This is a genomic window from Sorangium sp. So ce375, from assembly GCF_051473855.1.
Classification (GTDB): domain Bacteria; phylum Myxococcota_A; class Polyangia; order Polyangiales; family Polyangiaceae; genus Sorangium.
This window is the reverse complement of sequence record NZ_CP150335.1, coordinates 12,232,248-12,289,918: the sequence shown is the minus strand read 5'-3', so window position 1 is coordinate 12,289,918 and position 57,671 is coordinate 12,232,248. Positions and strand designations below refer to the sequence as shown.

General features: G+C 69.9%; 39 protein-coding genes (2 of these 39 cut by a window edge). 28 read left to right on the top strand and 11 right to left on the bottom strand.

The window, feature by feature from the left end; all coding sequences use genetic code 11:
• Nucleotides 1-322: the 3' portion of a hypothetical protein gene (locus tag WME90_RS45650; RefSeq protein WP_437278391.1), read on the top strand. The gene continues 527 nt to the left of window position 1, outside the view; 322 of the gene's 849 nt are visible here — the last part of the coding sequence; its start codon lies beyond the left edge, outside the window; its stop codon occupies nucleotides 320-322.
• Nucleotides 323-364: 42 nt separating this feature from the next.
• Here the strand turns inward: WME90_RS45650 and WME90_RS45645 are convergent, their stop codons facing one another.
• The 3 genes from WME90_RS45645 to WME90_RS45635 form a co-directional block, all read right to left on the bottom strand.
• Nucleotides 365-910, bottom strand: coding sequence for an HdeD family acid-resistance protein (locus WME90_RS45645; protein WP_437278390.1), 546 nt, complete (start codon nucleotides 908-910; stop codon nucleotides 365-367).
• A gap of 382 nt (nucleotides 911-1,292) precedes the next feature.
• Nucleotides 1,293-2,639: a DUF1552 domain-containing protein gene (locus WME90_RS45640; protein ID WP_437278389.1), complete on the bottom strand. Its 1,347-nt coding sequence runs from the start codon at nucleotides 2,637-2,639 to the stop codon at nucleotides 1,293-1,295.
• A gap of 43 nt (nucleotides 2,640-2,682) precedes the next feature.
• The gene (locus WME90_RS45635) at nucleotides 2,683-4,374 is read right to left on the bottom strand and encodes a DUF1592 domain-containing protein (RefSeq protein ID WP_437278388.1); all 1,692 of its coding nucleotides are present in this window, start codon (nucleotides 4,372-4,374) and stop codon (nucleotides 2,683-2,685) included.
• 713 nt (nucleotides 4,375-5,087) lie between these two features.
• Here WME90_RS45635 and WME90_RS45630 point away from each other — a divergent pair.
• From WME90_RS45630 to WME90_RS45580, 11 genes are all read left to right on the top strand, one after another.
• Nucleotides 5,088-7,349, top strand: coding sequence for a bifunctional salicylyl-CoA 5-hydroxylase/oxidoreductase (locus tag WME90_RS45630; RefSeq protein ID WP_437278387.1), 2,262 nt, complete (start codon nucleotides 5,088-5,090; stop codon nucleotides 7,347-7,349).
• A gap of 125 nt (nucleotides 7,350-7,474) precedes the next feature.
• A complete protein-coding gene (locus WME90_RS45625; RefSeq protein ID WP_437278386.1) occupies nucleotides 7,475-8,326 on the top strand; it encodes a helix-turn-helix domain-containing protein in 852 nt (283 codons plus the stop codon).
• An 83-nt stretch (nucleotides 8,327-8,409) separates the two neighbouring features.
• Nucleotides 8,410-9,654, top strand: coding sequence for an MFS transporter (locus tag WME90_RS45620; RefSeq protein ID WP_437278385.1), 1,245 nt, complete (start codon nucleotides 8,410-8,412; stop codon nucleotides 9,652-9,654).
• A 125-nt stretch (nucleotides 9,655-9,779) separates the two neighbouring features.
• On the top strand, nucleotides 9,780-10,499 hold the full coding sequence (locus WME90_RS45615) for a MerR family transcriptional regulator (protein WP_437278384.1): 720 nt from the start codon (nucleotides 9,780-9,782) through the stop codon (nucleotides 10,497-10,499).
• A 503-nt stretch (nucleotides 10,500-11,002) separates the two neighbouring features.
• Nucleotides 11,003-11,977, top strand: coding sequence for a YihY/virulence factor BrkB family protein (locus WME90_RS45610; protein WP_437278383.1), 975 nt, complete (start codon nucleotides 11,003-11,005; stop codon nucleotides 11,975-11,977).
• Between the two features lie 116 nt (nucleotides 11,978-12,093).
• Nucleotides 12,094-12,444 carry a hypothetical protein gene (locus WME90_RS45605; protein WP_437278382.1) on the top strand — a complete coding sequence of 117 codons (351 nt, stop codon included), beginning with the start codon at nucleotides 12,094-12,096 and terminating at the stop codon, nucleotides 12,442-12,444.
• Nucleotides 12,445-12,534: 90 nt separating this feature from the next.
• Nucleotides 12,535-13,485: a diacylglycerol/lipid kinase family protein gene (locus WME90_RS45600; RefSeq protein ID WP_437278381.1), complete on the top strand. Its 951-nt coding sequence runs from the start codon at nucleotides 12,535-12,537 to the stop codon at nucleotides 13,483-13,485.
• A 339-nt stretch (nucleotides 13,486-13,824) separates the two neighbouring features.
• Nucleotides 13,825-15,120: a ketopantoate reductase family protein gene (locus tag WME90_RS45595; protein ID WP_437278380.1), complete on the top strand. Its 1,296-nt coding sequence runs from the start codon at nucleotides 13,825-13,827 to the stop codon at nucleotides 15,118-15,120.
• Between the two features lie 224 nt (nucleotides 15,121-15,344).
• Nucleotides 15,345-17,294, top strand: a complete 1,950-nt coding sequence (locus WME90_RS45590; protein ID WP_437278379.1) for a hypothetical protein — start codon at nucleotides 15,345-15,347, stop codon at nucleotides 17,292-17,294.
• 2 nt (nucleotides 17,295-17,296) lie between these two features.
• The gene (locus tag WME90_RS45585) at nucleotides 17,297-19,123 is read left to right on the top strand and encodes an acetyltransferase (RefSeq protein WP_437278378.1); all 1,827 of its coding nucleotides are present in this window, start codon (nucleotides 17,297-17,299) and stop codon (nucleotides 19,121-19,123) included.
• Between the two features lie 134 nt (nucleotides 19,124-19,257).
• Nucleotides 19,258-20,655: an OmpP1/FadL family transporter gene (locus tag WME90_RS45580; RefSeq protein WP_437278377.1), complete on the top strand. Its 1,398-nt coding sequence runs from the start codon at nucleotides 19,258-19,260 to the stop codon at nucleotides 20,653-20,655.
• 15 nt (nucleotides 20,656-20,670) lie between these two features.
• Here WME90_RS45580 and WME90_RS45575 read toward each other — a convergent pair whose 3' ends face one another.
• The gene (locus tag WME90_RS45575) at nucleotides 20,671-21,057 is read right to left on the bottom strand and encodes a fucose-binding lectin II (RefSeq protein ID WP_437278376.1); all 387 of its coding nucleotides are present in this window, start codon (nucleotides 21,055-21,057) and stop codon (nucleotides 20,671-20,673) included.
• Nucleotides 21,058-21,454: 397 nt separating this feature from the next.
• Here WME90_RS45575 and WME90_RS45570 point away from each other — a divergent pair, with 397 nt between their 5' ends.
• From WME90_RS45570 to WME90_RS45555, 4 genes are all read left to right on the top strand, one after another.
• On the top strand, nucleotides 21,455-23,695 hold the full coding sequence (locus WME90_RS45570) for a cytochrome c peroxidase (protein ID WP_437278375.1): 2,241 nt from the start codon (nucleotides 21,455-21,457) through the stop codon (nucleotides 23,693-23,695).
• A gap of 438 nt (nucleotides 23,696-24,133) precedes the next feature.
• Nucleotides 24,134-24,415, top strand: a complete 282-nt coding sequence (locus tag WME90_RS45565) for a hypothetical protein (protein WP_437278374.1) — start codon at nucleotides 24,134-24,136, stop codon at nucleotides 24,413-24,415.
• A 198-nt stretch (nucleotides 24,416-24,613) separates the two neighbouring features.
• Nucleotides 24,614-24,895 (top strand): hypothetical protein, encoded by a 282-nt coding sequence (locus WME90_RS45560; protein ID WP_437278373.1) that lies wholly within the window; start codon nucleotides 24,614-24,616, stop codon nucleotides 24,893-24,895.
• A gap of 168 nt (nucleotides 24,896-25,063) precedes the next feature.
• Nucleotides 25,064-28,135: a tetratricopeptide repeat protein gene (locus tag WME90_RS45555; protein WP_437278372.1), complete on the top strand. Its 3,072-nt coding sequence runs from the start codon at nucleotides 25,064-25,066 to the stop codon at nucleotides 28,133-28,135.
• A 34-nt stretch (nucleotides 28,136-28,169) separates the two neighbouring features.
• Here WME90_RS45555 and WME90_RS45550 read toward each other — a convergent pair whose 3' ends face one another.
• Complete coding sequence (locus WME90_RS45550; RefSeq protein ID WP_437278371.1) at nucleotides 28,170-29,699, bottom strand: sigma-54-dependent Fis family transcriptional regulator; 1,530 nt, start codon at nucleotides 29,697-29,699, stop codon at nucleotides 28,170-28,172.
• Between the two features lie 726 nt (nucleotides 29,700-30,425).
• Here WME90_RS45550 and WME90_RS45545 point away from each other — a divergent pair.
• Nucleotides 30,426-31,592, top strand: coding sequence for a hypothetical protein (locus tag WME90_RS45545; protein ID WP_437278370.1), 1,167 nt, complete (start codon nucleotides 30,426-30,428; stop codon nucleotides 31,590-31,592).
• A 39-nt stretch (nucleotides 31,593-31,631) separates the two neighbouring features.
• On the opposite strand, the gene WME90_RS45540 is transcribed toward WME90_RS45545, so the two are convergent.
• Nucleotides 31,632-33,083, bottom strand: a complete 1,452-nt coding sequence (locus WME90_RS45540) for a peptidoglycan-binding domain-containing protein (protein WP_437278369.1) — start codon at nucleotides 33,081-33,083, stop codon at nucleotides 31,632-31,634.
• A gap of 868 nt (nucleotides 33,084-33,951) precedes the next feature.
• Here WME90_RS45540 and WME90_RS45535 point away from each other — a divergent pair.
• The 5 genes from WME90_RS45535 (at nucleotide 33,952) to WME90_RS45515 (ending at nucleotide 40,427) form a co-directional block, all read left to right on the top strand.
• A complete protein-coding gene (locus WME90_RS45535) occupies nucleotides 33,952-34,542 on the top strand; it encodes a Uma2 family endonuclease (protein ID WP_437283748.1) in 591 nt (196 codons plus the stop codon).
• Between the two features lie 299 nt (nucleotides 34,543-34,841).
• Nucleotides 34,842-35,606 (top strand): ABC transporter ATP-binding protein, encoded by a 765-nt coding sequence (locus WME90_RS45530; RefSeq protein ID WP_437278368.1) that lies wholly within the window; start codon nucleotides 34,842-34,844, stop codon nucleotides 35,604-35,606.
• Nucleotides 35,607-37,727, top strand: coding sequence for an FtsX-like permease family protein (locus tag WME90_RS45525; protein WP_437278367.1), 2,121 nt, complete (start codon nucleotides 35,607-35,609; stop codon nucleotides 37,725-37,727).
• Between the two features lie 1,045 nt (nucleotides 37,728-38,772).
• A complete protein-coding gene (locus WME90_RS45520; RefSeq protein WP_437278366.1) occupies nucleotides 38,773-39,225 on the top strand; it encodes a hypothetical protein in 453 nt (150 codons plus the stop codon).
• A gap of 77 nt (nucleotides 39,226-39,302) precedes the next feature.
• Entirely contained in the window at nucleotides 39,303-40,427 is a 1,125-nt protein-coding gene (locus WME90_RS45515; RefSeq protein ID WP_437278365.1) for a hypothetical protein, read from the top strand.
• Between the two features lie 10 nt (nucleotides 40,428-40,437).
• On the opposite strand, the gene WME90_RS45510 is transcribed toward WME90_RS45515, so the two are convergent.
• Complete coding sequence (locus WME90_RS45510) at nucleotides 40,438-40,758, bottom strand: hypothetical protein (RefSeq protein ID WP_437278364.1); 321 nt, start codon at nucleotides 40,756-40,758, stop codon at nucleotides 40,438-40,440.
• A 171-nt stretch (nucleotides 40,759-40,929) separates the two neighbouring features.
• Between WME90_RS45510 and WME90_RS45505 the strand changes: the two genes are divergently transcribed.
• Together WME90_RS45505 and WME90_RS45500 are read left to right on the top strand one after the other, a co-directional pair.
• Nucleotides 40,930-41,460, top strand: a complete 531-nt coding sequence (locus WME90_RS45505) for a hypothetical protein (protein WP_437278363.1) — start codon at nucleotides 40,930-40,932, stop codon at nucleotides 41,458-41,460.
• 19 nt (nucleotides 41,461-41,479) lie between these two features.
• On the top strand, nucleotides 41,480-41,923 hold the full coding sequence (locus tag WME90_RS45500; RefSeq protein WP_437278362.1) for a hypothetical protein: 444 nt from the start codon (nucleotides 41,480-41,482) through the stop codon (nucleotides 41,921-41,923).
• 59 nt (nucleotides 41,924-41,982) lie between these two features.
• On the opposite strand, the gene WME90_RS45495 is transcribed toward WME90_RS45500, so the two are convergent.
• Nucleotides 41,983-42,630, bottom strand: coding sequence for an RNA polymerase sigma factor (locus WME90_RS45495; protein WP_437283747.1), 648 nt, complete (start codon nucleotides 42,628-42,630; stop codon nucleotides 41,983-41,985).
• Between WME90_RS45495 and WME90_RS45490 the strand changes: the two genes are divergently transcribed.
• The 4 genes from WME90_RS45490 (at nucleotide 42,625) to WME90_RS45475 (ending at nucleotide 49,496) form a co-directional block, all read left to right on the top strand.
• The gene (locus tag WME90_RS45490) at nucleotides 42,625-42,750 is read left to right on the top strand and encodes a hypothetical protein (protein ID WP_437278361.1); all 126 of its coding nucleotides are present in this window, start codon (nucleotides 42,625-42,627) and stop codon (nucleotides 42,748-42,750) included. The genes WME90_RS45495 and WME90_RS45490 overlap by 6 nt on opposite strands.
• Before the next feature lie 393 nt (nucleotides 42,751-43,143).
• Complete coding sequence (locus WME90_RS45485; RefSeq protein WP_437278360.1) at nucleotides 43,144-45,090, top strand: YgiQ family radical SAM protein; 1,947 nt, start codon at nucleotides 43,144-43,146, stop codon at nucleotides 45,088-45,090.
• On the top strand, nucleotides 45,065-46,291 hold the full coding sequence (locus tag WME90_RS45480) for an aminotransferase class V-fold PLP-dependent enzyme (protein ID WP_437278359.1): 1,227 nt from the start codon (nucleotides 45,065-45,067) through the stop codon (nucleotides 46,289-46,291). Before WME90_RS45485 ends, WME90_RS45480 begins: the two co-directional genes overlap by 26 nt.
• Nucleotides 46,292-47,153: 862 nt before the next feature.
• Nucleotides 47,154-49,496: an FG-GAP repeat protein gene (locus WME90_RS45475; RefSeq protein WP_437278358.1), complete on the top strand. Its 2,343-nt coding sequence runs from the start codon at nucleotides 47,154-47,156 to the stop codon at nucleotides 49,494-49,496.
• On the opposite strand, the gene WME90_RS45470 is transcribed toward WME90_RS45475, so the two are convergent.
• The 3 genes from WME90_RS45470 to WME90_RS45460 form a co-directional block, all read right to left on the bottom strand.
• Entirely contained in the window at nucleotides 49,493-52,702 is a 3,210-nt protein-coding gene (locus WME90_RS45470; RefSeq protein ID WP_437278357.1) for a metallophosphoesterase, read from the bottom strand. The two genes, WME90_RS45475 and WME90_RS45470, sit on opposite strands and share 4 nt — an antisense overlap.
• A gap of 640 nt (nucleotides 52,703-53,342) precedes the next feature.
• Nucleotides 53,343-54,629, bottom strand: coding sequence for a lanthionine synthetase C family protein (locus WME90_RS45465; protein ID WP_437278356.1), 1,287 nt, complete (start codon nucleotides 54,627-54,629; stop codon nucleotides 53,343-53,345).
• Nucleotides 54,626-57,671, bottom strand: the 3' portion of a protein-coding gene (locus tag WME90_RS45460) for a lantibiotic dehydratase (protein ID WP_437278355.1). 224 nt of this gene lie beyond the right edge of the window; only the last 3,046 of its 3,270 coding nucleotides appear in the window; its start codon lies beyond the right edge, outside the window — the gene reads right to left on this strand; the stop codon is at nucleotides 54,626-54,628. Before WME90_RS45460 ends, WME90_RS45465 begins: the two co-directional genes overlap by 4 nt.

The following is a 57,671-nucleotide window of genomic DNA, read 5'->3' as shown; positions in this document are numbered from 1 at the left end:
GTTCACGAAGCTCAGGCTCGGCGAGGATCTCCTCCAGCTCTACCGGAACAAGGCGGCTGTCCAGGAGATCAAGAAGGCGTATCAGGCGAACTCCCGCAAGCCGCCGGAGCAGGTGGTGGCCGCCATGGAGGCCGTCATCCAGGACCAGATCGACCGGGGGATCTACGTCTCCGCGCACCTGCGCAGAGGCGCCGTGGACGTGCGCAACAGGACCATGTCGGCGAAGGAGAAACGCGCGTTCCTCGAGAGCGCCGCCGAGGTGGGGGGCGTCCTGGTGCTCGAGGAGACGACGCCCGCGCACTACCACCTGCAGATCGATTGACGGGCGCACTCCGCTCCATGGCGCCCCGCCGACCGCCGGGCGTCAGGGGACGCGCAGCGGCACGGCCGCGCTCCCCGCGCGGCGCAGGCGCACCGAGAGCCCGAGGAGCATCACGCCCTCGGCGATCGCGAACGCACCGATGAACCAGCTGAGCGCCAGCACGCCGGCCGCCGGGAGCGCCACCATGAGGACGCCGAAGATCACGGAGGCGACGCCGCTCAGCCCGAGCCAGAGCTCATTGGCGATCACGTGCCGGAGCTTCACCGCGCTGACGATCTTGAAGATGCCCATCACGATGGCCCACGCAGCGATCACTCCATAGAGCGTGACCGCGGTGATCATGGGCCGCCAGAACGTCAGCACCGCGATCGCGACGCCGAAGATGCCCTCGACCACGGAATACACGCCGCCGCGGCCGCTGATCGCGGACGCGAACGCGGCGCAGCCGTCGAACAACGCCCACACGCCGAACAGCAGGACGAGCGTGGCGATCGACGGGAGAGGCCACACGAAGAACAACACCCCGAAGAGGATCCCGAGCACACCCCTAAGGGCCAGCAGCCACCAGTACCGTCCCAGCGATTCCATGCCTCACCCCTCCTCTGGCACCCACGTCGCTCACATCCGGCGGATGCGCGCGGCTCGTGCGCGGCGCGCATCCCCCCTCGCGCGCGGAGCGCTGTGCCGCTCTTGCCCGCGCGGAGTCACGCTGCTCGGGCTGGATGCACGTCCCCTGCCCGACCGCGGCGAGCGAGCTGCTCAGCGGCCTCGGGCAGGCGAGCCCATCGAACGTTGAGCGCTGGCACCCGCCCCGGGAGCGCCGGTGCTCGCCCCCGGACCGGCGCGCGGCGGCCCGACGCGCGGTGGCAGCAACGCCCGGTCATCGACCGGCACGCCGCCGCGGCCGCGCGGCATCATCCTCGAATCATCCTCGATCGCCGGGCCGCGTAGGCCTCGCGGCGCGTGAGGCTCAGAGGCCGGGGATAGGCCCGCTCGCCGGGTCGCCGTACTCCGACAGCTCGACGCCGAAGTAGTTGATGATGGAGCAGTGGAGCGCGCCGGTCGGAGGCTTGTTGGCCTTGATGGCGCGGCCTGTCTGGAAGCCCCCCACGTGTCCGGCGAGCATGATGGGCATGTTGGTCCGACCGTGGGAGTCCCCGTCGCCGTTCTCGGACGTGTAGAGCACGAGCGACTCGTCGAGCAGGTTGCCCGTCGCCGTCTGGGCGGCCTTCATCGCGTTGAGCAGGTAGGCGAAGCGGCGCACCTTGAACCGCGATGTCTGGACGACGCGGGCGTTCGCGATGCGCATCGCTTCCGCCTGCGGCAGCCCGTCGAGGTCGGTCGCGCGGTCGCGGTCGCCGAGCTTGTGCGAGATGAAGTGGTCGCTCCAGTCCCCCACGCCGTCGGACAGATCGTACCCGGCGAAGTCGAGGCCCCAGCTGTTCGAGTACTGCAGGACGAGCACCCGCGTCAGGTCGCACGTGAGGGCGAGCAGCCCGAGATCGATCATCTGCTTGAACTTGCCGTGCAAGTTCTGCCCCTTCGTGGGCGCGCCGGGGACGGTGCAGCCCGACTGGGTCGTGGACTGGATCTGCTTCTCCAGCTCGAACACCGACTCGAGGTGCTGCTCCACGCGCGCCCGGTCCGCCGCGCCGAGGCGCAGGTTCAGGCGCCTCGCGTCCTCTCTCACCCAGTCGAGGACGCTGGCGCGGCGCCGCCGGATGTCGTCCATCTCCTCGCTGGGGTTACCGATGTTGCTGAAGAGCGTGTCGAACACCTTCGCCGGATCGCGGAAGGCATCCTCGACCTGACCGCCGTCCCTGAACGAGATGAAGCCCTGCGTGACCGCCGTGTCGCCCGTGGGGGACAGGTTGAGGTTGCGAAACGGGGTCTCGGCCGTGATGTGGTTGGCGAGGTACTGATCGAGCGTGGCCTTGCGCGGGACGGCCGTCCCGCCGCCGTCGGTGTGGGCGCACAGCGCCATGGCCGGGCTGTGGATGTCGGAGCAGATCACCTGGTGGTCGACGCCGGACACCATCGTGACGTCGCGCCAGATCGCGTCTCCCGCCGGCCACTCGCGCTCGGCGTCGAAGCCGTTCATGTCCACGAGGCACGGCGGCAGCCCCTCCGCCGAGAGCGGCCCCTCCGTCTTCGGGTGCCACGCCCCGGGATCCGTGCCGTTCGGGACGAAGAACGCCACAAAGCGCTTCGGGTCCGCCGGCGCAGCGCTGGCGCGCTGGGGCCGCATCGCGTCGAGGAACGGCAGGGCGACCGCGACGCCCGCCCCACGGAGCAGAGCTCTTCTCGAGATCTTCACTGGCGACACTCCTCTTCCGTCGGTCGAACCGTAAGCGAGCACATCACTCTGGCGCCCTCCGAAGCCGGAACTCCGGCGAGCGCACGATGGCGGTCAGGAAGGAGCGGAATCGGTTGCCGTCCTGCGTGAAGGTCCCCGCGGAGGCGTCGATCGCACAGCGGTCCTCCTCCACTGGCTCGCGTCCCTGGGTGTAAATGAACAGCTTCTCCGCGACGCAGGCGGCCAGATCGGGGCTCCGCCGGAGCTCCGCCGCCAGGGCAGCGAGCGAGTCGAACGACTCGTTGGCCGCGCCTTTCAAGCGCGGCTCCAGCCCGAACTCGTCGATACCGATGCTCTCATCGTACCGCCCCAGCTTGTCGTACTGGGCGAACCCGACGCCGATTGGATCAATGAGCGCATGGCAACCAGCGCACCCTTCCTGGGTATTGCGCTTCTCGAGGACCTGGAGATAGGTCAGGCCGGAGAGCTCGCTCTCCAGCTGCTCGAGGAGCCCCGCGGGGATCGAGATCTTCTCGCAGAGGAAGGCCGCCCGGAGCCACTGGCCACGCACGGCGATGAGGTCGCCGTCGTTCTTGGCGCTGATGAGGCTCGCGTGCGTGAGCAGCCCGGTGTTCGCCCGGTGGTGGCCGGCCGGAAACTCCACGCGGCTCACGCCGTCCCCCGACACCTCGAGGCCGTAGAACTTGCCGAGCGCCGGAGTGACATACGTGTGGTTCGCGGTGAGCGCGTCGAAGAAGTCGACGTCAGGGGTGAACGCGTGCTCGCCGAGGACGAGCTCGCTCTCGGCGATCATGTCCTCGAGCAGGGCGGGCGTGAACGACGCGTCCGGGTTGACCGGCGCGCGGAGCTGCTCGAAGGTCAGCCACTGCTTGAAGAAGGCGTTGAAGAAGACCTGCGTCCGCTCGTCTTCGACCATCTCCTCGGCGATCGCGCGGAGGCCCTCGTCGCTGTCGAGCTCGCCGGCCTCCGCCCTGTCGAGCAGCCCTGCGCTCGGGGACCGGCCCCACAGCGTGAACGACAGCCGCGACGCGAGCTCGAGCGGCGTCAAGGTCGACGTCGCCGAGCCGACCGCGCCGACCTCGATCCTGAACAGGAAGCTGGGCGAGGTGAGCAGCGCCTCGATGACGAAGCGGAACGCGTCCTCCCTGTCCCGCGCGACCTCGCTCGCCCGCGCGACCAGATCGCTCGCCTCCTCGGCCGAGAGCGGCCTCCGATACGCCAGCTTGCCGAAGCGCTGCACGAAGCGATCGAGGCAATCGTCGGCCTCCGGCGCGCACCCGAGCACCGATGTCCGGCGCGCCTCGTCCGCCATGAGCTCCTGCCCGAGCGTCTCCGCGATCGCCAGGTAGGCGCGCAGGTGCTGATCCGACACGTTCTGGAGGGCGGCGATCGTCCGGAAACCGCCCTGGCCGGTGTCTTCCGGGATGCTGTCCACCGCGGGCGGCTCGGGGAGCTGGAACAGATCCTGAAGGGTCAGCTGGACCTCGACCTTGGACAGGCGGCGCAGCACGCTCGGGCTCGTCCGGGCCTCGCCGCAGTCGTATGCGGCCGGCTTGCCGGTGGTCGGATCGATGGGCCTCCCCTCGTCGATGTCGCTGGAGCTGCCATCACCGAGCTGCCCGGTGCAGGCAGCCGCCGTCAGGCCGACGAGCCCCATCGCGAACATGCCCGCCGCGATGGAACGACGGAGGAACGGTACCGATCGATCGGTGTCGGGCGGCGCTGTCTTGCTCATGGAGTGACCAGCCGTTCGGGTGGAGAGCACCTGGCGCATGCTGGGACGTATCCCAGCGATGGGCCGCTTCGTGGCCTAAAGGATAATTGAAGCAGAGCGGTACGCGTGCCCCGGCGTCTGCTCGGGGCTCGGTCTATATTCCCGACGATCGCTCTCCTGATCAACGCTTACCCTACTTCCACCCGCCGACCAACCCCCCGTCGTCGGTCGCGGGAGGCACTCCTGAAGAGGCATTCAAGGCGGCAGAAGCATCCACTCGAATTTTCCCGAGGGAATTGAACAGGGAGGCAGAGAGAGGGTGGGGCAAAATCCCACCGAATCTCCCCGTCTCCACGTCTCTCCGTTCAATTTTCCGCCCCAATGCCAACCGATGTAGGGAATCGTCACGTCCGGCGAGCCCGTCTGCTCCAGCGCTCCGACATTCGCGCTCTGGCCGTCGAGCGCGACACCGATGCTCGTGACGATCTGAAGATTCCATGAAAGCGGGTGTGGCGTTCATCGCTTGCGCGTGTGTCACCGGCCAGCTGCGTGATCCGGGCGACGGCGAGGGCTGCCGCGCGCGATCACGCAACGCTGAGAACCAGCTCTTGCCAGTCCCGGAAATCCCGTTCTTCAATGGTGTCCACCCTTGATTTTCGCGAGAACGACGCTCTACCTCGGCGTTCTCGTGTAGGCTCCGGCGCGGGCAGACACGGGAGCAGAGGAGCAGGGCGGTGAGGATCACATGCGTGGGCGGCGGGCCGGCGGGCCTCTATTTCGCCCTCCTGGCCAAGCAAGCGGACCCGCGGCGCGAGGTCGTCGTGGTGGAGCGGAATCGGCCCGACGACACCTTCGGCTTCGGGGTCGTGTTCTCGGACGCGACGCTCGACGGCCTCGCCGACGCGGATCGCCGGAGCTACGACGCGATCCGGAGCAGCCTCGCCCACTGGGACGAGCTCCACGCGCACTTCGGAGGGCGCGTCCTCGTCTCGAGGGGGCACGGATTCAGCGGCCTCTCGCGCCGGAAGCTGCTCGCGATCCTGGGGGACCGGGCGCGGGAGCTCGGCGTCGTCCTGCGCTTCGAGGAGGAGGTGACGGACCCGCAGGAGGCCCTCGCCGGGAGCGACCTCGTGGTCGCGGCCGACGGGGTGAACAGCAGGATCCGCGAGCGCTTCGCCGACCGGTTCGGGCCGCGCATCGACGTCCGCCCGAACCGGTTCGTGTGGCTCGGCACGACGTTCCCCTTCGACGCCTTCACCTTCTACTTCGAGGAGAACCGCCACGGCCTCTTCCGGGTCCACGCGTACCGCTACGAGCCGGAGCGCTCGACCTTCATCGTCGAGTGCCGGGAGGAGACCTTCCGGCGGGCGGGCCTCGATGGCGCCAGCGAGGACGAGACGATCGCGTACTTCGAGGAGCTCTTCGCCGGGAAGCTCCAGGGACACCGGCTGCTCAAGAACCGGAGCGTCTGGCGGAGCTTCCCCACGGTGCATAACGAGCGCTGGAGCGCAGGCAACGTGGTGCTGCTCGGGGACGCCGCGCACACGGCGCACTTCTCGATCGGCTCGGGGACGAAGCTCGCGCTCGAGGACGCGATCGCGCTCGTCGACAGCCTGGAGCGGCACCCGCGCGTGCCCGAGGCGCTCGCCGCCTACGAGGCGGAGCGCAAGCCCAAGGTGCTCGCGCTCCAGCGGGCCGCGCAGGTGAGCCTCCTCTGGTTCGAGAACACCGAGCGCTACATGGCGCTCGACCCGGTGGAGTTCATGTTCAGCCTGCTGACACGCAGCCTGCGGGTGACCCACGAGGGCCTGAAGGCGCGCGACCCGGCGCTCGTGCGCGAGGTCGACGCGCACGTCGCGCGCAAGGCGGAGGCGCAAGCGGGGGCGCGCCTCCTCGCCGAAGGCGGGACGCCGCCGCCCCCGATGTTCACGCCGTTCCGGCTGCGATCGCTCGTGCTGGAGAACCGGGTCGTGGTGTCGCCGATGTGCCAGTACTCGGCCGTGGAGGGGCGGATCGACGACTGGCACCTCGTCCACCTGGGCAGCCGGGCGCTCGGAGGGGCCGGGCTCGTCATCACGGAGATGACCGACGTGAGCGCGGAGGCGCGCATCACGCCGGGCTGCGCGGGGCTCTATCGCCCCGACCACGTCGAGGGGTGGCGGCGCGTGGTCGATTTCGTCCACGCGCGCTCCCGGGCCAAGATCGGCGTGCAGCTGGCCCACGCGGGGCGCAAGGGCGCGACGAAGCTGCTCTGGGAGGGCATGGATGTGCCGCTCGAGCGCGGCGCGTGGCCGCTGCTCAGCGCCTCCGCCATCCCGTACCTCGCGGAGAGCCAGATCCCGAAGGCGATGGATCGCGGGGACATGGATCAGGTGACCTCGGACTTCGTGCAGGCCGCGAGGCGGGCGGACGAGGCCGGGTTCGATCTCATCGAGCTGCACTGCGCGCACGGCTACCTGCTCGCGAGCTTCATCTCGCCGCTCACGAACCGGCGCGACGACGCGTACGGCGGTCCGATCGAGAACCGGATGCGCTACCCGCTGGAGGTGTTCGACGCGGTGCGGGCCGCGTGGCCGGCGGAGAAGCCGATGAGCGTGCGCATCTCCGCGACCGACTGGGCGCCGGGCGGGCTCACGACGGACGACCTCATCGCGCTCTCGACGATGCTGCGAGAGCACGGCGCCGACATCATCCATGTCTCGGCAGGGCAGACGGACCCGTCCAGCAAGCCAGAGCACGGCAGGCTGTTCCAGACGCCGCTCTCGGAGCTCGTGCGGCTGGAAGCCAGCGTGCCGACGATCACGGTGGGCAACATCCAGAGCTACGCGGACGTGAACAGCATCATCGCGGCAGGGAGAGCCGACCTCTGCGCGCTCGCGCGAGCGCACCTCTACGATCCGTACTGGACCCGGCACGCCGCCGCGGAGCAGGGCTTCGACATGGACTGGCCACCTCAGTACCGGTCGGTCGAGAGATACACGCTCCGCATGCGGTGACCCCGGCCGGGGCGGCGGCAGCGACGCCGCGCCGGCCGGAGCGCGGCGCCCCGCGCCGCCGGCCCTCCGGCCCCGCGGCGGCGCTTGCGCTGCGCGTCTCCATCTCTCAAAGTCACCGGACCCGGATGACGTCAGAGGGCGTCCGCTACCGCGAGCATGCGCCACACCCCCTTTTGCGCGGTGCGGTGCAGAGTTATTCCTCGTACGAGGAGCACCATACGGTGAGCACGGAGGAGCACTGCCTCCTGCCGGACGCCAACATCGATCTCGTCTTCAGCTGCGGCGATGCGCGCCTCGAAGGGCGCGATGGACGCCTGCGTCCGTTGCCGCGCGTCTTCGTGATCGGCGCGCGGGACGAATCCACCCGGATGGTGTCCCGGGGCCTCTCGCGCGTGCTCGGCGTCCGCTTTCACCCGTGGCACGCCCTCTCCTTGCTCGAGCACGAGGCCGACGTGCGCGGATGGTGCACGATCGTGGGCGCGGGTCTGCATGCGCTCTCCCAGCGTGTCGGCCCGCTCCTCGAGAACGGCGACCACGACGCGGCGCTCCGGCTGGTCGAGGCGTGGCTGCTCGCGCGGCGCCGCGTGGCCCGCCGGGCCGCCGCCACGGTGGAGGCGGCGGGCCTCGAGCTGTACGCGAGCAACGGGGGCGCGCGCGTCGGCGCGCTCGCCGAGCGGCTCGGGCTGTCGGTCCGGCAGCTCGAGCGGCAGTTCAAGCAGGCCGCTGGCCTGTCCCCCAAGGTGCTCGCGCGGCTCATCCGTTTCTCCCGGGCCACCGAGCGCCTCGAGCTCGACCCGGGCGCGAGCCTCACGGCGCTCGCCTTCGAGCTCGGCTATGCGGATCAGGCGCACTTCATCCGGGAGTTCCGCGCCTTCACGAGGATGAGCCCCGGCGCGTACGCCGGTGAGCTGCGGCGCCGCTGGCCGCGCGGCGAGGGCGGGCGAGGCGCCCCTCGAGGGGAAGACACGCGCGCTTGACCTGACCTGCGCACCGCCAGCGCGCAGCGCGCCATGTCGCGTTTGTTCAATCCGAGGCGGCGCAGAATCGTCACGGTCGCCGTATGACGAGCACCGTCCACGGCCCTCCCGGCGCAGGTCTGCGCCCCGGGGCGCTCTTCTTCCTTCAAGCCACGGCTTTCCTCAGCGCGGTCGGCACCGGGCTGGTCGCCCCGGTGATCCCCTTCCTTGCGGCACGGTTCGACGGCGATCCCGCCCATGTAGCTTCGGCGGTCGGCCTGCTGAGCGCGTCCTATTCGCTCTGCGCCTTCTTCTCCGCGCCGGCGCTCGGGGCGCTGAGCGACGCGATCGGCCGCCGCCCGGTGCTCCTGCTCAGCCTCGTGGGTTCCGCGGCCGGCCATGCGTTGTTCGGCTTCGCCGACGCCCTTCCGCTCCTGTTCCTCGGGCGTGTGATCGACGGCATCTCGGCGGGCAACGTGGCCACGCTGTTCGCGTACCTGGGCGACGCGTCGACGGACGAGCAGCGCGCGCGGAACTTCGGGCGGGTGGGCGCGATGTTCGGCGCGGGGTTGATCGCCGGCCCGGCGCTCGGCGGTCTGGCCCTGAAGCTCGGCCTGAGAGCTCCGTTCTTCGTGGCGGCCATCCTCACCGCCTTGAACGCCGCGGGAAGCTACGTGTTCCTCGCGGAGAGCCTCGGCGCCGAGCGCCGGGCCCGCGCGATCCCGTGGCGAAGGCTCAACCCCTTCTCGCAGCTCGCCGGTCTTCTGCGCATGAAGCACCTCCGTCCGCTCCTGGCCGTGGGCGTGCTCTTCACGGCGGCCTTCATCGCCCTCCAGTCGACGTTCGCGCTCCTCGCCAAGGACCGGCTCGGATGGGGCGCCGACGCGGTGAGCTTCATCGTCATCGCGGTCGGCGTCACGGACGTGTGCGTCCAGGGGATCTTGCTGGAGCGTCTCGCAAAGCGCCTCGGGGAATCACGCGTTCTGGCGCTGGGTCTCGCCCTCGTGACCATGGCGCTCGTGACCATGGCGCTCGTCGCCAGCCACCCTGCGGAGCTGGCGTTCATCGCGGCCATCGTGGCCTTCGCGGGCGGCGAGGGCCTGATCACCACGTCCTTCTCTGCTCTCCTGTCGCGGCTCGCGGGGCCTTCTGCGCAGGGACACGCGCAGGGTGGCAACCAGGCGCTCCAGGAGCTTACCTGCGTGATCGTTCCGCTCGCCGCCACCCAGCTTTACGCGCGGGCCGGCGCGGGAGCGCCGTTCTGGGCGGCGACTGTCGCGGCGGCGCTCGCTGGCGTGCTCCTCCGGGCGAGCGTCGTCGAGGCCCCTGCCGCCGGCGGCGGGGAGTGACCTGTCCGGGCGCGCGGGGGCAACGGGAAAAAAAATCGAGGCTTGGCCTTGATCCTCACGCTACGTGAGGACCTAGCCTCCGGGGCATGGACGTCCTCACCCGCCCTGGAAACAGGGGTAACGCCATGCGTTCAGCACCGTTGAAAGTCGGCGATCTCGCCCGGCAGACCGGCCTCTCCGTCCGTACGCTCCACTATTACGAGGAGATCGGCCTGCTCGCCCCGTCGCATCGCACCGCGTCGGGGCACCGGCTGTACACGGCGGGCGACGTCGCTCGGCTCCAGCAGATCAAGTCGTTGCGCGAGCTCGGCTTCAGCCTGGAGCAGATCGCCGCGTGCCTGGACGAGCCGGGGTTCTCTCCGCTCCAGACCATCGAGCTCCACCTGTCGCGGCTGCGCGAGCAGATCGCGCTGGAGCAGAAGCTCTGCGCGCGGCTCGAGGGCCTGGCCCATGTCCTGCGGTCGGGTGAGGACATCCGTGTGGAGCAGCTCCTTCAAACCATCGAGGTGATGACCATGATCGAGAAGTACTATACCCCAGAGCAGCTCGCGGAGCTCAAGCAGCGCGCGGACGCGATCGGCCCCGAGAAGATGCGTGAGGCCGAGTCGGCGTGGAAGCAGATCTACGACGACATGCGGGCGGAGATGCAGAAGGGCTCCGACCCGAAGAGCGAGCCCGTGCAGCAGATCGTGAAGCGCATGCGGGAGCTCATCGACGCGTTCACGGGGAAGAACCCCGAGATCGAGAGATCGCTCAACACGATGTACCGACAGGAGCCGTCGATGAGGACCCAGCACGGGATGGATCCGGAGCTGCACGAGTTCATCGGCAAGGCGATGTCCTGATTGGCTCGCGCCGCGCGCCTCGCGACGGACCGCCCGCAACGCCCGCTCCAGACACGACCGCCTCGCCTGCCAGACCACGGCGGTCCGCCTGAGTCGACGTCGCCCCCGGGCGAGCGCCGGCGCAGGGACTGCCGGGCAGGCCGTCATTGGCCCGCGCCGGGGCCTGCGCCGGCACCGGCGCCGCCGGGTGGGCCACGAGGAGCCCATGGCACCGTGCCCCGCCGTCCGCCCGCGGCGCGCCGTGACCTTTCTGCCGCGTGGGGCAATTCGCGCCACGTGGGAGGGGGAAGCCGCCAGAGCGATCGGCCGGGCTGCAGGACGAGAGGTCGCCGTCCTCAGGGTCGAGCTGCCGCCGCGCTCGACCTGGCACTCGCATTGCTCCCTTGCGGCAGCTGCCCCGGCGCGAGCCGCCGCACGGAAGGACGTCACGGCGCACCACGCGCCCCCAGCAGCGAAGGTCCGTCATGCACCTGCCTGGAAGAGGGATCCCCTGGAAGGTTTTCTTGAACGACATCAAGGACGAGTGGGTCAAGGACAAGATCGACACCGTCGCGGCTTCACTGGCGTTCTTCGGTGTCCTCTCGATCTTCCCGTTCCTGCTCTTCGCGGTCGCCCTCGCCGGCCTCGTCATCGATCCCGCCGAGTCCGCGCAGCTGATGGGCGAGCTGTACCAGGTGGCCCCGCCCGCCGTGGCCCAGATCCTCGGCGAGCGCCTTCAGTCGCTCACCGGGGGCCAAAGCCCGGCGCTCCTGACGGTCGGCGCCCTCGGAGCGGTCTGGGCCGCCTCGGGCGGCGTCACCGCGCTGATGGACGCGCTCAACGCCGCTTACGGCGTGGAGGACAGCCGGTCGTACCTCAAGCGCCGCGGCATCGCCCTGCTGGTCACGCTCGGCGGCGCCGTCCTGCTGACGATCGCCTCGGCGCTCGCGGTCGCCACGCCGGCGCTCGCCGCGCACCTGGGCCCCTTCGCGACGCTGGTCCTCTGGCTGCGCATCCCGGTGTCGGCGTTCCTCGTGATGGCGGTCCTGGCGATCCTTTATTACGTGCTCCCCGACGTCGAGCAGAGGTTCAAGTTCATCACCCCCGGGTCGGTCGTGGCGGTCGTGATCTGGGTCGTCGCGTCCCTGGGCTTCTCCTTTTACGTCAGCCGCTTCGGCAGCTACGAGGTGAGCTACGGCGCGCTGGGCGGCGTCATCATCCTCCTCCTCTGGATGTGGATCTCGTCGATGGCGGTGCTCCTCGGCGCCGAGATCAACGCCATCATCGAGCAGCGCTCACCCGAGGGGAAGCGCACGGGCGCCAAGGACGCCAGCGATACCGGGGCGGATGTGCCCAAGACCGAGAAGGAGGAGGCCCGGGGCGCCGCGCTCCCGGCCGGCGCCGCGCGCGCCCCGCGCGAGGAGAGCTCGGGCACCGACGCCACGGTCCCCCACCGCGTCGGCTCGCGCCGCTCGGAGCTCCATGGAGGGAGGGCGTAGGCGACGCGCTTTGGAGGGAGGCGTAGGTGACGCTCCTTCGCTCCGACCCTTCGCCACCGACCCTTCGCCGCCGAACCCCGCGCAGCGGGCCTGTTTCTGCCACCGGAGCCACCGTCATGCCGTATCGACACATCCCCTCCTCGCCCTCGCTGCTCGTGCTGCTCGGCGCGCTCGTCGCGGGATGCCACGGCGCCCCGAGCGGCGCGCCGGTGACACCTCCGCCGACCGAGAGCGCGAAAGGCGCGGAGACGGGGAGCGCGCGGGGCCACGACGGCGCGGACGTCGGGGAGCCGACCGGCGCCGGCGGCGCGCCGGGTATGAGCGGCCCGCAAGGCTGCGGGGCCGACAGCCCGATGCTCAAGTACGTGGGGCAGGGCCAGGACGAGTGCGCCCGGATCCGCTTCGTCTGCGAGCCCGGCTGGAGCTACTTCAGCGACGACTGCGGCTGCGGCTGCACGAAGCAGTGACCGCCGCGCCGCGCCGCGCCGGCAGGCGCGGGGCTCGCGACAAAAACACCTCGCCCTGGGCGCCCTGCGGCATCTAGCATCGGCGTCCGCATGCGCCCCCTCCTCATCGTGAATCCCCGGTCCAGCGGCGGAAAGACTGGCAAGCTCTTCGACGAGATGCAGGCGCCCATCCAGCGCCTCATCGGCGAGGTCGACATCGTGCGCACGGAGCGCCCGCGCCACGCCGTCGACCTCGCGCGCGAGGCCGCGCTCGGCGGGCGCGAGACGGTCGTGGCGGTCGGCGGGGACGGCAGCATCAACGAGGTGGTGAACGGCCTTATGCAGGCGAGGGACCGGGGCGCCACCGGCACCCGGCTCGGGATCATCGGCGCGGGCACCGGCGGAGATCTCTGCAGGACGCTGAAGCTGGACCGCCGGCTCGACCGGTACTGCACGGCGATCGCGAACGGCGCCGCGCGCCCCGTCGACGTGGGCCGCTTCTCGTACGGGACGCACGACGGCCGACAGGCCGAGGCGTTCTTCGTCAACGTCCTGTCCGCGGGGATGAGCGGCCTCGTGGATCAGATCGTCAGCCAGACGACACGGGTGCTCGGCAACACGCTCGCGTACACGATGGCCTCGCTCCGGGGCCTCGTCGGCAGCCGCGTCGGCCGGGTGCGCTGCGTGGCGACGCTGCGCGGGGAGCGCCGCGAGGAGGAGTTCTCGACGCGCATGCTGGGCATCTGCAACGGCCGCTTCTTCGGCGCGGGCATGCAGGTCGCGCCGATGGCGAAGCTCGACGACGGGGTGTTCGACGTCATCGACCTGGGCAGCGCGCCCCACGTCCGCTTCGCGGCCGTGTCGACCGGCATGTACACGGGCGCGCACATCCGCCACCCGGACGTCCGCCACTTCCAGTGCGATCGCATCGAGCTCACGCTCCTGAACCGCGACGCCGAGCGGGCGTTCCTGCTCGACGTGGACGGCGAGCCGCTCGGGCGGCTGCCGATCACGGTCACGCTGGAGCCGAAGGCGATCGAGGTGCTGGCGCCGGCCGATTGACGAGGATGCGCAGGAGGCTCGCCGCACCGAGGGCCACCGCGCTGCGCAAACCGAGCTCCGGGCCACGCGGTTCGCGAGGACCGAACTCCCTCTCTCACACTCCGCGTCATCCTCCAGCATCGCGCCATCGAGACCTGGTTGCCAGGACACGACGTCTTCCTGCGCGCAGCCGCTCAGTCGCCCAGCGCATCGATCGAAGGTGTTGTCACGACGTGACAACGGACTGTCCCGAGCGCCTTGACGCGCCGCGAAAGCCACAGAGCCCTCACACCCCGCCCCCGTCGTCGTGCTCCCTCGAGCCCGTCGAGCCCGCGCCGCAGCGGTGGTAATGGATCTCTCATGAGCTTCATCGATTCACCTGCCGAGCTTGCCCCCGGCGCCTCCGTGGCCCCCGCCTCCTCCGCCCCACGGCTGCTGGTCGTCGGTTGCGGCGGGATCGGCGGCATCATCGCCGCGTACCTGTTCGAGCAGGGGCACGACGTCACCGCCTTCACGACGAACCCGATCATCGCGGACGCCATCAACGCCGTCGGCTTCCGGGTGCGCGGCGAGGCGAGCCCCGGCACGGTCGGCGGCCGCGCGGTGCGGGAGCTCGGCCCGGACACCCGCCCCTTCGACTACATCCTCCTCGCGACGCAGCCGCCGCAGGTCGAGGAGGCCGCGCGCGACGCGGTCGCGCACCTCGCCCCGACAGGCGCCATGATCTGCCTCCAGAACGGCCTCTGCGAGGAGCGCATCGCGCGCATCGCCGGCCCGGAGCGCACCTTCGGGGGGATCATCGCGTGGGGCGCCTCGATGGTGGAGCCCGGCGTGTACGACCGCACCTCGGGCGGCGGCTTCGTCCTCGGCCGGCTCGACGGCGCGAGCGACCCGCGCCTCGACGAGCTCGCGCGCATCCTCGAGGCGATCGGACCGACGACCGTGACGGACAACCTCGCCGGCGCGCGCTGGTCGAAGCTGGCCATCAACTGCGCCATCTCGTCGCTCGGCACCGTCGGCGGCGATCGCCTCGGCGCGCTGCTCAGGCACCGCTTCGTCCGCCGCCTCGCGCTGGAGATCATGACCGAGACCGTGCAGGTCTCGCGCGCGTCCGGCGTGCGCCTCGAGAAGGTCGCGGGGACGCTCGACCTCGACTGGATCGCGCTCACGGACGCCGAGCGCTCCGCCGTGGGCTCACCCGGGCTCTTCGCGAAGCACGCGTTGCTCCTCGCGGTGGGCGCGCGCTACCGCCGCATGCGCTCCTCGATGCTCGCCGCCATCGAGCGAGGCCGGCCGCCGGCGGTCGACTTCCTGAACGGCGAGGTCGTCGAGCGCGGCGCGGCGCTCGGCATCGCGACGCCGATCAACGCCGCGGCCCGCGAGGAGGTGCTCGCGATCGCGGCGGGCAAGCGCAAGCCGAGCCTCGCCCTGCTGCGCGCGCTGTTCGACCGGACGCGCGAGCTCGTGGGCGCGCCGTCGTCCATGCGGCCCCCGCCGCCGGCGTCGCCGGTCGAGCCGCCCGCCGGCCCGCCGCACGAGCCGCCCGCGGCCCCGCCGCAAGAGCCGCCTGCGAGCGCGACGAGCGCCCAGGCGGGTGCCTTGAGCGAACCGTCCGTCGCGGCAGCGAACGCCCAGGGCGATCTCGGGGGCGCGTAGGCGAGCGGGTCGAGCCGCTTGGCGACGGAAGACCCACAAGCAGGCAAGCAGACGAGCAGCCCAGGACATCGACACGTGTCCTGGCGTTCCTGGCGCCTGCGCGGATCGAGCGCGCCCCGTCGTCGCGGCGCGAACTCTTTGTCGTACCGTCGCGTCGAAGTTCGGTAGCATCGGGCGTCTCTTCCTGCGGATCTCGAGAAGATCCCTCGACGAGGAACCCTCGCATGACGCACTCCTTGCTCGCACTCTCCTCCCGGCGCGGCGCCGCGCTCCGCGGCGTTTCCCTCGTGCTGCTCGCCGCGCTCGCCGCGTGCGGCGACGACGGAGGAGGCGGCGGCAGCGGGGGCGCGGGAGGAGGAGGCGGCGGCGGTGAGGGCGGAGCCGGCGGCGGCGTTGTCATCGAGGAGCCGAACCGGTTCCGCCTGCGCATCGACGACGCCGAGGTCCCGTCGGTCGTGCTGGAGCTCGACAGGGACAAGGCGCTGCAGGTCTTCGGCGAGGACGGCGCCAAGAAGATCACGATCCTCAACGTGGACACGACCGGGCTGCTCCGGGACGCGCTCGAGAAGATCCAGAACGCGTGCGGGAGCAAGTGGACGGCAGACAGCGTAGACCCCCAACACGATTGCTCTCAGACCGAGCTCGGCCAGAGCTTCGGGGCGCAGTGGCGGACGTCCCCGGAGTTCGCGCTGGTGCGGCTGCTCAGCATGACGCCAGCCAACGCCAACGTGACCGGGACGTCGCTCGAAGGTTTGCAGCGGATCTTCGCGCAGAACCCCGACACCTTCAGGTTCGATTTCGCCGACGTCCTCGCCGACGCCATCACCCTCGATGTGGCGGTCGAGCCCCCTTCGGATGCCGTGCGCAGCAACCGAACAGACCCGTTCGTGCCGATCGACAAGCTCATCCTCGCGCTCCAGCAGCAGCTCCTCGCCACGCACCCGGCCATCTCCGATCCGAAGGGCAAGACCATGCCCATCACGCTCTACGAGGCCCTGCACGATCTCGAGGCGCTCGATGAGAAGCTCGGCCCCTCCGGCGATCATCCCGGCGTGCTCGTCCGTGACGATGAGTCGTTCACGACCAGGAGCGATGTCCTCCAGTCCGGCGCCGAGGGGTTCAAGATGCGCGTCGTCGCCGAGTCCGGCCTGCGCAGGGTGACGGGGCTCGACCTGTCGAAGGGAGGCGGCGACATGTTCCTCCGGCAGGGCGACGCGCCGCTCCGGTTCGACTTCAACGATCCGGAGAAGCTCCAGGTCATGGGCATCACGCAGAACCCGACCGTGGACATGCGGATCTCGCTGCGCGAGCTGCCCACCGCCGTGCCGCCCTGCACCGACTCCCCTGCCTGCAAGACGAACACGCCCGACACGCCGGTCGGCACAGATACGGTATGGACCGTCCCTCCGTACTTGCTCGAGAGTATCGTGGGCACGGCGGCTTACCTCACGTACAGCGAACGCGTGCCCTTCATGGGATGTTATTTCCGCCTGGACGGGTGCCAGGTGGGCGCCAACATCGGCGTGGGCGGCGACCCGCGCGGCTGGACCGTCTTCACGGCCAACATCGGCAGTATGCCGCCCAAGATCCCTGCGCCGCAGTTCCTCTGGGAGCTGCTCACCGAAGTAGGACAAAAGGCCATTCACGATCCCACCGGCGACGGCGTCCCTGAGATCCTGGAAGGCGCCGCCCAGCCGGTCTTCGCGCTCCACGGCGTCAGCATCGGCCTCGACGCGAGCCAGATCGTGGCCGAGCTCCGCCCGACCCTGCAGGGCCAGGCCAAAGAGATCGCGGACATCATCCTGGGCAGGTACTGGGTCAACAACGACGCGCTCGACTTCTTCTACGGCCGCGGCGCGCCGGACGGCGCTCCCACCTTGTTCTTCGTTGCCGAGGACGACCTCCGGCCTTCGGATCGAAGCTCGGAGGCCCCGCGCGCCTACACTTACGAGAAGCCCGGCTTCTTCACGAGCCCCGACCTCAGCGAGGCGAGCAAGGTCTCGACGAAGGAGCTCGACGGCCTCGACGACACGACGCACGAGAAATACCGGCTGCCGCCGGGCGCCACCACGCTGTACGCGCAGGACGACGAGGGCGCCGTCTACGAGGTCCGCTTTTACGTGCCCGAGGGCGACGATCCGGTGGAGATCACCGCCGACGTGGAGAGGCTCTGATCATGGAAGCGCGAGACAGCACCCGCCCCGCCGTCCCTGGCGCCCGCCGGCTCTCCCGGCTCGGCCCCCTGCTCGCCGCCGCGCTCTCCGGCGCGCTGCCCGGCTGCGTCGACGCCGTCACGGCGGAGCAGGCGACGCCCCCGCCGGCGCTCGGCGTGCGCGAGAGCCGCACCGTCACGCTCGACTTCCTGCGGTTCGACGCGAGGCGCTTCGCCAAGACGCTCACGCTCGATGAGCTCAAGGCCATCCCCCGGCCCACCCTCGAGGGGATATGGCTGCTCGATCTCGACATCTCGACGCTCATCGAGAACGCGCTGCTCAAGGTCATGTACATGCCCCCCGCGGAGATCTCGGCGCTCTCGCCGGCGTCGCGGAACCTCGTGGGGCTCCTGAACATGACGCCGGAGAACGCCGACCTCCGCGGCACGAGCCTCGAGGGCTTGCTCGGCGTCGGCAACGCCGTCGGGCTCCCGACGTCGAAGATCCTCTCGGACCTCACGGGCGCGGCCGGCAACGAGCGGCTCATCCCCGTCCAGATCACGGCGCAGGCCGTCCTGGAGAACCTTGTCAGCACCCACCCGAACACCCAGCGCCGGAGGGGGCCGCCGAACGACGAGCACCCGGACGGCGTCTACCCGGTCGCGCCGCACTCCATCCCCGTCACGCTGTACGACGTCGTCACCGACTTCGCGGGCCTCGCCGCGCAGTTCGGCCCGACGCCGCTCGATCCGGGCGACCCGGCCGGCGCGGAGCACCCCGGCTTCATCAAGGCCGCGTCGGGGGTGAAGGCGGCGCTCGACGACTTCACGATGACGGTCCGCGTCGACGTCAACGCCCTGCCGTACAAGGGGATCGACGCCACGATGGCCGATGTCGCGAGCGTCAACAGCACGCCCGGCCAGATAGACACCCTGTTCGACTTCAGCCAGGAGGACTGGCTCGTTCTGGACAACCTCGCCAAGAACCTCAGCATCGGCGAGCTGACCCTGGCCATCCCCGAGAGCCCGATGCTCCTGCCGGGCGGCACGAGCGAGGAGCCCGCGCCGCGCGGCAACTCGCCCGTGTGGGAACAGCCGCCCTGGGAGTTCGAGCACATCCTCGCCCGCGCCGGGGAGCTGAGGGCAACGCAGATCGAGAGCCACTGCACGAGCTACGCGCCCTCGGGCACCTCGGCGAGCGACTTCGAGGCCGTGAAGGTCTGCATCGACGAGCGCGGATGGACCGTGATCAGCGTCGATGACAGCGTCATCCTGGAAGAGCCGGCGCCGGCGCCGTCCTACTTCTGGGACATCCTCCTCGAGGTCGCCCAGGCGCGGCTCCACGACGGCGGCCTCGCCGAGGGGGAGGCCAACCTGGAGGTGACCCTCCGCGACGTGCCGGTCGGCGTGAAGACCGAGGATCTCGTCGCGAGCATCAAGCAGAACCTCGCGAGCGATCCGGCGGTCCTCAAGGACATGGCGCTCGAGCTCAACGACAACGCCGCCGGCGACGCGGACTTCTACCTCTACCAGCCGAGCACCGAGAGCGGCGTCGCCGGCCAGCGGGATTACCTCTACTTCGTCGCGCCCGACGACATCCGCAAGGACGCGGACGGCGCGCGCGTGCGCGACTACGCGTACGAGAACCCTGGCTTCTTCTCCGACCCCGCGCTCGCGAAGAAGGTGTCGACGACCGAGGAGATCGACGGCGACGCGCTCCACGAGAAGGTGGAGGTCAAGGCAGGAGATACGCTGTACTTCGCGGACGACGAGGGGCACCGCTACGAGATCGAGATCGGCGACAAGCCGAGCCCCCATCGCCTCTCGCTCACCCTCACCCGGATCCAGTGATCGGCCCCCCCACCGTGAGGACCCGTCTCATGCAAGGAGCTCTGCCGCCCTCGCGGCCCCGCGCCCGTGCGCGTGCGCGCGCGCATCAACGGACACGACGTGAACTCGCCGCGCTCTCGCTCGCGACAGGCCTCGTGTGCCTGACGGCGGCGCCGGGCGCGCGCGCCTCGGGCCTCGACGCGCCCTGGGTGACGAGCGGCGTCTCGGGCCCCACGACGTCCGACGCCGCCGCCGTCTACTGGAACCCGGCCGAGCTCGCGGGCGTCCAGCGGCCGGAGCTCATGCTCGGCGCGGGCCTCATCGTCGGCCACGCCTCCTACCTGCGCGAGCGGCGCGGCACCTACCAGACGCCGGACACCCTCCAGTTCAAGCTCCCGCTCGATCCGGCGAACGTCGACGCGGGCAAGACCGGCCGCGCCGAGGAGGTGTCGACGACGCCGATCGCGCCGACGGGCAACGCCTTCCTGGCTATCCCGGCCCTCCCGAACCGCCTCACCGTGGGCCTCGGCCTGTACGTCCCCTACGCCGCGGCGCTCAACTTCCCGGACGGCGCGCAGCGCTGGCAGCTCCGGCAGGCGTTCATCGTCTCGACGTCGCTCACGGCGGCCGCCGGGCTCAAGCTGACCGACCAGGTCTCGCTCGGCGCCGGCGTCTCCTACGTCAGCGGCCTCGCCGAGCTCTCGAAGGTGCAGGACTTCGGCAGCCTCAAGGAGTTCCACGACGGCCTCGACTACCTCAAGCAGGACAACGACTTCGGCCCGAGCACGCCGTCCGAGCTGCGCGAGCTCGACGTCCTCGCGCGCTCCATCGCGATCAAGCAGGCCCTGTCGCACGGCGCCTCCTTCCACGTCGGGCTCGCCTTCAATCCCAACAAGGATCTCCGCTTCGGCCTGACGTACCAGCACAGCGCCGCGATGCGGTACAAGGGCAAGTTCGCCATCGACATGAACCACCCGTTCTTCACGCAAGACCTCGCCGAGCAGGGCCTGCGTTACAAGCCGCTGGTCGAGGGCGACGCGGAGCTCTCGTTCACGCTCCCGAAGCGGCTCACCGCCGGCGTCGGCTACCGGGTGAACGACAAGCTCAGCCTCGATGGGCTCCTCTCGTACGTGCTCTACTCGGACATCGAGGCGTTCGTGGTCAAGGCCTCTTCTCCGGACCTCGCGCAGCCGAAGCTCGGGATCACCGATCGGGTCACCGTGACGCTGCCGCGCCGGTGGAACGACACGGTATGGGCGGAGATCGGCGCCAAGTACAAGCTGAGCGAGGCGTTCCTGGCGACGGCGTCGGTCGGGTATCAATCGCCGGCCTCGCCGGAGAGCACGATCGACGTGGCCTCGCCCGACAACCACCGGCTGATCGGGGACGTCGGCGGCGTCTTGACGATCAGCGATCGCGTCTCGCTCTCGGGCGACGTCCGCGTGCAGGGCATCTTGCCGCGCACGGTGACCGGCTCGGACTACGACCTCGGCAACGGGGAGTACACGCTGGTGCTCACGACGGTGGGCGGGCACCTCAAGGTCGTGTTCTGAACGCGAGTCGCTGACCTACGAGGGCGTGCTCCAGCTGAACTCGAGGATGCTGTCGTTGAAGTCGCTGTCGTCTCCATTTTCAGCGACGATCACCAGGAGGTTGTAGCTGCCGATCGTATAAGGACCGCCAGATTTCAGCTGGTGGGACTTGAGCCACGCTCCGTTGATGTCCGTCTGATACTCGAACTTCACGCGCAGGCTCGCTCTTCCATTGGCGACGATGGTCGACTGGCCCGTCATCGCGTTGCGCTCGCCGGAGCCGACGAAGGCGCAGAGCACCTCATCGTTGCGCGTGATGGTGATCTTTTGAGTGTGCCTCGAGTTGGTCGTACTCTTGACGGTCACGGTCACGCCATCCGGAAGCTCATCGATTTCACAGGTGTTGCCGACCAGTTGAGGCATGTGCTCGTGCTCCTTCCTGGGGATCGCGTACAGTGGCCGGGAGAACGACCGTCGAGAGCGCGGACGGTTTCGCGGCGTTAAAGGATGGCTATCAAACCTGCCGCAAGCGCGCAACGGCAAACATTCTCCTGCACTGGAAGCGGTCATGGGCAGGTGATGGGCAGACCGGCCTGACTCAGCCGGAGCGCGGCGCGCCGGTCCTGCGACAGGGCGTGCTGGTGTCTCACAGGCCAGGATCGCCGGGCGCCGTCCCCGCCGGGCGTGAGGCGGGCGGAGGTCCTACGGAGCTTGCGAGCCGGGATGACCCCGCCCATGTTCCCGGTCACGAGGTCGTGTCGCGCCGCCCAGCTCGGGCGGCCGTGCCTGCTCCTCCGCGCCGTCCGCTCGTCGAGTCAACATGGAAGCATCCCTCCCTGGAGTTCCAGCGCCGGGCGAGATCATCGCGAACAAGTATCGAGTCGAGCGCACGCTCGGCCGCGGCGGAATGGGCGTCGTCCTGGCCGCGGAGCACCTGGCGCTGAGGCAGCCGGTCGCGCTGAAGCTGCTGCTCCCAGGCAGCGTGCGGTCGCGCGACGCCGTGGAGCGCTTCCTGCGCGAGGCCCGCGCCGCCGCCTCGCTCCAGAGCAGGCACGTGGTCCGCGTGCTCGACGCCGGCCTGCTCGACGCGGGCGCGCCGTACCTCGTGATGGAGCGCCTCTCGGGGCACGATCTCCGGGCCGTGCTCCGCGCGCGCGACCACCTCCCGGTCGCCGAGGCGGTCGACCTCCTCCTGCAGGCCTGCGAGGCGATCGCCGAGGCCCACGCGCACGGGATCATCCATCGCGACCTGAAGCCGGCCAACCTGTTCCTCTCGAGCGACGAGAGCGGCCTCGAGCTCGTCAAGGTGCTCGATTTCGGTCTATCGAAGTGCGTCGAGGACGACGAAGCCGGGAGCCTCACGAGCCCGGGCGTGATCGCGGGATCGATCCCGTACATGGCGCCCGAGCAGGCGCTCAGCTTGAAGTGCGCGGACGCGCGCGCCGACATCTGGGCGCTCGGCGTTATCCTCTATGAGCTCATCACCGGGCGCCTCCCCTTCGAGACCGGCTCGACGCCGGAGCGCCTGCTCCTTTGCGTCGAGGAGCCGCCGGCCCGCGTCGGCGGGTGGGGTATCGACGCGCCGGAGGGCGTCGAGCGCGCGATCGAGCGCTGCTTGCAGAAGGATCGCCGCCAGCGGCCACAGACGGTCGCCGAGCTGGCCCGGGCGCTCCAGCCGTTCGGGACGCCGGCGGCCTTCGAGTCGCTCGAGCGCATCAGTCGATTCCAAGCGCCAGGCGGCCCCGGCGAGCCGCCGGTCGAGCCCACCGTCGGGATAGCGCCGTCCGGGGGTTCGATGCGCCGCCGTGACGAGCGCGCCGCTCCGGAGACATCGCTGCAGTACAACGCAACGGAGCGGATACCATGGAATGGGGGCGCCGCTCCGGAGACATCGCTGCCGCACAGCGAAGCGGCGCGGATACCATCGCATGAGGGCGCCGCGTCGGAGACACCGCGGCCCCACAGCACGACGAAGCGGATACCGTGGCATGAGGGCGCCACGCGGGCGAAGCCAGGGCGGAGCACGTCCCTGCTCATCGGCGCCGTCACCGCGGCCGCCGTGCTCGCGTGGGCGCTCTCGCGCGCGCCGCTGTCGTGCGCGCCCTCGGAGATCGCCCCGGAGCGGCTCGCGAGCTTCGCGCCGTTGCTCGCCGAGCCGGTCATGCCGCCGGATCCGACGACCGCGGCGCAGATCAGGCTGGGCCGGATGCTCTTCCACGAGCCGCGCCTGTCCAAGAACCACGACGTGGCCTGCAGCTCGTGCCACCCGCTCGCGACCTGGGGCGTGGATCGCAGGAAGCTGTCGCGGGGGAGCGAGGGCCGCGAGCCCCCGCGAAATACGCTCAGCGTCTACAATATGGCCGGCTATTTCGCGCTGCTCTGGGACGGCCGGAAGGACAACCTCGTCGACCAGGCCAAGGAGGTGCTGCTGTCGCCGCGCGCCATGGCGGCGACGCCCGAGGGGATCGAGGCGGCGCTGCGCTCGTCCGAGGGGTACATGCAGGCGTTCGCCGAGGCGTTCCCGGATCCGCCGCACACAGCGACGTTCGACAAGGTGGCGCGGGCGCTCGCGGCCTTCGAGAAGACGTTGTTCACGAGGAGCCGCTGGGACAGGTTCCTCGAGGGCGACAGGGCCGCGCTGAGCGACGACGAGAAGGCGGGCTTCAACGTGTTCGTCGACACCGGCTGCATCTCCTGCCACTTCGGCCCTGACATCGGCGCGACGATGTACCAGAAGGCGGGGCTCGTGAAGCCGTGGCCCGACACGAAGGATCGGGGCCGCTACGAGATCACGCGGCGTGACGTCGACTGGATGGTCTTCCGGGTGCCCAGCCTTCGCAACGTGGCCGAGACAGGCCCTTACTTCCACGACGGCTCGGTCTCCTCGCTGGAAGAGGCGGTGAGGATGATGGGCAGGCACCAGCTCGGCAAGGAGATGGACGATAGAGAGGTGCGCCTGATCGCCCGGTGGCTCGGCAGCTTGACCGGCGACATCCCTCGTGACGACATCGAGCTCGACGCGGCGTCGCGCGCCATCGTGATGGACCGCGGCGCGCCTTGATCGGGTGGGGTCGAGCCCCAGGGGCGTTTGGACCCCTCGCGCTCGCCTGAAGCAGCGCGCATGCCACGACACTTGACCTAACGTTTCAGGCGCACCCAGCACTCGTCGTCCTCGTACACGGACTCCTGTTTGGCGGTGCTACGGGCTGGAAGATGCGTTTACGTCGTGGCTGTTCGCCACGGGCGAGCGCGTGGCTCTCCGGGAGGAACAGGTGTCTCCTCCAGCAAGACAGGGGGCTCGGAGGCCTCGTGCTCAGCGCCGGAGATCAGGGGAACGATAGGCCTCGTTTTCGGCACAAACGCGGGAGCTCGGCGGCGGACGCCCGGCCCGCTCGCCGTGGCATGTCGGTTGCGAAGCCTCTCGCCGCACGCTTCGTCTCTCGCCGACGACGCCGCTTCAACGCGAATTCGACGTCGATTCAACCACCGAGCCAGGCACGTGGCGCGTGGGTCGACGCGCAGAGGGCGGCTCGCCGGCGCCGAGACGACCAACAACCCGAAGGAGCTGACCATGAAGCACCTGTTCTTCGCCGCGTTCTTGCTGCCGGTCGCGCACGTCGGCGCTGCCGACCCCGCCACGCCCGGATCGAGCGAAGGCGCGGTGGTCGAGGCTGCCGCCGAGATCCACACCGAGGTGATGCCGCTCGCCGCGCCCATCTGCCTGCCCGGTGAGAAGCTCGTGTGTACCCTGGGGCCTCCGCCTCGCTGCCGTTGCGAATGACCGCCGCGAAGGGCCGTCGAGCGCGGCCCGCGCCGGCCCTTCCGCGAGCGCGTAGCTCGCAGGGAGCGGGGGCCGCTGGCGACTTCGCAGCAAGGGCCGCTCGCCGTGAGCGCCTGTCGTTCTCAGAGACATCGCTGTTTCACCTGTCCGGTCACCATCGAGGAGAGTCGAATGTTCACTCGCTTTACAAAGCAATCCATGTCCGTCCTTCTCGCGTCGCTGCTGGCGAGCTTCACCCTGTTCGGCTGTCAGGTCGAGGTCGCCGAGGAGCCGTCTCCCGACGGCGAGGTGGGCGAGACGGGCCAGGAATTGCTCAACTGCAAGGGCCAGTGCGCCAAGTTCTACATGCTCTGCCTCCAGTGGGGCGAAGACTACGAATCGTGCGCCGCCGAGCGCGATGCCTGCATGGCGGAGTGCGACGAGCAGACCTGCGAGCCCGGGGAGCCCGGTTGCTGCCAGGGTCAGCCGACCTGCTGGTAATCGCCTTTCCCTCGAGGGGCCGCGCCCGGAGCGGCTCCCCTCCTTCGCTCGCGCCTCCCTCGCCGCCGCGAAGAGGTCCCAGGACCCATCTCCTCTAACGGTGGGGAGCGCTCCGGAGGCCAAGGGAGGGCGACGCGGGAGACCACAGGGCATGCTAGAAAGCGTCCTGTGAGTCTGGGGGAAAGCGCGATCGTCTGCCCAGGGTGCAGCGCGGAGAACTCTCCGTTCAACCCACGCTGCACCCGCTGCGACGCGCCGCTCTCGGACGAGCCGCAATCGCGCTCCGCGACCGCCGAGGAACTCCCGTCGAGCCGTTCCACATCTCGCGACGAACACGCTTCCTCGAGCCTCCCGATCGATCCGCTCGCGAGCACGATCGTCGTCCCGGACGGCGGCGTGCCCGTGCCTCCGGCGCTGCCCGGGGCCGAGGTGTCGCTCAATCTGCGCCCTGGCACGAAGCTCGGCCGGTTCGAGGTGGTCGATCGCCTCGGCGAGGGCGGCATGGGCGTTGTGGTGCGGGCGCGCGATCACGTGCTCGGCCGCGACGTGGCGATCAAGGTGCTGCGGCCCGAGGTGCTGGGGCGATCGGGCGCGTCGAACGCGCTCGCGCGGCTCGTCCGCGAGGCGCAGGCCATGGCGAGGATCAAGCACCCCAACGTCGTCACGGTGCACGAGGTCGACGTCTCGGACGGGCAGGTGCGCGTGGTGATGGAGCACGTCGAGGGCCGGACGCTGCGCGCGTTCTGCGAGGAGGAGCGGCGGCCCGTCGCGGAGGTCCTGGCGGCGTTCCTCCAGGCGGGCAAGGGGCTATCGCAGGTGCACAACGCGGGCCTCGTGCACCGCGATTTCAAGCCCGACAACGTGCTTGTCGGCGCCGACGGCCGCGTGCGCGTCACCGATTTCGGGCTCGCGGGGCTCGCGGAGGGCGAGGCCGGCGGCGGCCGCTCAGAGGCGAGGATCGATGTCGCGCTCACGCGCTCGGGCTCGTTCCTTGGGACGCCGGTCTACATGGCGCCGGAGCAGCACCGGCGAGAGGCGGCGGATGCGCGGGCCGATCAGTATTCGTTCTGCGTGTCGCTGTGGGAGGCGCTCGCGGGCGAGCGCCCGTTCGCGGGCGAGACCTACGACGAGCTGCGCGAGAACGTCGCGCTCGGGCGCGTGCGGCAGCCGCCGCGAGGGGCCGAGATGCCGGCGCGGATCCGCCGCTGCCTCGATCGCGGGCTCTCCGTCGACAGGGACGCTCGATATCCCGACATGGACGCGCTGATCGCCGATCTCTCGAAGGATCCGGCGGCGGCGTGGAGGCGCGGGCTCGTCGCGGCGTCGGGGCTCGCGGTCGCGGGCCTGCTCGTGTTCGCGTTCGCGCGTCAGCCGCCGGACCGGCTCTGCAAGGGCGGCGAGGCGAGGCTCGCGGGTGTCTGGGACGAGGCGACGATGGCCAAGGTGCGGGCAGCGTTCGTCGGCACCGGGCGGCCATACGCGGAGGACATGTACCGGCGCGTGGAGAAGGCGCTGGATGAGCGAGCGCGCGCGTGGGTCGCGATGTACGCGGACTCGTGCGAGGCGACGCACGTGAGGGGCGACCAGTCGGCCGGGCTGCTCGATCTCCGGACGGTGTGCCTCGAGCGCCGCCGCCAGGAGATGCGGGCGCTCACGGCGCTCTTCGCGCACGGCGCGGACGCCGAGGTGCTCGATCGATCGATCGAGGCGTCGCTCGCACTCCCAGGCCTCGCGGGCTGCGCGGACGCGGGCGCGCTGACCGCGGCGGTCCCGCCGCCCGTGGACGCCGCGGCGCGGGCCCGCATCGACGCCCTGCGAGGTCGCCTTGCCGAGGTCAGGGCCCTCGACGAGGCCGGCAAGTTCGGCCAGGCGCTCGCGCTCGCGCGGCCGATCGCCGACGAGGCCCGCGCGGCGGACCATGCCTCGATCGAGGCCGAGGCGCTCTTGATGCTCGGGCGCGCGGCGCGGGACGCGCACGACGCCCCGGCCGCGGAGGCGGCGCTCCGCGAGGCGCTGCGCGCGGCGGCGCGGGCCAGGGACGACGCCCTCGCGGCGGAGGCGTGGCCCCAGCTCATCTACGTGGTGGGCTATCTTCAAGGCCGGCACGCCGACGCGCTCGCGCTGCAGCTGGCGGCCGAGGGCGCGGTCGAGCGGACCGGGGGCGACGCGCTGGCGAGCGCGCGGCTGCTCGCCACGCTGGGCAGCGTCCTCGACGAGCAGGGGAAGTACGGCGAGGCAGCGCAGCACATCGAGCGCGCCCTGGCGGGCTTCGAAAAGGCCCTCGGCCCGAGCCATCCCGAGGTCGGGGCGGCGTGGAGCCGCCTGGGCACCGCCCTCCTCCACCTCGAGAGGTTCGACGACGCGGAGCGCGCAACCACTCGAGCGCTCGCCGTCCGAGAGGAGACGCTGGGCCCCTCTCATCCGAGCGTCGCGCTCACGCTCAACAGCCTGGGTCGCCTCTTCAACACCCAGGGCAAATACCGAGATGCGTTGCCCCGGATCGAGCGCGCCATTGCCATTCAGGAGAGGGCGCTCGGCCCCGATCACCCGTTCCTTGCGGCCTCCGTCAACAACCTGGGCAACGCGCTCGTCATGCTCGGAGAGACCGACGCGGCCAGGCGCGCTCACGAGCGGGTGCTCGCCATCCGGGAGAAGGCGCTCGGCCCCGATCACCCCGACGTGGCGTCATCCCTGAACAACATCGGGGCCGTCCTTGAGATGCAGCAGAAGTTCGCCGAGGCGACGCCTTATTACGAACGGTCGCTCGCGATCCGTGAGAAGGCGCTCGGCCCCGATCACGCGAGCGTGGCCTCCTCGCTCGGCAACCTCGGGAGCGCGCTCGTCGCGCAGAAGAGGTATTCCGAGGGCCTGGTGCGCCTCGAGCGCGCCGCGGCGATCCAGGAGAAGGCCGTGGGCCCGAGCTCGCACGCCGTCGCATCGATGCTCACCGGGATCGCGAGCGCCTACGACGACATGGGCGAGCCGGGAAAGGCGCGCCCGTTCGCCGAGCGGGCGCTCGCCATCTATGCGGAGAAGAGCGAGGGCGTCTCTCCCATCGAGCTCGCGGATACGCGCTTCCACGCGGCCCGGGCGCTCTGGGGCTCGGCGCGGGACCGGACGCGGGCGATGAAGCTCGCGACGCTGGCGCGCGACGCCTATGCGGCCGAAGAGGGGGAGTACGCGAAGCGAGCGCTCACGACGGCGAACGAGTGGCTCGCGGCGCACGGCGGCGCGCGGTGAAGCGGGGGCAGCGCTCGGGGAGGAGCTCCCGACGTCACCCATCGAAGGCAGGGCGCCGGCCGCCTGCTCCGGCCACCCGGTGCTTCGCCAGCAGCTTCTGCAGGTACGTCCGGTTGAACCCGGACTCCCGCGCTGCCTGCGACACGTTCCCCCCGTGGCGATCCATCAGCGCCACGAGGAACGCACGCTCCAGCTCGGCGACGCCCGCCTCGCGCGCCGCGTCGAGCTCGTCGGCGGAGAGCCGCGAGAAGCGCGGCGCCAGCGGCCCGGGGGCTGCGGGCTGAGCCACATCGGGCGGGAGCAGATCGACATCGAGCTCCGGTCCCGCCGCCAGGATGCACGCGCGCTCCACCACGTGGGCGAGCTCGCGCACGTTGCCCGGATACGCGTGCTCGCGGAGCGCCCGCGCGGCGCGCTCCGTGAAGCGGGGCCGCTCGCCGGGGCGTTTCCAGCAGGTGCGGAGGAAGTGCTCGACGAGGAGCGGGATATCGCCCGCGCGCTCGCGCAGCGGTGGAATCCCGATCTCGATCACCTTGAGCCGGAAGTACAGATCGCGCCGGAACTTCCCTGCCTCGACGAGCGCCGGCAGATCCTGGTGCGTCGCCGCGATAACGCGGACATCGACCTTGTCGGTCCGGTCGGAGCCCACGCGCTGGATCTCTCCGAACTGCAGGAAGCGCAGGAGCTTCGCCTGCACGTCGGGCGCGATCTCCGCGACCTCGTCGAGGAAGAGCGTGCCTCCCTGCGCCGACGCGACCCTCCCGACGCGGTCCCGGTCGGCTCCGGTGAACGCGCCTTTGACGTGGCCGAAGAGCTCCGACTCGAGGATGGCGCCCGGCAGCGCCGACGTGTGCAGCGTGACGCAGGCCTTGCCGCGCCGCGGGCTGTTCACGTGGAGCGCGCGGGCGATGAGCTCTTTGCCGGTGCCCGTCTCCCCGCGCACGAGCACGGTCGCGTCCGAGTCGGCCACCTGCGCGACCGTCTTGAGGAGCGCGAGCATCCTGGCGTCCTGGGTGACGATGCCCTCGAAATCGTAGCGGGCGAAGAGGTCGTGCTCGAGGCTCTGGTTCCGGCGGCGAAGCGCCTCGCGCTCGATGGCCCGCCTCAGGAAGAGCCCTGCGAGCTCGGCGAACTCGGCGACGAAGCGGAGCGCCTCGCCGCTGGCGGCGCGGGTCCTGTACTCCACGTAGACGGCTCCATAGACGTCGGCGCCGTGGGCGAGGGGCGCCACGAGCGCGGCGGAGGCGCCCGACTCCTCGAGGCTCTTGAGGAGCGAGGAGCGCGGCTCGTCGGCGTCCCTGGAGAGGTGAACGATCTGCCGAGTCTCGATGGCCTGCCGCACGAGGCCGCGGCTGAACTTGCGCTCCTTGTCGGAGGTCGTCGCCTTGTCGAAGTGGACCGCGAACTTCTGCTGGTACGATCCGTCCTCACGGACAACGATGAAGCCGCGATCGGCGCCCGTCGCCTCGAGGACGCGGCGGAGCACGAGCTCGGGAGCCTTCGCGTCATCGTCCTCCGAGAGGAGGATTCTTACGATCTGAAGGAGCGAGGGGTAGAGATCCATGGCCGCAGCGGCCAGGGTACGATGAGGGGGCAAGGGTGCACAGAGCGATTTCCCGTGGCGTCGGCGGTTCTGCCGTGGTGTCGCCCGGGAGCGTCGCGGCGAATGGCTGGTCGCCCGCGCGCGCACTGACCTGGCACCGGTTGCTCGCCGGGGACGTGGTCCGGGCTGCATTGGGTGGGGGAGCGGTCGGCTTGCGCTGCCTCTACGGTACGCACCGAGGGCACCGCCGGAAGCGTCCGGCCGACCCAGGATCGCGGGGTTAGCGCCCGCCGTCGGCAGGTCCCTCTGTGCCAATGTCGGGTAGGACAACTCCCCTGTGGAGAGAGAGCGCGCGCGGAGAACGAAGGGCGGGCCCCTTTGTCCTCCCCTCCGTGCTCGGCACAACAAGGTGCATTGAAGGCCGTCGGGGGCGCCGTGCCACCGCAATTGCGATGCTTGTTGCGCAGGCCGACCAGGGCGTTCCCTGGTTGATAGGGGCGGCGCCAGCCCCGCGCGTCGGGGCGCGAGTTTGCTCACATTCCGGGAGCATGTTGCAATCCGTGTCACGCGCGCACACATCCCCCGAATGTCCGGACACACGCGGTGCGACGAGAGCGGATATCCGAACCACTGACCACATCTCGCGCGCACCCTTATTTCCTGGTATGCGCATTGCGAGCGCTTAGAAGGGTAGGACGCCGGAGGCTCGGCCTCTCGTCCCTGCCACAGGAATGGGGTGGGCTGATTATGCTCTTCAAAAATCTGGCCCCGGCGGCCTTTCTGGCGCTCGTCACGGCAACAGCATTTCCTGGCCATGCCGACATGCCCGCCGTGATCGACGGCGAATTCCGGATCCAACCCTACGTACTGCCGAACGGTCAAGGGTATCGGCATCTCACATCGATCATCCACGAAGAGAAGAACGAACTGGTCCTCTTCGGCGGCCTGGGCAACGGCCCTCCATCGCCGCCGACGCCGATGAATCATAATGTGTACACGCTGAACCTGACGAAACCGCCGTCCCAGCAGCAGTGGATTAACCGAGGGCGCGATGTCGAGGTGGCGGAGCCGTGGTTCACAACCACGAATGGATTCGTCCAGCTCGACGACGAATACTATCTTGCATGCGATGACTCCGGCACCGATACGGTGTATTCCTTCGACGCGAACACGTACAAATTCAGCCCCCTGTCCACGTCACCCCTCACGGATATCAGCGCGGAGGATTGCTGCGCGGTCGGAGTGAAGATATGCCAAGGCAACGAATGCGGTGACAAGGCCGAAAAGAGAATCTACATCATGGGCGGGCAAGACCCCAACGCCGAAGGCTCCCTCTCGTTCGTCCGTTACTATTCGATCACCCATAATAGATGGGAGCAGGTGGCGAGCATGAACGTGGAGCGAAGGCATCTGGGCTGCGCCGCTGTCGCGCGGGGAGGGGAAGCGTCCATCTATGCGATATCCGGCGGCGATTCATCCATCGGCAAGTCGCTCCGCTCCATGGAAGTGTATGACATCGCGCAGGACAAGTGGACGCTGTATGACAATTTTGGCGTGGGTCGAACCCGGTTCGGCGTTCGGAACGTGGACGACAAGTATCTCTTGCTGATCGGCGGCGACGCGAATTGTACAGGCGGAATATGTCCGCAGCCTGATCAGCCGCTCCGCCGGATCGACATCATTGATGTCCGGAAACGAGATCCCAGGTTCATCTCCTCCGACGATTATGTGCTCCCGGAGCTCAATAGCCCGAGGCATAGCCCCGCGACGAGCTTGAGGAAGATGAAGGGCAACAACCAAGAAGAAAAATACATGCTCTACGTGGTCGGCGGCAGGACGCGCGACAGCGCAGGCTTGGGCGTGTTGACGACGACCGAGGTCTTGTCGTTCTCCAAAATCACCCCGCCAAAGTGAAGGGCGCTCCGTAGCGGCTCGACGTCGGCGTCGAGAGGTTCACCCCCGGATGGTCGCGCCGTGGATATGCGCCGCCAGATCGGCGTACTTCATGCGAAACCGCCCGCAGCCCTCCGGTAGCGGCGCTCGGGGCGGGATGCCCTGGCAGCTGTCGGATCCCGCAGGATTGCGCAGGATGACCGACGCGGGCGCGCCGTCGGCCCCACGCTCGATCTTCTCGCCCGCGACCCAGTGGTAGCCCCCTTCCCATTTCAGGAGAATGGGCACCTTCTCGCCGCGCCCCAGGGCCCCGGCGACATCGTCGGCGACGGACGCGCCGCTGCGCAGGAGCGACGAGACGCTCGTGTAGCTGCCGCCCATGATGTCCTGGAACAGGCTCGTGAAATTGCCGAGCGGGACGCGCGAGTCGCCCCCCAGAGCAGCCCAGAACGAGTCGTTGTCCTCGGGGTTGTCGTAATCGAAGATCCAGCTCATCAGGGTCGCGTGGTTCATGAGCGCGGACTGGAACAGCCGGTCGATGTCGATGCGGCCCGAGGCGTCGCGCGAGATCGCGTTGCGCGGCATCCTGAGCACGCGGCCGGAGCGGAGCGTCACCTCGCCCGCCTCCCGCGTGATCCCGTCGAGGAGCCGCACGAACTCGGCCGGATCGACGCGCAGCAGGACGTACTCCATCGTTCCCGCGCCGCACGTGCCGTGGCGCGCCCCCTGCTTGATGCGCAGCGGGTTGTCCACGTGCCGGATCGCCTGCGCGAGCACGAGGTTCGGATCGATGCCGCCCTCGAGGATGAGCCTGCCATCGCGCCGGACGCCCGCCATGGTCGCGAGGTTCGGCAGGAGCGCCCCCGCGTGCAGCCGGCCCGCGGCGAGCAGCCTGCCGAGCGCGGCCAGCGCGCGCGCGTCGCCCCCGAGCGCGCGCCTGACCTCGTCGAGGCGCGCGCTCCGATCGGCGGCGAGCGCGCCGGAGGCGGTGGTCGTCGGCCTGTCGCCGACCGAGTCGACGGCGGGCGGCGGGGAGTCCGGGTCCGGCTCGGCCCCGGGCACGAACTGCGGGAGCCTGCTCGCGTCCGTGAAGTAGCCCTGGTCGTGGCGCGAGGCCGCGGCGGACGCCTGGACCAAGGACGGCTTGCGGCCGAGCGCCGCCACCTCGTCCGGGCTGAGCCCCGCGGCCTTGGCCATGGCCTCGTCGAGCGACTGCGAACGCCGGGCCGTGAGGCGCCTGTCGAGGGCGGCGATCGTCGCGGCGTCGACGATGCCCGTCTGCGGCAAGCTCTCCGCCGCTTGCAACGCCACGATGGCGACGTGCGTCTTCGGCCCGAACGAGCCGTCGGCCTTCATCGCGTGGCCGAGCGCGCCGAGCGCCTCTTGCAGGGCGCGCACGCCGTCGCCGTGCGCCCCCTGCGCGAGCGTCGCCGCGCCCGCCGCGACCGACCTCACCACCTCGTTCGACGCGAGCTCGGGGGCGCCGAGCCCTGTATTTCCGCTGTCCCCCATGGGTCCCCTCCTGCGATCACCAGGCGCGCTGGGTCTGTCCCAGGATACCGTGCCCGACCGTCCCGCGGCTCATGCCGGCAGCACGCACCAGCTCGACGGCGCTGTCGCCGTACGGTGCGACGGGGGCGTGGGGACCAGGGGATCGAGACATCCTGGCCGATAAACAAGACAAAACTCGACGAAATCTAGAGAATAAGCTCAAATTACCAGCTAAATTCAGGCTCAATCCAGAATTTTATCTCTGGTAACTAGATAAACGAGAGCCACATCCAGAGAATCGTCTTAAAAAACCACATCAATGCACCCTGGATCCAGAGAAGAAGCTTAAAAATCGAGCCAATCAGGGCGGCCCGCTCGTGCTCACACGGCGAAGACACACCCGGGGTGGTGGGGGGGGCTTCCCCCACCCTGCCGGAATGATGGAGCCGCCAAGACGCCACAAGACGCCAAGATTTTTGTGTTTTTCTTGGCGTCTTGTGGCGTCTTGGCGGTTCAAAAGACCCCACCTTCGGCCAAAGCCCCCACCACCCGCCCCGGCTCGACCTCCAAGAGCCGATGTAGCTGGTTGCCTGTTCGTCTGGTCGCTGACGCGCCTATTCGTCAGTTCATAGACAATCACGACCTTCCGTGCCTGCGCCATAAGGCTTCGCCCTTCACCATCCATAGGTCCGAATGGCACCATGCATACCTTGGCGCCCGCGCTGCGTTGTGGCTGGCCATCGTGCATCGACGGCTCTCCGACGAGCGCTCGCTCCTCGCCGGGCGAGGACGCCTCCTGGCACGGCTTGATGTCGCTGATCTCGAAGGGCTCGACCTACCTGTTCCTCACCGCCTTGCCTCACCGCCCGCCCCCGGGCAGGCTTCGCCCATGGGCCAGCCCGCCGAGAAGCAGCGCCGCGCCACGTACGCCGACCTCGGCGCCGTCCCGCCGAACAAGGTGGCGGAGCTCGTCCGCGGCACCCTGCACGTGTTCCCCCGGCCGGCGCCGCGGCATGCACAGGCAGAGACCGAGCTGGCTACCGAGCTCGTTGGCGCGTTCGGGCGCGGGCGCGGGGGCCCTGGCGGCTGGCGCATCCTGGTAGAGCCCGAACTGCACTTCCCGGACCCGGCGGCGCCTGGTGAGATCGACGCGCTCGTGCCCGACCTCGCCGGCTGGCGGACCGAGCGCATGTCCGAGCTGCCCAAGACGGCCTACTTCGCGCTCGCTCCAGACTGGATCTGCGAGGTGCTGAGCGCATCCACGGAGAAGCTCGACCGCGACGAAAAGATGCCTATCTACGCGCGCGAGGGCGTGCGGTATGCGTGGCTGGTCGACCCCATCGCGCGGACCCTCGAGGCCCACGTGCTCGACGCGGATCGTCGCTGGGGACCCGCGGCCGTCTACCGCGACGCCGCGCGCGTTCGCGTCGCGCCGTTCGACGCCATCGAGCTCGAACTGTCCGTGCTCTGGGCGGAATAGCAGGTTACTACGCCGTAAGCCCCCAGCCATCGCCATGGGCACGGCCCTCTTGCGGCTCCCGCCGGCGTCGACGGTGCGGCGGCATCACGCGTCTCCCTCGCGAAGCTTGCCTTGCCGGCGGATCTGACATCCCGACAGAGCAGGTCCGCGGAGACAAACCTTGGCAACAGCGCCGGCGCTCGAATCCTCGCCGTCCTTCATGAAACGTCCTCTCCGTGAGCGGAGAGACACGCATCGTCGAGCCCCCTGAAGGTATCATCCTGTCGATACTCTCGACGATCCCGGCACCGCGCACGCCCATGAGCACCCCTTCGACCTCTGCCCCCGACGAGCCCGTCCTCCGCGTCCGCGCCCTCCACAAGTCCCACGCCCTCGGCGCGACCCCCATCGAGGTGCTCCGCGGCGTCGACCTCGACATCCACCCCGGCGAGATGTGCGCGATCATGGGCCCCTCCGGCGTCGGCAAGAGCACGCTGCTCTCGTGCGTCGCGGGCCTCGAGTCGCCCGATCGCGGCGAGATCCGCGTGCTCGGCGAGGACATGGCCGCCCTCGACGAGCACGGGCGGACCCTGCTGCGGCGGCGCCGCGTCGGCATCGTCTACCAGTTCTTCAACCTCGTCCCGACCCTCACCGGCTACGAGAACATCATCCTCCCCTACCTCATCGACGGCGCCGCGCCCGACCACGACGCCGCGTCGCGCATGCTCGATCGCGTCGGCATGCGCGCCCGCGCCGAGCACCTGCCCTCGCAGATGTCCGGCGGCGAGATGCAGCTCATCTCCATCGCCCGCGCCCTCGTCCGCCGCCCCGCGCTCGTGCTCGCGGACGAGCCGACAGGCAACGTCAACGTCGCGACCGGCCGCCGCATCATGGCGCTGCTCGCCGACGCCCTCCGCGACGCCGGCAGCGCCATGCTCCTCGTCACGCACAACGCCGAGGACGCCGCGCGCGCCCACCGCGTCGTCTTCATGCGCGACGGCCTGCTCCTGCACGACGCCGCCCTCGCGGGCCCCGCCGTCACCTCGGCCGCCGTCCACGATCGGCTGAAAGAGCTCGGCATCTGAATGCTCCTCCTCCTGCGCGCCCTCTTCCAGCCGCTCGTCCGGATCCTCGCCCTGCGCAACCTGCGCGCCGACCGCTTCGGCGCCATGGCCGCCGTGCTCGGCGTCGCCCTCGGCACGGCCACCGTCAACGTCGTCCTCATCCTCGACGTCGGGACGCGCGCCGTCGAGGCGAGGAGCGCCGTCACAAACCCCGACCTCCCCGTCTTCACCGATCAGACCGTCACCCTGCGCGGCCTGCGCCCCGACGGGCAGCCCATCCGCGCGGAGGACGCCCAGGAAGAGACCCACGAGGACTACGAGATCATGCGGTCCGCGATCCGCCTCGGCTCGCTCTCCGCGTTCCTCGTCGGCGCCCTCATCGTCTTCTTCACCTTCAACGTCGCCGTCGAGCGCCGCCGCCGCGAGATCGCCCTCTTGCGCAGCGCCGGCGCGCTTCCGCCGCAGGTCGCGGCGGTCTTCGTCCTCGAGGCCCTGCTGCTCGGCGTGGGCGGCGCGGCGCTCGGCCTGCTCGGGTCGATCCCGCTCGCGTACCTCGCCGCGAAGGCGGGCATCACGACGACGGGGCGCGCGCGCATCCCGCTCGACGCCATCCGCCTGCCCTGGAGCGCGATGCTGCTCGTCTGCGGGACCGGCGCCCTCACCGCGCTGCTCGGCGTCCTCCGCCCGGTGCGCGACGCGCTCCGCCTCGACATCGCGCGCGCCCTGCGGCCGCGCTTCGTCGAGGGCGGGGCCGAGCAGCGGCGGCGCATGCGCGGCGTCACGCTGCTCGCGCTGCCGTTCATGGTGCTCGTCTACGGCCTGCTGCGCCCGTTCTTCCGGGAGTCGGTGCCGCTGTTCGCGTTCTTCGTCCTCGAGGCGGGCCTCGCGTGCGCGGCGTTCCTCGCCGCGATCGTCTTCGTCCCGGACCTCGTCGCGCGCCTCGGCGCGCTCGCCGTCCGCCTCGCGCCGCGCCGCTGGGCCGCGGAGCGCCTGCTCCTGCGGCGCCGGGTCGAGCACAGCGGCCACGAGCTCGCGTGGAGCGTCGGCGGCGTGATGATGGTGTTCGCCCTGCTGCTCGCGCTTCACATCGCGACGGCGGCGCTCAAGCAGGAGGTCTCGGCCTGGGCCGGCCGCGCGATCGCGCCCTACGCGTTCCTCTACCCGGACGAGCCGCTCGGCCACGCCGAGCGCCTCCTGCCGAGCCTGCCAGGGCGCCTCGTCGCGGCGCGCTTCTCGAGCCGCACCCCGTGGCCCAACGTCGCCTACGCGGTGCCGGCCGACGAGCTCCGCGCGCTCGCCGAGGCCACGGGCCGCGCCGAGTCGATCGCGCTCGCCCGCCGCTTCGGCCCGGGCAAGGCGCTCGTCTCCACGATGATGGCCCGCCGCTTCGGGGTCGGCCCCGGCGACCAGCTCGAGGTGGGCGGCCGCGCCGGGACGCGCCGCCTCGAGGTCGTCGGCGTGACCGACGAGCTCGGCTACGTCCACGCGGCCGGCGCGTACCGCAACCTGCGCACGTACGCGGTCATCGAGGCGTCCGATTTCCCGGTCATCTCCCCGTACGCGACCGCGATCGGCCACACGATCGCCGTGGCCGATCCCGAGACGGGCGCCGCGGCGGCGCGGGGCGGGTCGGCGACGCCGCCGTGGGCCGAGCTCCTCGCCGACGTGCCGCGCGCGCGCGACGTCCGGATGCTGACGGGGAGCGAGATCGAGGCGGTCCGGCGGAAGGCGACGGGGCGCGACTTCGTGATCTTCGACATGATCCTCGGCTTCACGACGGTGCTCGCGGCGATCGGCGTGGCAAACCAGATGGTCCTCGCGCTGCACGCGCGGCGCCGGGAGCTCGCGCTGCACCGCGTGCTCGGGATGACGGCGGGGCAGGTCCGGCGGATGGTGCTGATGGAGGGCGCGCTGGTGGGCACGCTGGGCGGGGTGCTGGCCGTGCTGCTCGGGATCCCGCTGGGCTCCGCGGCGCTCGGGGCGCTGCGCACGGTGTCGACCTTCGAGGTCGAGATGAACATCCCGCCGGAGTACGGGCTGTTCACGGCGCTCGGGGCGACGGCGGTGGCCCTCTTCGCTTCGCTCTATCCGGCGCGGAGCGCGGGGAGAAGCAATGCGGCGGAGTCGGTCCACTACGAGTAGAGGTGAGTTGAGTTGAGCTGAGTCGGAGGACGCGCGCCCGTCCTTCACGAAACTGGCTCGGACGTCGTGGTCTCGTCACCCCGTCGCCCTCGGCAGGCGACCACGTTGCGCTCGGACGCGGCGCTTGCACACAGGCGTTGAGCGTGACGAGCCACGCGGCGTACCACGGGCGCGGCCCGGCCACATCGATGCGGGCCTGTGCAACGGTGCATCCGGCGCGTTCACCGCAACGGGCATGTCGCGCTCCAAAGCAGCTGTCACGGACAGCTTTGCTAGCCGTGGACAGGGCGCCTGCGCGCACCGGCGCCCAACGTCCCTGTCGTCGACGTCCCCTCTCCGCGCTCGCTGGGACGGCCGCCGCGCCGGACACGGCACGCCCGCTCAGGAAAATCGCTCAGGCCGGACGCGGAGAGCGGAACGCCCGTGCGCTCGAGGGGCGGCTATCCCGGAGGCGCTGATCTCTCGTCAGCACAGGGGTCTCCGCTCGATTTCCGCGCTCGCTCCCTGTTCCTGACAAGGACGAACAGCGACGGTTCGACCCTCGTCCCAGAGGAGGTATGTGTGCAATTGGACCAGCGGTTTGTGCAGATCTGGATCGGAGGCTTGCTCGCGCTCGTCTCCGCTCCAGCCGGAGCCGCCCAGCCCCCGGACAGCACGGCCGATGCTCGCTGAGGATATCACCCTCCTCCGGGGGAGCGCGCTGTGGCCCAGGGTTTCTGCAGCGCTGATTTGCCCCGAAGGGCCGCCGGCACAACGAGTCTCACACCCGCCGCAGCTGCGCCTCCTCGATCCACGGGAGCGCCTCGCAGCGCTGCACCGGCTCGTGATCCTCGTGCTCGCCGCGCCGCTCCAGGCGTCTTCGTCCCGGACCATCTCGGCGCCAGCGCGCTCGCCGCGCGGCTCACGACGCGCCGCGTTCACACCCTGCAGGTGTCCGCCGGGGGCTTGACACCGGAAAATGGTTCGGTTCTGCTACCTTTCGGGTCGGTAGCGCACACGACGCCGGCCGTTCGCGATCACCGTGGGTCGTGTGGAGGCATCGTTCATGAGCGACTCTGCGCCGCAAGCGGATACCGGAACGGCACCAGCTCCGGATCATCCTGAGAGGACTCTCCCAAGCTGGATCGTCCCGGCGGGCTTCATCGTGGGCTGCGCTTTTCTGCTCCTCACGCTCGCGATCGTGGTCCTCGTCAAGCCGGATCCCGGCCAGCAAGAGCAGATGATGCCGGCCATCCGCACCATCCAGGCGCTCGGAGGGGCCGCGTTCTCGATGTCGCTGAGCGGTTTCCTGAGCTTGAGATTGAACCTTCCGAACAAAGGGTACATCGTCGCAGGAGGAACGCTGGCGGTCTTCGTGATCCTGTATTTCTTTGCTCCCACCGGCAAAAATGTGAATGTCAAAGGGAACGGGAACATCACGGTGGTTGACAGCGACGGCTCGGTGCATGTCGAGCCGGGTGCGCGTACGGCGCCTGCAAGCTCCTCGGGATCGCCGTGAGGCGATACGTTCCGCTCCTAGCGGCCGCGCTCCTTTGCTGCCCGAGCCGACAGGCAGCGGCCCAAAACGTCTCCGTCGTGGGCTCCGACAACATCACAGTGACCAACACGACGGGCAACGTTGATATTCACGTCGGCGACACGCACACTGTTTACAACAACCAGTACGGGTTGAGCGCCGAGGACATACGAAAGATCGTTCAGGAGGCGCTCCCTAAGCAGGGCGATCTTGCGCTCTCAGAATTTAAGAAAATAGTTCTTCCGAAGCTCGATGACCTGGGAGTGGTCCGTCGCAGCATGGACGCGCAACGCCTAGAGTTGGCCCGGATCAGGCGCGACCTTCAGAAGCTCAGCGCCGCTGTCACGAAGGACCAGGCACAGCACCTTCGCACGATCGAGAACAGCGTCGCTAGCCTCCAGGCCCAACAAACCAGGTTGGAGAGCCAACTCCAGGGATTCGGCTCGGACATCACCAAAGAGCTCCGCGAAGGACTCAGCGGACTTTCGTCAGGCGTCGCCACCGTGATAAGCAGTATCCAGGAGGCGAGAAAGCAAGACGAATCGCGCCGTGAGAGCCGCGAGCGAGCGGAACGCGCGGAGCTCGAGCGCCGCAAGCGAGCGGAACGCGCGGAGCTCATACGCCCCAAGAAATCGCTCGAGTTCGGCCCGGCCTGCGACACACGTGGGCTGAGGTTGCGGGTGAGCGAGACTCGGTGCGGCTTCGATATCAGCGCAAGCTGGGAAGCCCTCCGCTTCGGGGATGACGTGGCGCTCGGTCCGTTCGCGGGGTTGGCCCTCGCGACCATACCCGACGATACCCATTACGTAGATCCATCGGGCACGTCACTGAGCACCAGCGAGCACCGTGGGGTATTCTGGGCTCTCCAGGGCGGCATGTACTTGCGGCTGCTGCGGACCTCTCGGGTCTCGATCGCAACCTGGTTGGGAGCGAGGCGCACCTGGAGAGAAAGCGAGGAGGGGCCGACGGGCCGGAAGACCGCTTTCTGGGCTTTCCCGCTGTACTTCGGTCCAGAGGTCCGCGCCGGAGCCGTATCCCTCGGCGCAAATCTTCTTGTCGTGGTCGACACCACGCCGAATCGGACAACATTTGAGTATTCCGGGGTCGGCTCAGATCTTCGCCAACTGGACGATGAGACGAATTTGTTCGGAGGCCTTCGGGTGTATGCGAAGCTTTCGTTCTAGCGCGCTGTTGTCAGGTCTGATCGCAGCGCTCACCTGCTGCGATGATGGCGGCGATCTGCTGGGCCCCGATTGCGCTCGTTGCGAAGCGCTCGGGCTGGGTTGCATGGAGGGGCAGTGCGTCGCGACGTGCGACGATGGCGGCGTTACCTGCGAGCCGGGTCACGCCTGCATCGACGCTGGCGGGGCGATGCTCTGTGACCTGCTCTGCGTCCCTGCGATGTGCGAAGAGGGCGAAGATTGTTCGAGCCCGCACGGAAGCTGTGTGCCTGTTGAGTGCAGCGAGAAGATAAGCTGCGCCAGCAAGAGCGATTTTTGCGATCTCGACTTTCATACCTGTCGCCCCTTGAGCGGACAATGTGCCTCAGCGCTCGACTGCCCGCTCGCACCAGAGGAGATAAGTCACACCGCCACCATCCGCTGCGGCGATGATCACGCCTGCACGGCGACGCGCCCCCCCCGTAGGCTCCCGTTTTTATGGGCACCTGAGGGGCTCGACGTCAGGGTGGACGAAGACGAACTGGAGGACATCCGCCAGCTGCGCATACAGTGGCAATCGGTCGACGCGCCCGTCATTGCGGTGCTCCTCGACGCCGTGCCGACGAGCGAGGACGAGTTTCGAAGTCACGCCGTTTGGGCAGGTTCGCGGCGCGCCGAGGACGTCCCCTACCTGGCCTGGGAAGACGGGTTCAAGGTCGTACCCGAGGTCGAACCAACGGAGACCTCGATGAGCTGGACTCCGTTGCCGACGGACTACGCCCCCTCGGGTCGTCTGTTCCTGGTCCTGCAGGCGCTTGAACGCGGCGAGCTGACGGCGATCAGCGATCTCATCGAGATCGCCGTGGATAAGCCGTTCCTCGCGGCGGGGGCACGGTGCAAGAGCGCACCTGGGGAGGGGAGTGAATGTGATCGACCGGATGCCCCGCAAGTGTGCTGGCAGGGCTCCTGCCGAGAGGTCTGCGCATCCGACCGGGACTGCCCGCGGACAAAGCCGTGCGAGCCGCCGCGCGGTGGCATACGCCTATGCGCGTTGTGATCGTGTGGAGGCATCACGCATGAGCGACCCTGCACCGCAAACGGACACCAGAACGGCACCAGCGCCGGATCCTCCTGAGAGTCCCCTCCCGCGCTGGCTCGTCCCGGCAGGCTTCATCGTGGGCTGCGTTTTTCTGCTTCTCCCGCTCGCGATCGAGCTCGTCATCCGGCCGGACGAGGACCAGCACAACGAGATGATGCCGACCCTCGGCACTCTCCGGGCGCTCGGAGGGGCCGCGTTCTCGATGTCGCTGAGCGGCTTCCTGAGCTTGAGATTGAACCTCCCGAGCAAGGGGTACATCGTCACAGGAGGAACGCTGGCGGTCTTCGTGATCCTGTACGGTTTTGCTCCCGGAACTGTAATAGGGTGCAGGAACATCATAGTGAATGGCAACGAGGGCCCGGTACATATCGAGCAGGGCGCGCGTACGACGACGAAGGGTTCCTGCGGTTTTTCGCCCTAAGACGACGAACAGGACGCACGTGAAGCGACGCCAGCAGCCGCCGCCCGCCTTCACGTTCCTCACCTCCCCGACCCGCGTCGCCGCGGCGCCGGCCGCCGCTTCGTCGTCGCCTCGGCGACGAACGGCTTGTCGCCGAGGCGCAGCGCGCTCCGCTGCTCCGGGTCGAGGCGCTTCACCGCCGCCCGGAAGTCCTCCCGGGCCAGCCGGAGCCGGTTCTGGCCCGTGTTCTCGTTGATCTGCAGCTCCCGGGCGATGTCCACGACCGGGATGTCGAGCATGTCGTGCATCACCAGCATGACGCGCCGCTGCGGATCCAGGGTGGCGAGCAGCGCGTCGATCACCTCGGCCCGCTCCGTCGCCTCCAGCTGCTGCTCCAGCCGGGGTCGCCTGTCGATGCCGGCGGCGATCGCGCTGAGCCGCAAGCCCTCCGGGACCTCGCGCCGCCGATAGGCCCGGTCGCGGTAGTGGCTCACCTGCCGCCACGCGATCCCGTAAAGCCACCGGTACAGCGAGTCCCACACCCGCCTCGGCTGCGGCCCCACGATCCACGGGAGCACCTCGCTGAGCTGCAGCGGCTCGTGGTCCTCGTCCTCGAAGTCGTCCTCGAAGAAGTCGTCCTCGTCACGCCGCCCCTGGAGGGCCCGCAGGAGGCGGCTCGCGTCGAAGGTCTCCAGATTGCGGTACGCCGCGAGGAGAACGTCGTGCATCACGTCCTCGCGATCGTTCGGCCCTATGCCAACCCCCCGGAGCAACCCGCGAAGGAAGGGAACACCCACCTCGTGCACCACAGCGAAGCTGAGATGTTTGGCGTGGAGGGCATCATCTGATCGTGAATCCACATATAATTTTTACGAACCCTCTTTCCGGGTCGTTTGGGAACCCTCCCCAGCGCGCAAAAAACCCTTATTTTGCAGCGTTTTTTGACGAGCTCACGAACGACTGACGCTGAGTGGAGCGCCGCGGCTCCCCGCGGTCTGCGGCCAGCCCTTATGTCGCGTCCGGCGATTCGATGCGCCGGTGGCCAGAAGCCGTGACCAGCTGGCCGGGTATCGTGCAATTTGTGCGTTTCTCCCGGGAAAACGCGGGCGGCGCCGTCCCGCCAGCCCCCGCTCGGAGGGCTCGGCCGCGACCCCGGCCGGGGCTTCCCGGGCGCGCTCCGGCCGCGCGCCCGGGGCCGCCCCCTTGCCGACCGCTCTCCCGGCCCGTAGGGTGACGGCGCCGTGCCCCTCACCCAGCTCCGCCGCAGCGCCGGCGCCGCCCCCCGCGACCTGACCGCCTTCCTGCCGACGACCCGGGAGGAGATGCGGGCGCGGGGCTGGGACGCGCTCGACATCCTGCTCGTCAACGGCGACGCCTACGTCGACCACCCCGCGTTCGGCGCCGCGATCATCGGCCGCTTCCTGGAAGGGCGCGGCTTCCGTGTCGGGATCATCTCGCAGCCCCGCTACCAGGACCCGAGCGACCTCCTGCGGATGGGCGTGCCCCGGCTCATGGTCGGGGTCACCGCCGGCAACCTCGACTCGATGCTGAACAAGCTCACCGCGCAGAAGAAGGTCCGCAGCGAGGACCAGTACTCGCCGGGCGGGCAGGTGGGCCTCCGCCCCAACCGGGCCTCGATCGTCTACGCGAACCTCTGCCGCCAGGCGTTCCCCGGCGTCCCGATCGTCCTCGGCGGCATCGAGGCGTCGCTCCGGCGCATCGCCCACTACGACTACTGGTCCGACCAGGTCCGCCGCTCGGTCCTGCTCGACGCCAAGGCCGACATGCTCATCTTCGGCATGGGCGAGAAGGCGGTCTGGGAGGTCGCCGATCGCCTCCGGCGCGGCGAGCCCGTCCGGTCGATCCGCGACGTCCGGGGCACCGCCGTCCCCCTGCGCAAGGGCGAGTGGGAGCACATCGAGGGCTCCCGCTACGTCGCCGACGGCAAGGCGGTGATCCTCCCGAGCTACGAGGCGGTGGCCGCGGACAAGGGCGCGTTCGCGGAGATGTCACGCGCGTTCCAGTTCGAGACGAACCCAGGCAACGCGCGCCCGCTGCTCCAGGCGCACGGCGCCGAGGCGGTGTACTTCAACCCGCCCGCGTTCCCGCTGGAGACGGGCCAGATGGACGCGCTCTACGACCTGCCGTTCACCCGGGTGCCGCACTGGTCGTACGACGCGCCGATCCCCGCCTACGAGACGGTGAAGCACTCGGTCGTCACGATGCGCGGCTGCTTCGGCGGCTGCACGTTCTGCTCGATCACCGAGCACGAGGGCCGGGTGATCCAGTCGCGCTCGGCGGACAGCATCCTGCGCGAGGTGCGGGCGCTGCGGCGCATGGACGGCTTCCGCGGCGTGCTCAGCGATCTCGGCGGGCCGACCGCCAACATGTACCAGATGCGGTGCAAGGACGAGGCGATCGAGAACGCCTGCAGGCGGCTCTCGTGCGTCTTCCCGGAGGTCTGCGAGAACCTGAACACCGACCACGGCCCGCTGCTCAAGCTGATGAAGGCGGTGCGCGAGGAGGACGGGATCAAGAAGGTCTTCATCGCCTCCGGGGTGCGCTACGACCTCGCGGAGCGGTCGCCCGAGTTCATCGAGGAGCTCGCCGCGCACCACACGGGGGGCCAGCTCTCGGTCGCCCCGGAGCACAACAAGAAGGACGTGCTCGACAAGATGAAGAAGCCGGGCATCGAGAGCTACGAGCGCTTCGCCGAGCAGTTCCGGTGCGCGAGCGAGGAGGCCGGCAAGAACCAGTTCCTCGTGCCCTACTTCATCTCGGGGCACCCCGGCTCGACGCTGCGGGACATGGTCGACCTCGCGCTCTACCTGAAGAAGAAGGGGATGAGGCCGCGCCAGGTGCAGGATTTCATCCCGACGCCGATGTCGATGGCGGCCTGCATGTACCACACGGGGATCGACCCGCTCACGCGGGAGCCGGTGTACACGGCGAAGGACCTGCGCGAGAAGAAGCTCCAGAAGGCGCTGCTCCTCTACTGGGACGCGGCGCACCACGACGAGGCGCGGGAGGCGCTGATCAAGGCGGGCCGTGGGGATCTCATCGGCACGAAGCCGCACTGCCTCGTGCCGCCGGCGGCCGGGAAGGGCGCGCCGCCGCGCTACCTCGCCAAGGTCCGCGGGGAGCGACGGGGGAAGCCAGCCGATGCGACACACCGCCGAAATCGATAAGGATCGCTCGTTCACCGCGAAGCTCGGCGATCGCGGCCTGTTCCCGCACCTCGCGCCGCTCGTCTACGTGAACCACGCGGGGATCTCGCCGCCCTCGCGGCCGGTGCGCCTCGCGATGATGGCGCTGCTCGACGACTACGCCGCGCAGGGGGCGGCCGCGTTCCCGGCGTGGTACGCGCAGCGGCTCCGCCTGCGGGAGAAGCTCGGCCGGCTCATCGGCGCGGTGGCTGACGACATCGCGCTGGTCCAGAGCACCACGCGCGGGCTCACGGACGTCGCGCTGTGCCTGCCCTGGCGGCCGCGCGAGCGGGTGATCCTCTTCGAAGGGGAGTTCCCGGCCAACGTGACCCCGTGGCAGCGCGCGGCCGCGATCTTCGATCTGGAGGTCGTCTTCCTGCCGCTCGGCGGCTTCGCGGACGGCAGCGGCTCGGGCCTCGCCCGGCTGGAGGACGAGCTCGAGCGCGGGGCGCGGCTCGTCGCGGTGAGCGCGGTGCAGTTCCAGACGGGCCTCAGGATGCCGCTCGCGGAGATCGGCGCGCTCTGCCGCGCGCACGGCGCCGAGCTCTGCGTGGACGCCGTGCAGGCGGTGGGCGCGATGCCGGTCGACGTCGAGGCGGCCGGGGTCGATTACCTCGCGTGCGGCGGCCACAAGTGGCTGATGGGCCTGGAGGGCACGGGCTTTTTGTACATCCGCCGCGAGCGCCTGCCGTCGCTGCGGCCAACGGTGGCGGGCTGGCTGAGCCACGAGGACGCCGTGAGCTTCCTCCTCCAGGGTCCGGGCAAGCTCCGGTACGACCGGCCGATCCGGCAGCGCGCCGACTTCGTGGAGGGCGGCAACCTCAACGCCGCGGGCTTCGCCGGGCTCGAGGCGGCGGTGGATCTGATCCTGCAAATCGGGGTCGAGCGGATCCACGAGCACGCGAACCGCTTCCTCGACCCGCTCGAGGAGGCGCTCCGGGAGCGCGGGTGGGAGAGCCTCCGGCCGGGAGATCCGGCGCAGCGGGCGTGCGCGCTCGGGGTGAGGCCGCCGGGCGGCGCCTCGGTGGTCGAGGTGTACCGCGAGCTCACCCGCCTCGGGATCGCCTGCGCGATCCCGGACGGCGTGCTGCGCTTCTCGCCGCACTGGCCGAACGCGCTGGACGAGTGGGAGCAGGTGCTGCTGTCGGCCGACGAGGCGCTCGGGCGGATCGCGAAGGGGTGAGTCGGCGTCGCGCGCGGCGCGCCGCGCGACGCCATCGCGATGAGGCCTGAGAGGGCCGTGCGTGGAGACACCGCAGCGCACGGCTCTCTATGCGTCCATTGCGGCGAGCGCGGTCAGAACCGCCTCGACGAGCACTCCTGTCGCTGCAGAGGGCGCTGCGGCACAAGCGACCTCGTCGCCCAAGAACGAATTTGCGGTGGCGAACCGACGCTGTCCGACGCTGCTCGCTGAACCCCTCACCCGCGCCGTCGCGCTCGGGGACGTCGTGATCCGTCCTGTAGCCCATGTCGCATTCCGTGGGGAAGCCGTCTGACATCCACGCATTGAAGGCCCCACTTTCACACTACAGCCTGTCGAGGCGGCGCCTCCCTCAATAACGTCATCGATGCTCGCCCTCCTTGACGCGCGCAAAACCCGAGAGGACGATGACAATGGCAATGAAGGACGGGACCGTCCTTCACGTGACCTAACCATCCACGTGTGCTCGTCCGCCGGCGCGCTCCGCGAGGCGCGCGACAGCAGCGAGCCGCTGTGGACCGCCTTCTACTATCCAATATCGGGTCATTGGCTCCGGCGCCGCACATGGCGCCGGTCCGTCAGGGTCTATCACCGACAGGAGAGCCACATGCCGCATCATCGAACATCCGTTCATGCGCTCTTGTTTTGTATCATCTCCGTCGCAGCGTGCAGCGCGGCGGTCGATCCAGCGAGCACGGACAGCGCCGAGGAAACTCGGCTTCACGAACAGGAGGGATCCCACGCCGCGTCCGCAAAGCACCGCGCGGCGTTCATCGCGACGGTTCAAAAACAGGCACCGGCGACCTACAATGTGAGCCCCGGTGCGGCGAGCGTGCGCGCTGGGGTGAGCGCTCTGAATCCGGCGCACGGCCTCCTCTCCGAGTTCACGTCGGCCGGCGTCGCCGTGACCCGCGAGGGCGCGGAGAGCGCCGGTCGAATCACGATGAAGCTCGCGCGCTACGGCTGCGAGGGGGAGCTCGCCCCCCTGGAGGTCGCGGCCGAGCCGCGCGGGGCAGACAACCGCGTGGAGCTGAGGCATCGCGTCCCGTCCTCGGGCTCGAATGTCACGGAGTGGTACCTGAACGGCCCGCTGGGGCTCGAGCAGGGCTTCTCCCTGGATTCACGGCCTCCCTGTCGCAGCGAGGGCGAAGGCAACGTGGAGCTGGAGATCGCGCTCGGGGGCGATCTCTCGCCGCGACTATCGGAGGACGGCCAGTCGATGGATCTGCTGGACGCGTCCGGTGCGGCCGTGCTGCGGTACGCCGATCTCGTCGTTCAGGACGCGCGCGGGACGGTGCTCCCGGCAGAGCTCAAGCTGAGCGAAGAGAACGTGTCGATCGTGGTGGACGACACCGGCGCGACCTATCCGCTGGAGGTCGACCCGCTCATCGCCACGGAGCAACAAGCGCTCTACGCCAGCAATGCTTCGAGCGACGACTACTTCGGGTGGTCGGTGGCCATCTCGGGGAACACCGCGGTGGTCGGCGCCATGGGCACGGATGCAGCTTACGTGTTCGTGCGCGACGGCGCGTCGTGGTCCCAGGCGGCCGTGCTCACCCCCGGCGATGGTCTGCCGGGCGATTTCTTCGGCGTCTCTGCGGCCATCGACGGTGACACGATCGTCGTCGGAAACCGCGCATCGTCGACGGGGCGCCGCGCTGCGTACGTGTTCGTGCGCAGCGGCGACGCCTGGCATGAGCAGCAAAAGCTCGTCGCGCAGAGCGGCCCAGGCGGCGACGGCCGGTTCGGATATGCCGTCGCCATATCGGGCGACACGATCATGGTCGGGGCACCCAGCGATTATGGCCGAGGCGGCGCGTACATCTTCGTCCGGAGCGGCGCCGTGTGGGCGCAGCAGGCCGCGCTCGCGCCCAGCCTCGACGCCCGCGTCCAGGGCTACGCCGTTGCCCTGCACGGCGACACCGCGGTCATGGGCAGCGACTGCGACGATGGTGCACGCGCTCATTCGTGCCAAGTCTACGTGTATACCCGTGTCGGCGACGCCTGGTCCGAGCAGGCCGTTCTTTACCCGCCGGCCGGTTCGACGCCGCATTATCGATTCGGCGGCTCGCTCTCGCTGAGCTCGGAGACGCTGGCGGTAGGCACCATCGTCTACGATGAGGTCAGCCCCGGCAGGCTAGCCGCCGTGGTCTTCGCGCGCAGCGAGGGCGCGTGGACCCAGCGGGCCATGCTGTACTCCAGCGATGCTCCGGGCTGGGGGGGCTGGTTTCGCAACGCCAGCGTCGCCGTGTCCGGGGACAGGTTGGTCCTCAGCGGAAGCGACGACGGCGCACCGGGACCGAGGATCTTCTCCAGAATCGGCGGCGTGTGGACGCCACAGAGCACGGTCGAGAGCTCCACATGGAACAAGTGGGACGTTCGTGTGGCGCTCTCGGGAGACACGCTGATCGCCGGCACCTGGATCGACGGCGTTCGCGCCTCCAACGCCGGCGCAGCGTATGTCATCCAGCTGCGAGAGGCTCCGCCTGGTCACCTCCTGAGCGCTCGCTCCTTCGTCGAACATACCGCCGACATGCCGTTTGTGCTCGACAAGACCGACACCAACAGATTCGGGACGCCGAGCAGCATCGACTGGGCGAGCTTCACCGGGGCCACGCAAGGCGCATCGCTGTTCACCCTGTCGCTCTTGAACTCGGATTCCACGCTGACGACATCGACGCTCCGCGGCTGGTGGGGCTCCACGAGCCCTACGTCCACGAGCCTGTACGGCCACGTGCTGGCCGGGAACCACTTCAGGCGGCTCTCGAACGTCGGCGACATCCTGCCTGGCGATCTGCTGGTCATCAATTACACAGACGGCGGCTCGGGGCACACGGCGATCGTCGATGCGGCCCCGACCCCGATCGCGCCGGCCATTGCCCCCGTCGTCTCCGGCACCACCCAGTATTCGCTCCGGGTCATCGACTCGACGAGCACCGCCCACGGGTGCGCCACGGACCCGAGCACGGCAGACACGCGATGGGTCCCGGCCGATCCGACAAATCCGTGCCGCAGCGGGACCACGGACGGCGGGGCGGGCAGGGGCATCATGCGCCTTTACGCTGTCTCCCCGGGCCTTCCGAACGCGGGGGAGCTCACCGGGTATAGCTGGAGTCTCACGTCGGGCTCCGCGTACTTCCCACAAACCGGCGCGCGGCCCCACGTGATCGGCCGGTTCGTCCGCTAGAGTTTCATCGTCCTCACGCCGCCGGGGTCGCCATCGAGCTCGCGGAGCGCGCGACGGATCTCGTCCGCCGCCGGGAGGCGGAGCCGCTCGGCGTCACGGAGCGCCGGGACGAGCAGGGCGCGGGCCTGCTCGCGGTCTCCAGGCTGGCCGCGGCGAAGGAGGGAGGCTCCCGCCCCCTGGCGCGCGCTGATCATCTCCTGCACGTCGCCGATGTACTCCAGGGCGGGCAGGACGTCCTCGCGGTAGATGCGGAGCGCCTCGTCGAGCTGCCCCAGCGCTGCGCGCGCGCTCGCGATCTTGCTCAGCGTCACCGCGCGCTCCCGGTCGTCTCCGAGCCGCTCGAACACCGGGAGCTGCTCCTCGCGGCGGATCCGCATCGCCTCCTCCAGCTCGCCGCGCGCCTCGTGCGCATCCGCGATCTCCCCGAGCGTCACCGCGCGCGAGCGCGCGTCCCCGAGCCGCTCGTAGACAGGGAGCTCCTGCTCGCGGCGGATCCGCATCGCCTCCTCCAGCTCGCCGCGCAGCTCGAGCACCTCCGCCACCTGACCCACCGTAATCGCGTGCGATCGCGCGTCGCTGTGACGCTCGTAGACCGGCAGCTCTTCCTCGCGACGGATCCGCAGGACCTCCTCCAGCTCACCGCGCCGCTGGAGCACGTCCGCGATGACGCCGGACGCGAGCGCCGCCTCGTAGTCGTCGCCGCGCGACAGGTCGAGCGCGCGCTTCTCACGCGCCGCGGCCAGCGCGCGATCCGGCTCGCCTGCCCGGAGCGCCACATAGGCGTGCGTCCAGAGGAGCTCCGAGCGCAGCGCCGGCGCGCCGCTCGCCGCGATCGCCCGCTCGTAGAGATCCAACCACGAGCGAAATGGCCCCTTGGTCCACGCGTACCAGGACCCTGCCCGACCGATCTGCGCGAGCGCCCTCGCCGGCGCACGGGCGAGCCAGTGGATGAGCGCCGCCTGCTCCGTGCGTATCTCGCGCCAGCGCCTTCCCTGCTCCGTTTCCTGGCCGAACGGCAGCTCCGGAAGCCGCTCAAGGAACCACGCGGTCATCCGGTCGAGCGCCTCCTCCTCGCTCGCGCGCTCCAGCAGGAGCTCGGCGACGAGCGGGTGGAGGCGCCACGCCCCGTCCGGCCGCTCCGCCTCGCTCACGCGCTCTGCCACCGACAGCTCCGTGGCCCTGACCAGGAGGTCCTCGACGTCGAGCACCGACAGCCCGGCCAGGGCTGCCCCAAGGCCCCGCCCCACGCCGGCGGCTGGCGCGAGCCCCAGCGCGGCGAGGCCGGCCATCTGACGGTCCACATCGGCCGGCGTGAGCTCTCGGCGCAGGAGATCGAGCGACAGCTCGAGCGACGTCCGTACGACCGCCCGCGCGCGCTCGGCCGGCGGCACCGGCGCGGCGGGCTCCAGGGCAAGCCCCTTCTTCCGGAGCTGATCGAGGAAGCCCTGCACCGAGCGCCCGCGGCGGAGGTGCCCGGCGGCGAGATGCACGGCGAGCGGCAGCCCGCCGAGGGCGCGCACGAGCTGCTCGTGCTCGCGCTGCTCTCCGTCGGTCCCCGGCGCGCGGTGCTCCCTCGCGAGCTGCTCCAGCGCGATCACCTCCTCGAACGGCCGCACCAGCACGACGACACACCCTGGATCGTCGCCCGGCGCCCACACCTGGAAGCGCCCCGTGACCACGACGGCGCAGCCCTCGAGCCGGCGGACGAGCGCCGCCGCCGTGCTCGCGACAGGACGGCTATCGACGTTCTCGATGTGGAGCAGGCTCCCGCTCTCCCTGAGCCAGGAGCGCACGGCGTCCCCTGGATCGCGCAGCCCGGCGCCGAGCTTCAGCCGCTCGGTCAGCTCGGCGAGCAAGCCCGCTTCGTCGCGTTGCTCGTCCTGGTCGAGGACGAGCTTGAGATAGCCTCCTGGAAAGCGCGCGGCGTGCAGCTCGGCGAAGCGATCGACCAGGTACGATTTCCCGACGCCGGCCATGCCGTGGAGGGCGCAGACGGCCGTCGGCGCCGGGATGCCCGAGGTCGGCAGGAGCGCCGCCTCGAGCTCACGCAGCTCGGCCTCACGGCCCACGAACACGCCGCGCGGGCGGCCGCGCGCCGGCGCGGCGGCGGTCACCGCGGGCGCTGCCGGCCGCGAGGGCGCGGGAGCGGGCGCCGGGCCGGCCCCGTGCAGCGCGTTCTGGAGCGAGAGGCCGTCCCCCGGGCTCGCGCGGTACAGGCTGCCGTCGTCGTACCACGCCTCGCTCCGCCTCGACCACGCGCGAAAGCGGACGTCACGGCGCTGCGGTCGCCCGTCGGCGTCGAGCGTGAGGTCGATGAGGTGGCAAGCGTTCGGGTAATGGTCGTGCTCGTAGAGGCATCCGGCGGCGAGCTCGTACAGCGCGCGGTCCGGGTCGGCGAGCACCATCGCCTCGGGTTCGTGCTGGTGGCCGCGCAGCAGGAGGTCCACGCGCGCGGCCAGGAGGCGCCGGCTCGCGTTTCCGTCCGCCAGGTCGCCCAGCGGGTGGTGCATCAAGGCCAGCCGATAGCCGCGGAGGTGTCGTCCGTCGGCATCGTTCGCGAGCCGCAGCACCTGGTCGTCCGTGAGCCGCAGCTTGCCCGCGTCGCTGTCGTTCCCGGCCAGCCAGGCCGAGTCGAGGCCGATCACGTGGACATCGAACGGCATGCCCGGGAGGCGCAGCGTCGCGCGGTAGCCCAGGCTCGGATGGAGCGTCGCCTCGGGCAGGAGCTCGGGGCGGCCGAGCTCCGCGCCCACCCAGGTGCGGTAAGCTCCCTGGCGCAGGAGGATCTGATCGCGGTACTCCGGCGCGATGCCGCGCAGCCGACCAACGCCGGCCATCCAGCGGGAGAAGGCGAGCTCCTCATGGGGTTCCACCTGCTCGCGCAGGCACTCCCAGGCGGGCACCGACAAGCTGCGATCGATGTCGTGATTGCCGGGCACGACGAAGAGCCGCGTCCGAGGCACGCCGATCCGGCCGAGCAGAGCGTCGATGAACGAGGATGCAGCGGCGTACTGGTGCGCCTCGCCGGAGAAGGCGACATCGCCCGTGAGCGCGACGATATCGATGGTCGCACCGTCTCGACACAGCTCGTCGAGGTTCCTGTCCCATGACTCGCCGAGCACGCGAGAGACGCGCCAGGGCTCGCGCTCGCGTCTCCCACGGAAGTGGATATCCGAGATATGGAGGATGCGGACTCGGTAGGTCACCAGGAGACTGTATCGTGGTCCGAGCACCGCGAGAACGCCGCACGGCGCCGCCCCGAGAGCGGTGAGCGCCCGCGCCGTCCAGCTCGAGTACGGTGATGTGGGCGGTGGACGACGCGGGTCGCGGACGCCGGCTGGAGGATCACGTCCGGCCACCCATGCCCCGCACCCCCAACGGCCTGGCCGGCAGATACGCCAAGGTTTCGTCCCAAACGGCTGTTCGTGCCTCTGCCCCGCGTCGCGCGGATCACGGCGCGACAGGCGCAAGGGGCGAAGCTTCTATGATTTTCGAGGGCGACGGCGGCGACGTGGCGGCCTCGGGTGAACTTTGTCACCCGCGCCGATTCCCGTTCCATTGCCATTGAATTCCATCGTGACGAGCGATGCGACCACTACAAACAAGCCATGCGTCGCCGGCGGCCCTCTGGAACAACTGATTTTTATCTACGTCTCCTTGACATTGCAGAGATGCAAGCGGACCATCATGCGTTATGAAGCCTGCCAAAAAACTGACCCTCAGCCTCCAGACCGTCCGCATTCTCACGTCCCAGGAGCGCAACGCGGCCGACGGCGTGCCCGCTCCGCAGCAAGAGCAGCCCGCCCTGCTCCCGACCACCCCCGTCTGTTCGATCTTTACTTCGTGCTACCGCGACTGCCCCTGATCGGCGTCGCCTGCGCCTCTCGATGATCCCCGAGGCGGGATCGAGACGAGCAGGAGCCTGTCCCAGTTGGGCTCCACGTCGCTCGTCGCTCCGAGCAGGGCAAGACCGACCCCCGCCGCCCCCTCTAGGAAACCAGGCACGTCTTCCCAGCATGACGTCGAATCCGTGCGCCATGCACGGTAGCCGGCGATCCCCGCGCCCAGGTGACGCATCTCGAGGGTCCGCTCGAACCAATGGCGGGCCGCATCCTCCAGGACCGCGTCCCCCGTCGCCTGGGCCATGCGGTTGAAGAGGTGCGCGATCCCTGCAGTCCCGTGGCACAGCCCCGCATCGCGCACGACCGCGCTGTCGCCGCACCGGGCCGCTCCATTGCGCGCGATCGCGATGGCCTCGCGTTCCCATCGAGGCTCTCCCACGCACCGGGCCGAGCGAAGGAGCGCCGCCGAGACCCCGAGGTCGCCGTAACACCAGCCGAAGCGTGAACGTTCGGCCGCGCCGGGGGCATCGTCGTCGACGCGCCAGCTCGGGAAACGGAGGGCCCCTTGGGCGGGAGGCTGCGCGAGCAGCCAGTCGACGCCTCGCCCGAGGAGCTCGCGCGCGCGAGAGCCGCCGATGTTCGACTCGCACACCTGCGCCAGGAGCGCGAGGATCCCGGGGATGCCGTGGGCGACACCGAAGTTGTAGTAGCCTTTCGGCGCGAGCGCGCGTTGCCATGCGGGCAGGTTCATGGGTTGCGTGAACCACGCCACCCCGGCGCTCGAGTGCAGCGCGAGCTCCGCGAGCCGCTCGACGATCGACTCCAGGCACTCGGCCGCGACGGCGCGTGTGCTCGGCGCCCTGAGGCGCTCGATGAAATAGACACCGATGCCGACGAGCCCACCGGCGAGATCGTACTCGAAGGGCCACGGCGACCGCGAGAGGAGCGCCCGCAGCGCCGCGTCGATGTCTTCGTTGGGATCCTCGTCGCCCGCGTCCATGTCCACGAGGTGGGCCGCGAGCCACGCAACACCGGTGAACCCGCCATGGAGCGCCGGGGAGTGCGCGCCCTCCGCGAGCGACGCGGCCGCCCGCTCGAAGATCTCCTGGGCCGTCGCAGCGTGCTCCCTCGAACGAGCGGCACGATCGGCGTACTCGTAGAGCAGCGCGATCCACGGATCCTCCGGGGTGGATCGCGCCTTGACGGCCACGAGGACCTCGTCGATCGACGCGTGGAGGCGCTCCGCCAGCGAGCCGGTGACGAGCGGCTGCCAGGACGAAGCCGTGGTCATTGTCGCTTCCGTGCGCGGGCGAGCCGCGATCCATAGAGTCGGGCCAAGAGATCGTAGAGCACGAGCTCTTGCGCGCGCGCCTCGGCGTGCAAGAGGCGGTTGGCGAACATATGGAGGTAGCTCGGCAAGAGCTCGGCGAGGGGGAGCGACAGGCGCTGCGCTCGCTCAGCCGCGCGCAGCGCCTGGGCGACAGGGGCTAGCCTCTCTGAACGCCGCCGGAGGATCGCGATGCCCGGCGCGAGCGGACGCACCCCATCGTCCTCGTCGCCGTCCGGACGATCAAGGAGCGCCCCGAGCGCCTTCGACTCCTTGCGGTATTTATCGCCGAGCGTCCTCGTCAAGGCGACGTTCACGCGAAACTCCGAAGCGAAGGCGCGCCGAGCGCGCTCGGCGATAGCGGCCTTGGCCTCGAGGTCGAGCTCGAAATCGTCGAGGAGCATGTCCATGCCGCACAGGGCGAGACGCCACCGGGCGTCGTCCGCGGCGTCGGCCCCCGCTAGGAAGCCCAACAGATCGAGCGCGGCATCGCTGTCCGCGTGAAAGAGCTGCTCGGAGAGCGCCATGCCTTCAGGGCCGCCGTAGCGCTCCGTTTCGCGCTCGTAGGTGTCGAGCTGGAGCCTCCACACAAGGCCGTCGTCGAGCAGCGGCCCCACCCCCGCGTGGAGCGCCGGGAGCACGTCGGCGTGAAGCCTCGCCGGATCCCCGCGAAAACGGAGCCGCAGGTGCCACTCGGGATCGCCGTAGCGGATGAAGAACCACCCATGTGCTCCCCCGGATGTCATGGCGCGCGCGACCATCGGCGCGATCGAATCGACGAGGACGCGGTCTGCCGTCGCCGTCCCCGTGTAGAGCTTCGCGTAAAGCCACGCAGATCCGGGCGGAAACGTGCGCTGCGAACGCGCGATCGTTCGGGCGGGCCGCGATGTTCCCTCCGGGGGCTCGCGGGGCGTCCGCACGAACGGGAGCACGATCTCGTGAACGAATCGCCCCTCCGGCCCCTCCGCGCAGAGCTCGTCCGGGAACATCTCGACAAGCGCCGCGCTCGTCCGCTGCTTCACCAGGTGGACGAACGTCTCGACGCTGAGCACATTCTCGAGGTCGAGCGGGAGCTCGTGATCCCCCTCCTGCAGCGCAACCCAGCGGGGCAGCTTCCTCGCCGCGCGGAGCTGGCTGATCGCCTCGAGCTCTGCGCCCTCCTGCGCCGCGCCGAGGGCACGGAGCTCCTTCTCGCTGAGGTTCCACAGGGCGCGGGAGAGAATGAGCTTGCCCGAGGTGACACGCGGCAGGAATGGCGCCGACTCCAGCGCGCCCCAGCTCCACCCCAGCCCGCCGGTGCTCCCCTGCCCTTGGAGGGAGCAAAGGAAGCGGTATATGCCCAGGCTCCGCGCGGCGAAGTTGTGCGCGTTGGTCATGCGCGGAACGACCTCGCGACCCAGGCGCTTCGAGCGAAGGACAATGCGATCGCCCCAGACGGACACCAGGAGATCGGTGACCGGGATTTGCCGTTCGTCAGGCGCTCCGGAGCGCCCCAAGAAGACAATCTCGTGATCGCGCAAGACAGGGCGGCACGCGATGTTGCCCACTCGCCCCTCGGGGAGGTGGGTGATCTCTGCAAAGATGGCATCGGGTCGACAGGCCTCTTCGGCGCGGAGGTGCTCCTCGACGAGCGCCTGAAGGCGGCGATCGGCGTGGCAGAAGCGCCCGATCAAGCGGGCCCCCGACGGGCCGATCATCATGGTGAACGAGAGGCGAAAGGCGCCCCGATCGAGCTCCTCCGGCGACGCGGACAGCACCGTCCCCATCACACAGAAGGCATCGGGGAGCGGAGGGGGATCTTTGTCGCTCAGCGCGTCGATGTCCTCGGTGGAGAGGTCGATCGCCGTGGCGCCCGCTGCCGCCGCCTCCTGGAGCTTTCGCACGAGCAGCCTCTCGCGTACGCCCCACGGGCTCATCTCTTCATGGGCCGGCGGTGGGAGGGCGATCCCGTCGAGCAGCGGCGCGTTCTCCGCGCCTCGGGACATCGGCTCGAAGCCGACGCCGAGCTCCTCGTCCAGCGCTTCGACGAGCGGCACCTCACGCCCCTCGAAGCGCCGGACGAACGCCTCGCGAAAGCGGCTCAGGAGGCCTGCGCGAGGCCGCCGCGACGTCTTGTGGAGCAGCTCGACGCCGCGCACGAACGCGCTGACGACGTGCGGGCCCAGCGTGGCGTCGGCGGGCTTTACCAGATCGACCTGGAAGAGCCGTGACAGCGCCACCTTCGCGGGGAGCGCCTCGAGACGACGCGCGATGCTGCGGTACGCAGCCGGCGAGGATCCGAGGGGGGCGCGGTCGATGGCCGCGATCTCCTCGCGCACGCCCGCGAGGATCTCCGCCGCCTCCGCGCCCGCGGGCAGCGCCTCGAGATCCGCGATGAGAGGGTGAATGGGCTCTTGCCCCGTCACCGGAGGCGTCAGCCGCGAGGTCAAGATCTGGTTCGAAATGAGCTCGCCGACGAATTCAGCCGCGTCGGCGTGGGTGATTTCGCCTTCGGGATCTCCTTGCACGAGCGCGCGCGCGAGCGCGTCTATCGTCTCCCCGCTCCGCGCGCGCTCGATCGTCGCGTCGAGGTAGTCGGTGGCGTCCGCCGCGATCAGGTGATAATCGCGCCTGCTCTCCCGGACGTGGGCCTTCACGTACCGCCAGCGCCCGCCCAGGCGGAAAAGGCTGGTATTGGGGTAGTAGCGGATGGCCTGCCGGAGCGCCGGGCTCCTGCCGATCTCCTCCGTCAGGGAAAACAGATAATCCATGTCGAGGCGCGTGTGGCTCTCGTACGCCGCGCGCGGGGCGATCGAGAGGCGGGAGCGGCTCCCGAGGCTGCCTATCGAGCACCCGGAGAAGAGGCCGAACGGGGTCGCGCGCCCGGTCATGCGCGCGAAGTAGCGCAAGACCGATCGCTGGATCTTGTCCCTCGGATCCTTGTCGTCGCGGAGCCACGCCTCGATGCTCTCGTCGAGCGAAGGCGAAGCGACGAAGATCGCCTCGCGGATCTCGGGGCGCAGGACG

Coding starts and splice junctions, on each gene's coding strand:
- WME90_RS45645 (WP_437278390.1), bottom strand. CDS start 910: ATGGAATCGCTGGGACGGTACTGGTGGCTGCTGGCCCTTAGGGGTGTG.
- WME90_RS45635 (WP_437278388.1), bottom strand. CDS start 4,374: ATGAGCAAGACAGCGCCGCCCGACACCGATCGATCGGTACCGTTCCTC.
- WME90_RS45625 (WP_437278386.1), top strand. CDS start 7,475: ATGACGTCAGAGGGCGTCCGCTACCGCGAGCATGCGCCACACCCCCTT.
- WME90_RS45620 (WP_437278385.1), top strand. CDS start 8,410: ATGACGAGCACCGTCCACGGCCCTCCCGGCGCAGGTCTGCGCCCCGGG.
- WME90_RS45615 (WP_437278384.1), top strand. CDS start 9,780: ATGCGTTCAGCACCGTTGAAAGTCGGCGATCTCGCCCGGCAGACCGGC.
- WME90_RS45605 (WP_437278382.1), top strand. CDS start 12,094: ATGCCGTATCGACACATCCCCTCCTCGCCCTCGCTGCTCGTGCTGCTC.
- WME90_RS45600 (WP_437278381.1), top strand. CDS start 12,535: ATGCGCCCCCTCCTCATCGTGAATCCCCGGTCCAGCGGCGGAAAGACT.
- WME90_RS45595 (WP_437278380.1), top strand. CDS start 13,825: ATGAGCTTCATCGATTCACCTGCCGAGCTTGCCCCCGGCGCCTCCGTG.
- WME90_RS45590 (WP_437278379.1), top strand. CDS start 15,345: ATGACGCACTCCTTGCTCGCACTCTCCTCCCGGCGCGGCGCCGCGCTC.
- WME90_RS45585 (WP_437278378.1), top strand. CDS start 17,297: ATGGAAGCGCGAGACAGCACCCGCCCCGCCGTCCCTGGCGCCCGCCGG.
- WME90_RS45575 (WP_437278376.1), bottom strand. CDS start 21,057: ATGCCTCAACTGGTCGGCAACACCTGTGAAATCGATGAGCTTCCGGAT.
- WME90_RS45570 (WP_437278375.1), top strand. CDS start 21,455: ATGGAAGCATCCCTCCCTGGAGTTCCAGCGCCGGGCGAGATCATCGCG.
- WME90_RS45560 (WP_437278373.1), top strand. CDS start 24,614: ATGTCCGTCCTTCTCGCGTCGCTGCTGGCGAGCTTCACCCTGTTCGGC.
- WME90_RS45550 (WP_437278371.1), bottom strand. CDS start 29,699: ATGGATCTCTACCCCTCGCTCCTTCAGATCGTAAGAATCCTCCTCTCG.
- WME90_RS45545 (WP_437278370.1), top strand. CDS start 30,426: ATGCTCTTCAAAAATCTGGCCCCGGCGGCCTTTCTGGCGCTCGTCACG.
- WME90_RS45540 (WP_437278369.1), bottom strand. CDS start 33,083: ATGGGGGACAGCGGAAATACAGGGCTCGGCGCCCCCGAGCTCGCGTCG.
- WME90_RS45535 (WP_437283748.1), top strand. CDS start 33,952: ATGGGCCAGCCCGCCGAGAAGCAGCGCCGCGCCACGTACGCCGACCTC.
- WME90_RS45530 (WP_437278368.1), top strand. CDS start 34,842: ATGAGCACCCCTTCGACCTCTGCCCCCGACGAGCCCGTCCTCCGCGTC.
- WME90_RS45525 (WP_437278367.1), top strand. CDS start 35,607: ATGCTCCTCCTCCTGCGCGCCCTCTTCCAGCCGCTCGTCCGGATCCTC.
- WME90_RS45520 (WP_437278366.1), top strand. CDS start 38,773: ATGAGCGACTCTGCGCCGCAAGCGGATACCGGAACGGCACCAGCTCCG.
- WME90_RS45510 (WP_437278364.1), bottom strand. CDS start 40,758: ATGAAAGTCGAGATCGCAAAAATCGCTCTTGCTGGCGCAGCTTATCTT.
- WME90_RS45500 (WP_437278362.1), top strand. CDS start 41,480: ATGAGCGACCCTGCACCGCAAACGGACACCAGAACGGCACCAGCGCCG.
- WME90_RS45495 (WP_437283747.1), bottom strand. CDS start 42,630: ATGCACGACGTTCTCCTCGCGGCGTACCGCAATCTGGAGACCTTCGAC.
- WME90_RS45480 (WP_437278359.1), top strand. CDS start 45,065: ATGCGACACACCGCCGAAATCGATAAGGATCGCTCGTTCACCGCGAAG.
- WME90_RS45465 (WP_437278356.1), bottom strand. CDS start 54,629: ATGACCACGGCTTCGTCCTGGCAGCCGCTCGTCACCGGCTCGCTGGCG.